This window comes from Caballeronia sp. LZ003 (assembly GCF_031451465.1).
Taxonomy (GTDB): Bacteria; Pseudomonadota; Gammaproteobacteria; order Burkholderiales; family Burkholderiaceae; genus Caballeronia.
In genome coordinates, this window is record NZ_JARUXJ010000231.1 from 1 (window position 1) to 57,671 (window position 57,671).

Annotated in this window: 38 protein-coding genes and 5 pseudogenes (1 of these 43 running past the window's edge); 28 read left to right on the forward strand and 15 right to left on the reverse strand. The window is 60.1% G+C overall.

Annotated elements, in window-relative coordinates; all coding sequences use genetic code 11:
• The first annotated feature begins 910 nt into the window (after nucleotides 1–910).
• From QCE79_RS34970 to QCE79_RS35010, 9 genes are all read left to right on the forward strand, one after another.
• A complete protein-coding gene (locus QCE79_RS34970; protein WP_309852529.1) occupies nucleotides 911–2,254 on the forward strand; it encodes an autotransporter strand-loop-strand O-heptosyltransferase in 1,344 nt (447 codons plus the stop codon).
• An 81-nt stretch (nucleotides 2,255–2,335) separates the two neighbouring features.
• Complete coding sequence (locus tag QCE79_RS34975) at nucleotides 2,336–12,004, forward strand: AIDA repeat-containing protein (protein ID WP_309852531.1); 9,669 nt, start codon at nucleotides 2,336–2,338, stop codon at nucleotides 12,002–12,004.
• 304 nt (nucleotides 12,005–12,308) lie between these two features.
• A complete protein-coding gene (locus QCE79_RS34980; protein ID WP_309852533.1) occupies nucleotides 12,309–12,848 on the forward strand; it encodes a TetR family transcriptional regulator in 540 nt (179 codons plus the stop codon).
• A gap of 54 nt (nucleotides 12,849–12,902) precedes the next feature.
• Nucleotides 12,903–13,244, forward strand: a complete 342-nt coding sequence (locus tag QCE79_RS34985; RefSeq protein ID WP_309852536.1) for an FAD-dependent monooxygenase — start codon at nucleotides 12,903–12,905, stop codon at nucleotides 13,242–13,244.
• Nucleotides 13,202–14,371 (forward strand): FAD-dependent monooxygenase, encoded by a 1,170-nt coding sequence (locus QCE79_RS34990; RefSeq protein ID WP_309852539.1) that lies wholly within the window; start codon nucleotides 13,202–13,204, stop codon nucleotides 14,369–14,371. Before QCE79_RS34985 ends, QCE79_RS34990 begins: the two co-directional genes overlap by 43 nt.
• A 193-nt stretch (nucleotides 14,372–14,564) precedes the next feature.
• The gene (locus QCE79_RS34995) at nucleotides 14,565–14,984 is read left to right on the forward strand and encodes a MarR family winged helix-turn-helix transcriptional regulator (RefSeq protein WP_309852650.1); all 420 of its coding nucleotides are present in this window, start codon (nucleotides 14,565–14,567) and stop codon (nucleotides 14,982–14,984) included.
• Nucleotides 14,985–15,065: 81 nt separating this feature from the next.
• The gene (locus QCE79_RS35000) at nucleotides 15,066–16,385 is read left to right on the forward strand and encodes a chloride channel protein (RefSeq protein ID WP_309852541.1); all 1,320 of its coding nucleotides are present in this window, start codon (nucleotides 15,066–15,068) and stop codon (nucleotides 16,383–16,385) included.
• Nucleotides 16,386–16,445: 60 nt separating this feature from the next.
• Nucleotides 16,446–17,369: a serine hydrolase gene (locus QCE79_RS35005; protein ID WP_309852547.1), complete on the forward strand. Its 924-nt coding sequence runs from the start codon at nucleotides 16,446–16,448 to the stop codon at nucleotides 17,367–17,369.
• An 85-nt stretch (nucleotides 17,370–17,454) separates the two neighbouring features.
• Nucleotides 17,455–18,171, forward strand: a complete 717-nt coding sequence (locus tag QCE79_RS35010) for a trehalase-like domain-containing protein (RefSeq protein ID WP_309852550.1) — start codon at nucleotides 17,455–17,457, stop codon at nucleotides 18,169–18,171.
• Nucleotides 18,172–18,565: 394 nt separating this feature from the next.
• Here QCE79_RS35010 and QCE79_RS35015 read toward each other — a convergent pair whose 3' ends face one another.
• Complete coding sequence (locus QCE79_RS35015; protein WP_309852552.1) at nucleotides 18,566–19,462, reverse strand: LysR family transcriptional regulator; 897 nt, start codon at nucleotides 19,460–19,462, stop codon at nucleotides 18,566–18,568.
• A gap of 107 nt (nucleotides 19,463–19,569) precedes the next feature.
• Here QCE79_RS35015 and QCE79_RS35020 point away from each other — a divergent pair, with 107 nt between their 5' ends.
• The 3 genes from QCE79_RS35020 (at nucleotide 19,570) to QCE79_RS35030 (ending at nucleotide 23,401) form a co-directional block, all read left to right on the forward strand.
• Entirely contained in the window at nucleotides 19,570–20,277 is a 708-nt protein-coding gene (locus QCE79_RS35020; protein ID WP_309852556.1) for an SDR family oxidoreductase, read from the forward strand.
• 532 nt (nucleotides 20,278–20,809) lie between these two features.
• Nucleotides 20,810–21,268 (forward strand): response regulator, encoded by a 459-nt coding sequence (locus QCE79_RS35025; protein WP_309852559.1) that lies wholly within the window; start codon nucleotides 20,810–20,812, stop codon nucleotides 21,266–21,268.
• Nucleotides 21,269–21,532: 264 nt separating this feature from the next.
• A complete protein-coding gene (locus QCE79_RS35030) occupies nucleotides 21,533–23,401 on the forward strand; it encodes an ATP-binding protein (protein ID WP_309852562.1) in 1,869 nt (622 codons plus the stop codon).
• Nucleotides 23,402–24,223: 822 nt separating this feature from the next.
• Here QCE79_RS35030 and QCE79_RS35035 read toward each other — a convergent pair.
• A complete protein-coding gene (locus QCE79_RS35035; RefSeq protein ID WP_309852565.1) occupies nucleotides 24,224–25,420 on the reverse strand; it encodes a GAF domain-containing protein in 1,197 nt (398 codons plus the stop codon).
• A gap of 212 nt (nucleotides 25,421–25,632) precedes the next feature.
• On the opposite strand from QCE79_RS35035, the gene QCE79_RS35040 reads away from it, so the two are divergent.
• The 4 genes from QCE79_RS35040 to QCE79_RS35055 all read left to right on the forward strand — a co-directional run bounded on the left by QCE79_RS35040 (nucleotide 25,633) and on the right by QCE79_RS35055 (nucleotide 34,066).
• On the forward strand, nucleotides 25,633–27,342 hold the full coding sequence (locus QCE79_RS35040; protein ID WP_309852568.1) for a methyl-accepting chemotaxis protein: 1,710 nt from the start codon (nucleotides 25,633–25,635) through the stop codon (nucleotides 27,340–27,342).
• Nucleotides 27,343–27,376: 34 nt separating this feature from the next.
• Nucleotides 27,377–29,281: an EAL domain-containing protein gene (locus QCE79_RS35045; protein WP_309852571.1), complete on the forward strand. Its 1,905-nt coding sequence runs from the start codon at nucleotides 27,377–27,379 to the stop codon at nucleotides 29,279–29,281.
• Nucleotides 29,254–31,728 (forward strand): EAL domain-containing protein, encoded by a 2,475-nt coding sequence (locus tag QCE79_RS35050; RefSeq protein WP_309852574.1) that lies wholly within the window; start codon nucleotides 29,254–29,256, stop codon nucleotides 31,726–31,728. Before QCE79_RS35045 ends, QCE79_RS35050 begins: the two co-directional genes overlap by 28 nt.
• Nucleotides 31,729–33,106: 1,378 nt before the next feature.
• Nucleotides 33,107–34,066 (forward strand): chemotaxis protein, encoded by a 960-nt coding sequence (locus tag QCE79_RS35055; RefSeq protein ID WP_309852653.1) that lies wholly within the window; start codon nucleotides 33,107–33,109, stop codon nucleotides 34,064–34,066.
• Between the two features lie 514 nt (nucleotides 34,067–34,580).
• Here the strand turns inward: QCE79_RS35055 and QCE79_RS35060 are convergent.
• The 4 genes and pseudogenes from QCE79_RS35060 to QCE79_RS35075 form a co-directional block, all read right to left on the reverse strand.
• A pseudogene (locus QCE79_RS35060) lies at nucleotides 34,581–34,820 on the reverse strand (DDE-type integrase/transposase/recombinase); the annotation flags it as partial.
• A gap of 166 nt (nucleotides 34,821–34,986) precedes the next feature.
• Nucleotides 34,987–36,780: a sensor domain-containing phosphodiesterase gene (locus QCE79_RS35065; RefSeq protein ID WP_309852577.1), complete on the reverse strand. Its 1,794-nt coding sequence runs from the start codon at nucleotides 36,778–36,780 to the stop codon at nucleotides 34,987–34,989.
• A 273-nt stretch (nucleotides 36,781–37,053) separates the two neighbouring features.
• The gene (locus QCE79_RS35070; RefSeq protein ID WP_309852580.1) at nucleotides 37,054–38,613 is read right to left on the reverse strand and encodes a methyl-accepting chemotaxis protein; all 1,560 of its coding nucleotides are present in this window, start codon (nucleotides 38,611–38,613) and stop codon (nucleotides 37,054–37,056) included.
• A 262-nt stretch (nucleotides 38,614–38,875) separates the two neighbouring features.
• Nucleotides 38,876–39,962 (reverse strand): IS3 family transposase gene (locus tag QCE79_RS35075; protein ID WP_309852583.1). Its coding sequence is split into 2 segments (ribosomal slippage): nucleotides 38,876–39,701 and nucleotides 39,700–39,962, totalling 1,089 coding nucleotides; the frame shifts between segments, so codons are not numbered across the junction.
• Nucleotides 39,963–40,275: 313 nt separating this feature from the next.
• On the opposite strand from QCE79_RS35075, the gene QCE79_RS35080 reads away from it, so the two are divergent.
• Both QCE79_RS35080 and QCE79_RS35085 read left to right on the forward strand, forming a co-directional pair.
• Nucleotides 40,276–40,470, forward strand: a complete 195-nt coding sequence (locus QCE79_RS35080; RefSeq protein ID WP_309852586.1) for a CsbD family protein — start codon at nucleotides 40,276–40,278, stop codon at nucleotides 40,468–40,470.
• Nucleotides 40,471–40,756: 286 nt separating this feature from the next.
• The gene (locus QCE79_RS35085; RefSeq protein WP_309852588.1) at nucleotides 40,757–41,032 is read left to right on the forward strand and encodes a hypothetical protein; all 276 of its coding nucleotides are present in this window, start codon (nucleotides 40,757–40,759) and stop codon (nucleotides 41,030–41,032) included.
• A 716-nt stretch (nucleotides 41,033–41,748) separates the two neighbouring features.
• On the opposite strand, the gene QCE79_RS35090 is transcribed toward QCE79_RS35085, so the two are convergent.
• Both QCE79_RS35090 and QCE79_RS35095 read right to left on the reverse strand, forming a co-directional pair.
• Nucleotides 41,749–42,039, reverse strand: a complete 291-nt coding sequence (locus QCE79_RS35090) for a TMEM175 family protein (protein WP_309852591.1) — start codon at nucleotides 42,037–42,039, stop codon at nucleotides 41,749–41,751.
• A 138-nt stretch (nucleotides 42,040–42,177) separates the two neighbouring features.
• Complete coding sequence (locus QCE79_RS35095) at nucleotides 42,178–43,110, reverse strand: site-specific integrase (protein WP_309852594.1); 933 nt, start codon at nucleotides 43,108–43,110, stop codon at nucleotides 42,178–42,180.
• 654 nt (nucleotides 43,111–43,764) lie between these two features.
• On the opposite strand from QCE79_RS35095, the gene QCE79_RS39585 reads away from it, so the two are divergent.
• Nucleotides 43,765–43,866, forward strand: a complete 102-nt coding sequence (locus tag QCE79_RS39585; RefSeq protein ID WP_404989487.1) for a DUF2934 domain-containing protein — start codon at nucleotides 43,765–43,767, stop codon at nucleotides 43,864–43,866.
• Nucleotides 43,867–44,306: 440 nt separating this feature from the next.
• Here QCE79_RS39585 and QCE79_RS35105 read toward each other — a convergent pair.
• A pseudogene (locus QCE79_RS35105) lies at nucleotides 44,307–45,414 on the reverse strand (IS5 family transposase).
• 417 nt (nucleotides 45,415–45,831) lie between these two features.
• Here QCE79_RS35105 and QCE79_RS35110 point away from each other — a divergent pair.
• Nucleotides 45,832–46,302 (forward strand): excisionase family DNA-binding protein, encoded by a 471-nt coding sequence (locus QCE79_RS35110; RefSeq protein ID WP_309852599.1) that lies wholly within the window; start codon nucleotides 45,832–45,834, stop codon nucleotides 46,300–46,302.
• Nucleotides 46,302–46,883 (forward strand): PIN domain-containing protein, encoded by a 582-nt coding sequence (locus QCE79_RS35115; RefSeq protein WP_309852603.1) that lies wholly within the window; start codon nucleotides 46,302–46,304, stop codon nucleotides 46,881–46,883. Before QCE79_RS35110 ends, QCE79_RS35115 begins: the two co-directional genes overlap by 1 nt.
• Before the next feature lie 307 nt (nucleotides 46,884–47,190).
• On the opposite strand, the gene QCE79_RS35120 is transcribed toward QCE79_RS35115, so the two are convergent.
• Together QCE79_RS35120 and QCE79_RS35125 are read right to left on the reverse strand one after the other, a co-directional pair.
• The gene (locus QCE79_RS35120) at nucleotides 47,191–47,478 is read right to left on the reverse strand and encodes a glutathione binding-like protein (RefSeq protein WP_309852605.1); all 288 of its coding nucleotides are present in this window, start codon (nucleotides 47,476–47,478) and stop codon (nucleotides 47,191–47,193) included.
• Nucleotides 47,465–47,782 carry a glutathione S-transferase N-terminal domain-containing protein gene (locus QCE79_RS35125; protein ID WP_309852608.1) on the reverse strand — a complete coding sequence of 106 codons (318 nt, stop codon included), beginning with the start codon at nucleotides 47,780–47,782 and terminating at the stop codon, nucleotides 47,465–47,467. The genes QCE79_RS35120 and QCE79_RS35125 overlap by 14 nt, the downstream gene beginning before the upstream one ends.
• Before the next feature lie 243 nt (nucleotides 47,783–48,025).
• On the opposite strand from QCE79_RS35125, the pseudogene QCE79_RS35130 reads away from it, so the two are divergent.
• The 4 genes and pseudogenes from QCE79_RS35130 to QCE79_RS35145 form a co-directional block, all read left to right on the forward strand.
• A pseudogene (locus QCE79_RS35130) lies at nucleotides 48,026–48,247 on the forward strand (hypothetical protein); the annotation flags it as partial.
• Between the two features lie 37 nt (nucleotides 48,248–48,284).
• A pseudogene (locus QCE79_RS35135) lies at nucleotides 48,285–48,838 on the forward strand (alkene reductase); the annotation flags it as partial.
• Nucleotides 48,839–48,930: 92 nt separating this feature from the next.
• The gene (locus QCE79_RS35140) at nucleotides 48,931–49,167 is read left to right on the forward strand and encodes a hypothetical protein (RefSeq protein WP_309852658.1); all 237 of its coding nucleotides are present in this window, start codon (nucleotides 48,931–48,933) and stop codon (nucleotides 49,165–49,167) included.
• A gap of 120 nt (nucleotides 49,168–49,287) precedes the next feature.
• Nucleotides 49,288–50,172 (forward strand): annotated as a pseudogene (locus QCE79_RS35145) (LysR substrate-binding domain-containing protein); the annotation flags it as partial.
• 26 nt (nucleotides 50,173–50,198) lie between these two features.
• Here QCE79_RS35145 and QCE79_RS35150 read toward each other — a convergent pair.
• From QCE79_RS35150 to QCE79_RS35160, 3 genes are read right to left on the reverse strand one after another with little or no spacing between them, the layout of a single operon-like run.
• Nucleotides 50,199–50,924 (reverse strand): SDR family oxidoreductase, encoded by a 726-nt coding sequence (locus QCE79_RS35150; protein ID WP_309852611.1) that lies wholly within the window; start codon nucleotides 50,922–50,924, stop codon nucleotides 50,199–50,201.
• A gap of 21 nt (nucleotides 50,925–50,945) precedes the next feature.
• Nucleotides 50,946–51,653, reverse strand: coding sequence for a peroxiredoxin-like family protein (locus tag QCE79_RS35155; RefSeq protein WP_309852614.1), 708 nt, complete (start codon nucleotides 51,651–51,653; stop codon nucleotides 50,946–50,948).
• A gap of 25 nt (nucleotides 51,654–51,678) precedes the next feature.
• Nucleotides 51,679–52,245: a carboxymuconolactone decarboxylase family protein gene (locus QCE79_RS35160; RefSeq protein ID WP_250495378.1), complete on the reverse strand. Its 567-nt coding sequence runs from the start codon at nucleotides 52,243–52,245 to the stop codon at nucleotides 51,679–51,681.
• Nucleotides 52,246–52,961: 716 nt separating this feature from the next.
• On the opposite strand from QCE79_RS35160, the gene QCE79_RS35165 reads away from it, so the two are divergent.
• Nucleotides 52,962–53,294 carry a hypothetical protein gene (locus QCE79_RS35165; RefSeq protein ID WP_309852661.1) on the forward strand — a complete coding sequence of 111 codons (333 nt, stop codon included), beginning with the start codon at nucleotides 52,962–52,964 and terminating at the stop codon, nucleotides 53,292–53,294.
• 16 nt (nucleotides 53,295–53,310) lie between these two features.
• Here the strand turns inward: QCE79_RS35165 and QCE79_RS35170 are convergent, their stop codons facing one another.
• Nucleotides 53,311–54,240 carry a LysR substrate-binding domain-containing protein gene (locus QCE79_RS35170; RefSeq protein WP_309852618.1) on the reverse strand — a complete coding sequence of 310 codons (930 nt, stop codon included), beginning with the start codon at nucleotides 54,238–54,240 and terminating at the stop codon, nucleotides 53,311–53,313.
• Nucleotides 54,241–54,401: 161 nt separating this feature from the next.
• On the opposite strand from QCE79_RS35170, the gene QCE79_RS35175 reads away from it, so the two are divergent.
• Nucleotides 54,402–55,292 carry a haloalkane dehalogenase gene (locus tag QCE79_RS35175; RefSeq protein WP_309852620.1) on the forward strand — a complete coding sequence of 297 codons (891 nt, stop codon included), beginning with the start codon at nucleotides 54,402–54,404 and terminating at the stop codon, nucleotides 55,290–55,292.
• Between the two features lie 67 nt (nucleotides 55,293–55,359).
• Nucleotides 55,360–57,671: the 5' portion of an FAD-binding and (Fe-S)-binding domain-containing protein gene (locus tag QCE79_RS35180; protein ID WP_309852622.1), read on the forward strand. It continues 712 nt past the right edge of the window; 2,312 of the gene's 3,024 nt are visible here — the first part of the coding sequence; it begins with the start codon at nucleotides 55,360–55,362; its stop codon lies beyond the right edge, outside the window.

The following is a 57,671-nucleotide window of genomic DNA, read 5'->3' on the forward strand; positions in this document are numbered from 1 at the left end:
GCGGTTTCCTCCCTTGGGGCTTGTAGGACGCCTGCCCGCGGGCGTCTGGGCGAGTTGACGTGCCGATGGATCGGGGCAGGCGTCCTACAACCCTAAACACTATCGGACATTGGCTTTGCTGAACCATGGTCATTGGGTGTGACTGCTGCTGGACGAATCGACGTCGCTCTTCCGGAAAAGTCAGAGCTCCTGTTGATGTCAGCCATCGGTTATCAGTTCCCGAACGACAGGCACGAATGGTGACGGGATCTTTGGTGCGTAAGTCCGCATTACTGGCAGCGTGACATCGTTCGGTACGATGCGTGATCGTTCGAACCCGCTCTATTCGGAACTCACACCAGCATGTGCTTACTGGTGGCGCGTGATCCATCCACGTAGAAGGTTCGGGTTCAAGCCAAATTCCATCGCCGTACGCGTGATCGAAACGCGCGGCTTCATGCCCAGCTGAATTCATTACCTTGCGAACTTGCGGGTCGCGTTCTCTGCGGCCATCACGCGTGGCGCCGACTAACAGGCGACTGCGCACGTTTCGATTTTCATCTATGGGCTCTGATCCCAGCCGCCCACGTGGACACATAGCATCAGAGAATTATTCGTTCGTTGCTAGGGCGTCCTCTACCGCCGCATAGATACAAACAACGCGCGGGCACCTGAGCTGATCCCTGAACTCAAAGGGCGGCGCATACGGCGGACGGGGGTATAGCCACTGATGTCGGCGACCCAGGCGCACGACATCTCGATCACTTCATCATTTTGCGGAAAGTATTACTGATTATCACCCATATTACAAAATTTTTCCGGAGCTTACGGTTCAGTAGAGCAAGCAGGTGTCGTTAAGCAGGAAGTAATAGAGCTTTCGACCCTTACCTAACAGGGCTGGAGCTCAACTATCAGCCCGGCCCGACTCGACATGGTTGCCGGTTCAAAGCTCGACCTCGCTTTCACGATGACCGCTTCGATTCCTCACGACATCCTTGCCGCTCCTGCCGGGCAGACGGCTGCGTCTGTCGCGCCGATCGCGCTTATGCCTCGCCCCGTCTCGACGAATGGGGCAGCGAAACCGCCGTTTCCCACACCTGCGGCAGTGCCGACGCAAGAAGCCTTGCACGGCGTGCGCTTCGACTTCAACGATGGGTGCCGCGTCGTCCTGCCCGAAGGTGAATGGCAAGTCGTGCTGCGCGACTACGAGACGGACAACCTGCTGTTCCAGACGGATATCGGCGTGGGCGCGGTTGCGAGCGGCAAGAAGTATTTCGTCCCGTTCGAGCTGCAAGTCCAGAGCCGCGGCAAGCACGCCGATGCCGCGTTCATTCACCGCTTCGACGCAAACGATCGCGAGGTGCTGATCCAGTTTCCGGTCGGCACGCTGGGCGATCTGATGGGCTGGTTCCCTTACGCAGTCAAGTTTCAGCGCAAGCACAACTGTAGGCTGACGTGCGCGATGTCCGCGCTGATCGCGCCGCTGTTTCGCCGGGCCTATCCGGACATCGAGTTCATCACGCACGAGGACGTGAAGCCGGAGCGCTATTACGCGACCTACAACATTGGCCTGTTCTTCGACGATGAAGCGCACACGTATCAACCCGCCGATTTCCGTCATGTCGGGCTGCATCGCACCGCGGGTCACATTCTCGGCGTGGATCCGGAAGAGATGCGCCCCAACATCGTGCTCGCGGACGACACCCGGCCCATCGCCGAGCGTTATGTCGTCATCGCGGTGCAAAGCTCGACGCAATGCAAGTACTGGAATCATCCGACCGGCTGGCGCGAGATCGTCGCGTTTCTGAAGAATGCTGGTTATCGCGTGATCTGCATCGATCAGAAGGCGACGCATGGCTCGGGCATCGTCTGGAACCATATCCCGCATGGCGCGGAAGACGAAACCGGCGACCGGCCTCTGGAGGAACGTGCACGCTGGCTCAAGCATGCCGACTTCTTCGTCGGACTGTCGAGCGGGCTCGCATGGCTCGCGTGGGCGTGCAACACGCCGGTCGCGATGATCAGTGGCTTCACCGCAGAGAACAACGAGTTCGCGACGCCGTATCGCGTCATCAATTATCACGCCTGCACGGGCTGCTGGAACGATGTGCGTCATCGCTTCGATCATCAGGACTTCTTCTGGTGTCCAAGGCATAAGGACACATCGCGTCAATTCGAATGCACGCGACTTATCACGCCCGAGCAGGTGAAGCGCACGTTGCAGCGCATTCCCGGTTTCGGCGAAGGTCTGAAGCAAGCCGCTACCCGTTCCTGATCAACCCGCGTTAATCAAAATTTTTTGCCATCGCGCCTTCGATGAAGAGCGTGAAGGGCGCACTCATACCGACACGAAGAAATGAAGCCGCTTACTTATCGCCGCAAGTTCTGTCTGCATGTGTTCGGTAGCCGCCGACGCGGGTTGTCGCGTCTCCTCTCGGGCATGTTCGCATTGCTGGGACTTCAGGCCGCGCTGATGCCTGCCGCGCAGGCCTATACCGCGGATGTCGCGAGCGGCACGACCGTCACTGGCGAATCGGTCGCCGGCACGCAGAACGTCTCGGGCGGCGGCTATGCGAACGCATCGACCGTTTATGGGACGCAGAATGTTCTCGACGGCGGCTCCGCATCGACCACGACCGTGTATGGCGCGCAGAACGTCGCCTCGGGCGGACGCTCGACGGGCGTAACCGTTTCCGCTGGCGGCCGCGAGACGATTGCCGCGGGTGCGACGGTGACGGGTCTTGCGATGACATCCGGCTCGGTGCTGGTGGCGACGACCTCGGGCACGATCAACGGCACGAACATGGACGGCTCGACGTTCAATGTCGGCGGCAACGTGGCCAGCGGAATCAAGCTCGGTAGTCAAAGTCAGCTGGAAGTGCTGGCGGGCGGTGTGGCAAGCACCACGCAAGTGCTGGGCGGCACGTTGAACGTGGATGCAGGCGGGCGCGCGGTCAATACGCTGGCGACGAGCGGCGGCACGCAAAACGTAGCCGGATCGGCCTACTACGCAACCGTCACGAGCAACGCGATGCAAAACGTCCAGACGGGCGGCGTAGCCAGCAACACGACCCTGACGTCGGGCGGGCGGCAGTCCGTGGCGGCGGGCGGGTCGGCAGCCGCCACGACCGTGAACAGCGGCACTTCGCTGTCGACGGCGGGCGCGGTATCCGGCGTGACGGTGAACTCGGCGGGCAGTGTGTCGGTGGCGAGCGGCGGGTCGGTCGCGGCGGCGAGCGTGCTGGGCGGCGCAACGGTGAGCGTCGCCGCCGGCGGCGCAGCAAGCGGTTCGATCCTGTCGGGCAATGGCTCGTATTACGCACAGCAGAGCGTCGCGGGCATCGAAACCGGCACGAATGTCGGCGCCTATTCTACCGACACCGTGCTGGCCGGAGGCGTCGCCAACAACACGACGGTCAACGGCACGAATGCATCGCAGCTGGTGAGTTCGGGCGGGCAGACCAATGGCGTCGTCGCGATCAACGGCGGTCAGGTCCGTGTGCAGTCCGGCGCGAGCACAACGGCAGCCGTGGTCAGTTCGGGCAGCACGCTCACGATCGATTCCGGCGCAACCGCAGTCGGCGTGACGCAAGCGGCGAGCGGCGGACTGGTTGCGACCACGTCCTCGACGGTGCTCGCGGGCGTCAACACGCGTGCCGACGGCACAGGCTTTTCCATTTCAGGCGGCGTCGCCTCGCATACGCAGATCGTCGGCACGGGTCATCTGACGGTACTGTCGGGCGGCGCGGCGCAAGACACGGTCTACTCCGCGGGCGGCATCTTTCAGGTCAATACGGCCGGCGCCGCCGATACCGTGCATCAGGGCGCGGGTGGTCAGATCGTCACGAACACATCGGCGACGATCACGAACGGCCTCACGGATTCAGGCCGCACCTTCTTCGTTTCGAACAACTATGCATCGGGCGTCATGCTCGACGGCAGCGCCGCGAATCTCGAAGTGATGAGCGGCGGCGTGGCGAGCAACACGCTGCATTCGGCAGGCATCTTCCAGGTCGATGCGGGCGGTTCAGCGAACCAGGTCGCGCAGAGCTCGGGCGGGGCGCTCATCACCAATACCTCGGCGGTCATCACGAACGGCACGGACCGCATGGGTGCGTTCTCGGTGGTCGGCAACGTCGCATCGAATCTCGTGCTGGAGAATCGCGGCAGTCTGACGGTGTTTAACGGCGGCTCGGCGACGTCGACGACCATCGGCACAGGCGGCAACACCACCGTACAGGGCGGCGGCTACGCAGTCTCGACGACGGTGGCCAATTCCGGCCGCCTCGAAGTCGATGCCAGCGCCGCGGCCGATACCGTCAACGTCGCGTCGGGTGGCGCGCTCGTCACCAACACATCGGCGACGATCACCAACGGCACGAACCGGCTGGGCGCGTTCTCGATCAACGGCAATGTCGCCTCGAACGTGGTGGCAGAAAACGGCGGCGCGATGACCGTGCTCGACGGCGGCACGGCCTACGCGACGACCGCGGGCAGCGGCGGACTCGTCACGGTGTCGGGCGGCGTGGCCCAGGGCGTGACGATCAACTCGGCGGGCATCGGTATAACGACCGCCAGCGGCGTGATGAACGACGCGGTGGTCAACAACAGCGGCTCGCTGGTCGCCTCGGGCGGGCTGACGAGCAACACGACCGTCAACTCGGGCGGCGTCGTTACCGTGACGGGCACGGGCGTGACGACCAACACGCAATTGCAGAGCGGCGCACGGGAGCAAGTGTACGGCGGTACTGCGAGCGGCACGGTCATCTCCGCAGGCGCGACCGAAACGGTTCAAGGCGGCACGACCAGCGGCGTCGTCGTCGCAGGCGGCACGCAACTCGTTTCGGCAGGGACGACCTACGGCACGCAGTTCAACAACGGCACGTTGATCGTGAGCGGCGGGGTGGCGTCGGGCACTGCGGCTGCGGCGGGAACGCTCGTCGATGTACAAGGCGGTACGACCGTCGGCACCGTGCTGGCGGGCGGCGCGTCGGAAGTCGTGACGAGCGGACGCGCGAACCTGACGTTCGTCGGCAGCGGCGCATCGCAAACCGTCGGCGTGTATGGGTATGCTTCGGCGACGCAGATCAAGGCCGGCGGCAACGAAGTGGTGAGCGGTTCGAGCATCGGTGCGACAGTCTCGGCAGGCGGCAATCAAACGGTCACCGGCGTGAACGCACGTACAACCAGCGCGACGGTGCTCGCGGGTGGCGCGGTCACGGTGCGCGACGGCGCAACGACCGCTGGCGCAAGTCTGCAGGGCGGCTCGCTTACTGTTTCGTCCGGGTCGACTGCAACCAGCACCGATGTGCTGAGCGGCGGCAGTCTGACCATTTCGTCCGGCGGGGCCGCGTATAGCAACCGCATCGGCAGCAGCGGCGCGCAAAGCATTGTTTCGGGTGGCACCTCATACAACGATGTCGTCTCCGGTGGCACGCAGACCATCGCGAGCGGCGGCGTGGCGCAAGGCGCGACGGTTATCTCGGGCGGCGTCCAGAGCGTGCAGGCGAACGGCGTCGCCAGCGCAACGATCATATCGTCGGGCGGTACGCAAACGGTGCAGAATGGCGGCCTGGCCTATGGCGGCGCCGTGCGGGGCGGCGTGCAATCGATCCAGGGCGGCGGCGTGGCGAGCAGCACCGTGGTGTGGTCCGGTTCGCAGATCGTGAGCGCTGGTGGCGCCGCGAACGGTGCGACGCTGCGCGGCGGCGTACAGCAGGTTCTCGCGGGTGCGCATGCCTCCGGCAGCACCATCGTCGCTGGCGCCACGCAAGAAGTCGATGCGGGCGGCGTCGCCTCGGGCACGACGCTCAACGCGTTGGGCAAGCTCACCGTGCAGGCGGGCGGCTCGGCGCTCGGCATCGTGCAAAACCTGGGTGGCGCGCTCGTCGTGGATACCGACACGGTGATCGGCGGAAGCGGACCGAACGGCATATTCAGCATCTCCAATCACGTTGCATCGAACGTTTATCTGGCCAACGGCGGACAGTTGACCGTGCAGTCGGGCGGCTCGTCGGTTGCGACGCGCGTGGCCAGCGCAGGCGGCGAGATCGTAGCGGCGGGCGGTGTCGCCACGGGGACGCGCGTCGATCTGGGCGGCGTGCAATCGGTCGCGTCTGGGGCGAGCGCCGTATCGGCGACGATCGGCGGTGTACAGAACGTCGATGGCGTGGCGTCCGGGACCATCGTCCTCGCAAACGGCACGCAAAACTTGAATAGTGATGCTCAGGCTTCAGGGACCATCGTGCAGGCCCTCGGCGTAATGACCGTGGCGAGCGGCGCGCTCGCTACGAACGCAAGCATCCGTGGCGGCGCGCAGACCGTGCTCGCGGGCGGAACAGCTGCGGGCACCACGATACTGTCGGGGCAGCAGAACGTGCAGGGAACGGCCACAGGTACGGTCATCTCCGGTGGCGTGCAGACCATCGTCGCGGGCGGTTCGGCCAGCAACACGCTGGCCACGGGCACAGGCGTGCAGAACGTGGCGGGCGGTACGACCGACGGCACGACCGTCTTCTCGGGCGGCAGGCAAACCATCTCCGGCAACGGCGTTGGGAACACGACCGTGGTCGGTTCGGGCGGCATGGTGACCATCTCTTCGGGCGGCACGCTGAACTCGGCGTACGCGTCGGGTGGCGTGGTCCTCGTGGGCGGCGGCGGTGTTGCGGCGAACACTTCGGCCATCAATGGCGGCGCGGTGCTGCTTACGTCGGGCGGCATGGCGAGCGCGACGAACGTCGGCTACGGTGGTCAGATTCAATTGCTCGCCGGTGCGAGCGCGTCGTCATCGACCTTGATGAACGGTGCGCTGATGGTCGTCTCCGCGGGCGCGAACGCAAGCGATGTCGATCAGCGCGCGGGCGCCGCACTCATCACGGATACAGGCGCGAACGTCGCGGGCGTGAATGCCAACGGGGCATTTTCGATCGCGAATAATGTGGCGACCAACGTCGTCGTTGAAAACAGCGGACGGCTCACCGTGACGTCGAACGGCGCCGCCAGCGGCACATATATCGGTGATCGCGGCACGGAGAACGTGCAGTCCGGCGGCGTGTCGCTGGACGCCGTCATCGCTGGCGGCCAGCAGTCCGTGTCGTCGGGCGCGAGCGCCAGCGGCGCGTTGCTGCAAGGCGGCGCGCAGTACGTCATGGCCGGCGGTTTTGTGAGCGGCACACAGGTAACCGACGGCATCCAGTCCGTCATGGGCAGCGCAACCGACACCGTACTCACGGGCGGCACGCAGAGCATCGGCGGTGGCGGCGTGGCGACCAGCACGAGCGTCGGATCCGGCGCATCGCAGCAAGTGCTCGGTGGCATTGCGAGCAACGCGACCGTGGCCTCGGGCGGCGTGCAGGTCATCAACGGCGGCGCGTCCTTTGAGGCGGTGATCGCAGGCGGATCGCAGCAAGTCTTCAATGGCGTTGCAAGCGGCACCCTGCTTCAGGGCGGATCGCAAGCAGTGAACATTGGCGGCGTTGCCATCGGGACTGTCGTGCAGTCGGGCGGCACGCAGACCGTGAGCTTCGGCGGCATTGCATCCGGTAGCGAGATCGGCGCGGGCGCTTCGCAGCTCGTGCAGTTGGGGGGCACGGCGTCTGGCACCACGGTCGAGGTCGACGCGGCGCAGGTTGTGTCTGGCAGTGCGTTCGATACGGTCGTGTCGGGTACGCAGATGGTGTACGGCAATGTCGATAACACTATGCTCGCCGGCTCGGGCGCGACGCAGTTGGTCGCATCCGGCGGCGTGGCGATCGGCGGCGCCATCGGCAATGGCGCGGTTCAGACGGTCGCGTCCGGCGGCTACGCGAGCGGCACGACGATCGGCGTGAGCGGAACACAAAACGTGGCGGGCGAGGCCGACGGCATGATCGTCGCCGGCGGCGTGCAGAATGTCTCGGGTGCTGGCGCGCTCGCGCTCGGCACGACGCTCGTTTCCGGCGGTCAACAAAGCGTGGGATCGGGCGGCACGGCAGCATCGTCGAACATTGGTGCAGGTACGACGCAGATGGTGCTCAGCGGCGGACATGCGAGTTCGAGCGTGATCGGCGCGGGCGGCGTTCAAACCATCGGCGCTTCCGGCAGTGCGACTTCGTCGACCGTTATGTCAGGCGGCACACTGTTCGTGTCGGCAGGCGCGGCACTCGATGACGTCGATCAGCAAGCGGGCGCGGCGCTGATCGCCAATACGTCGGCCACGATTACAAACGGCCACAACGCATCGGGCGCATTCTCGGTCCTGAACAACGTTGCATCCAGCGTACTCGTCGAGCGTGGCGGCAGCTTCACAGTGCTTTCCGGCGGGCAGGCTTCGGGGACGCAAGTCGGTATCGGCGGGGTGGAGACTGTTGCGGTCGGCGGCATTGCTTCCGGTTCGATCGTGTCGGGCGGCGTGCAAACCGTCAGCGGCACGGCGACCGGCGCGTCGGTGCTTGCGGGTGGTTTGCAGACAGTCGCGTCGGGGGGGAGCGAGGTGGGCAGCATCATCGGCACTGGCGGCCATATCGCGGTGGATGGCATCGCGAGCGGCACGCAAGTGCGCAGTGCGGGCGTGATATCCATCGGCTCGGGCGGCAGTGCGTTCGCGACCCACGTTGGCAGCGGCGGCGCGGTGACGGTCGCTTCGGCCGGTCTGGCGAGCGACACCGTGTTGAACAACGGCGCTTCGCAGACCGTGCGTTCCGGCGGCCTGGCGAGCGCGACAGCCATTGCCGCGGGCGGCGTGGAGACGGTCGCATCGGGCGGCGTGTCGAGAGACGCAAGCGTGTCGAGCGGCGGCATGCAAAGCGTCGCATCGGGCGGATCGGCGAGCGGCACGGCGGTGTTTGCTGGCGGCTTGCAGGCCGTGCTCTCGGGCGGCGTCGCCTCGGCGTCCCGCGTGCTGTCGGGCGGCCAGCAAAACGTCACGGCGGGAGGCAGCGCGGTGGCGACGCTAGTGGCCAATGGCGGCGCGCAGACCGTGCAGACCGGCGGGACCGCCATCGACACGACCGTGGCGAGCGGCGGCGTGCAGGAGGTCGCTTCCGGAGGCACCGCCACCGGCACGTTGGTGAGCGCAGGCGGCGCGCAGCGTGTGTCGTCCGGTGGCAACGCAGGCGCGGTCACGCTCGGCAGCGGAGGCAATCAGTATGTTTCATCGGGCGGGGTGGCCAATGGTGTCTCCGTGACCAACGGTGGCACGCAGACCGTGCTCGCGGGCGGGACCGCGAGCGGCACGATGGTATCCAGTGGTGGCGCGCAGGCGGTGTCGTCGGGCGGCCGCTCTACCGGCGCGGTCGTATCTAGCGGCGGCCGGCAGACAGTGACGACGGGCGGCGTGACGAGCGGCACGCTAGTGCAGAGCGGCGGTGCGCTGACTGTATCCAGCGGTGGAGCGGCGGGGCAAGTCACCGTGCAGAACGGCGGCCTGACGACCGTGACCGGGGCGGGCAGCGCGACGATCAGCCAGCAAAGCGGCGCGGCGCTTGTCACCGACACGTCGGCGACGGTCAGCGGCACGAACACCGGCGGCATGTTCAACGTGGCGGGCAACGTCGGCTCGAACATGCTGATCGAGAACGGCGGCGTGTTCAGCGTGTTGGCGGGCGGTGTCGCCAGCGACACGCGCGTGGGCTCGGGCGGCATGGAAATGATCAATGCAGGCGGCTCCTCGCTGCGTTCGATCGTCTCCGGCGGTACGCAGCTCGTCGAGGCTGGCGGCACGGCCGTGGGCGCAATCGTCAGCGCGGCGGGCGTGCAGCAGGTGGCCTTCGGCGGCAACGCGACGAGCACGACGGTCGCGACAGGCGGCATGCAGGCCGTCGCGGGAACGGCAGCCAGCACGATGGTGTCGGGCGGCACGCAGACGGTCTCTGCGGGCGGTGTGGCGCAGGACACGACGGTCGTGAACGGCGGTCAGCAGGTGATCAGCGCGGGAGGGCTCGCCATGACGACGACGCTGCTTGCAAACGGCACGCAGACGCTGACCTCGGGCGGCGTCGCCAGCGCGACGACGATCAACGGCGGCACGCAGAACATTCTGGCCGGCGGCGTTGCCAGCGACACGACCGTCAATTCAGGCGGCCTGCAATATGTCGATGGCGCCATCGAAGGCTACGCCTACAACACGGTCGTCAACAGCGGCGGCGTTCAGCAAGTGGCGTTCGGCGGCTTCGCGGGGAATGCGATCGTCAACGCTGGCGCGTTGCAGGATGTGCAGGCCGACGGCATCGCGAGCGCAACCACGCTCAACGGCGGCACGCAGGTCGTCAGTTCAGGCGGCGCGGCCGATACGACCACGGTCAATTCCGGCGGCGTGCAGCGCGTGCGCTACGGCGCGACCGTGACGAGGACGCTCGTCAACAACGGCGGCATGCTGACCGGCGACGGCAACGTGGCCGGCGTGACCGTGACGAGCGGCGGTCTGGTGCAGAACCTTGCGAGCGCGAGTCTCGGCATCGTCAACGACGGCGGCACGGTGCAGGTCGATACCATCACGGCGGCGAATGTTGCGGTGAACGCGGGCGGTGTGTTGTTGGGGAGCGGCTCGCTCATGGGCAACGCGACGTTCAACTCGGGCGGCGCGTTGGTCGCGGGCACGCCGGGTCAGGCGTTGCGCGTGAACGGCACGCTCGCATTCAACGATGGATCGACCTTCGTCGTCAGTGCGAACGCGGCGGGCCAGACCGGCAGCGTCGCGGTGACGGGCGATGTCGACATCGCGCAGAGCGGGGCGAATGGCGGGGCGAAGGTCGTCGTCAACGCATTGCCCGATGCATGGAAAACCAACACGAAGTACACCATCCTGACTTACACGGGCGCGCTCAACGGCACGTTCGCGGGCGTCGGCATGGACTACGCGTATCTCTCGCCCACACTCTCGTATGCGCCGGGCGAAATCGACCTGACGCTGAAGATCGCATCGATCTTCTATCAGGCGGGCGACTTCTCGGGCTTCGGGATGGTCGGACAGAACCGTAATCAGTTGCAGGTGGCGAGCGCGTTGAACCGCGTGCTGCTTGCGGGCGGCAACGCCATCACCGATGCCTTATTGTTCGAAACCACGGCAGGCGCGCAATCGGCGCTTGCGCAGATGACCGGTGTCGAGGCGACTGGCCTGCTGCGCGTCGCGCGTCAGAACACCGAGGCGCTGGGCAATACGGTGAGCGAGCGCATGACGTCGGTAGCGCAGGTGCGTCCGTCGAACGACGTGTGGGCGTCGGTGCGATATGGCCAGTCGCATGTATCGGGCGATGCAACGCTTGGCAGCAACGCACTCGATACGCGGTCGAGTTCGCTTGCCGTCGGCTACGACCGCGAAGTCGCGCGCGACGTTCGCGCCGGCGTGGCGGTCGATGCAGACTACAGCGATCTCGGCTTCAATGCGCCGGGTGCGAGCGGTCACACGAACGGTTGGCAGGCGCTGATTTACGGCGCGTGGCAACCGGCGGCGCAGCCCTTCTTCGTGCGCGGCATGGGAAGCATCGGGCGATGGAGCAATGCGGAGAATCGCGTCGTCGGCTTTGCCGGTTTGTCGGGCACGCCGCAAGGCAGCGTCGAAACGCGCGCCGCGACCGCCTATGCGGAAGGTGGTCTGAACTTGCATCTGCGCGATGACATGGCGCTGCAGCCGTATGTCGGCATGCGCGTGGGCCGATACGCACAGGACGGTTTTGGTGAAGGCAAGGGCGGCGTATTCGATCTCGTCTATCAGGGCAGCACTCAGGCCGCGACGACCGGTATCGCAGGCGTGCGGTATCTTTTCACGCAGAAACGCCGTGACGGAGCGACCAACACATGGGAGATCGATGCGAACGTGCAGCAGCGCATTGGCAGCCTGGGGCAGACGCTGAATGCGTCATTTGCTCAAGCGCCGGGCGCGGTGTATCAAGTATCGGGCACGCCGCTCGCGCGCACCGTAGGCCATGCAGCAACAGGTGGAGCATGGGAGATTGGCAAGAACATGTCGGTGTTCGCACGGGCTGGTGTGGACTTTGCGAAACACGAGCAAGACTACAGCGGCATGGCAGGCGTGGGTTGGAAGTGGTGATCCATGGGCCGCAGGCGACATGTCGTGTGGGCTCGCTGCTGGGCCCAGACCTGTCTATGTTGCTCGTGCACACGATCGACAGCAAGAGTACTGTTTGGTCCGGGCGCCCTTCCATATGGATCGCGCCGACGAAGCGACTTTAAGCCATTGCCTTACTGCACAGGCCCCGGGACATATTTAGGAAGGCATAAGACGACAGGTGAGGATGCCATCGCGATAAGCGGGTTGATCATCTCGTTGCTCAAATAATGGGAAAACGCCAAATTGATATGGATTTGGTAGGTATACCAGTTAAGATCGCTTCATGACTGATCGTCGGAGTGAAATCATTGATGCCGGACTGGCCATCGTTCGCGAGCAGGGATTCACCGGGCTAACCCAGCCACGTGTCGCTGCCCGAGCGGGGCTTAAGGCTAGCCACCTCACCTACTACTACCCCACACGGGTCGATCTCCTGACGGCGATTGCTCGAACCGCCGTTGATCGTCAACTGTTTGCGGTGAAAGCATTGTTCAATGCCCTCAAATCGATTGACCAGGCGGCCATGGCCATTGCTGATTTGATAACTCGGCACGACAACACACGGGTGTTGATGGCGCTTGCTCAGGCGGGAGACCAGGCTCCTAAAATCCGCACCATGTTCTGCGAACTTGCGGATGGTATCGCAACTGAGATCGATGCTTTTCTTGCTCGCGTAAGCAACCGCCCACCTGCGGCACATGCGGCGCGGTTATTACATGCCGCATCGGTTGGCCTGGCAGTCGTTACACTCGCTACAGGGCGCACTGATGGTCGAGAAGACGTAGCAAGCATGCTACGCGACTTGCTTACTACTTTGTTGTGAACACCAGTGCATCCTGGGCTTTTTTCTCAACCTATTATTCAGGATTCCAAAGTTATGAAGACGCCCGTGCTTATCGTCGGTGCTGGTCCGGTCGGGATGACACTTGCTTCCGAACTTGCCCGATATGGCATACCCGTTCGTATCGTCGATAAGGCGGCGCATCGAACCGACAAGTCCAAAGCCATGGTGCTTTGGAGCAGAACGCTGGAGCTTCTTGAGCGAGGAGTGGGCGGCGCCACACCGTTCGTCGATGCGGGGTTTAAGATCGAGGGCGTTACATTCATGGCGAACGATCGAGTGGTTGGCCGGGTCGCCATGGATTCCATTCCAAGCGTGCACATTATGCGTTGGCCTTGCCACAATCCGAGACTGAGCGACTGCTGGAGGAGCGGTTAATCCGACAGGGAATAAGTGTCGAGCGTGAGGTCGAAGCAACGCGAATCGTACCGGACAGCACAGGCGCTGACGTGGTCCTGGTTCGCCCTGATGGTCGAAAGGAGGACGTCCGTGCCGAATGGCTGATCGGTTGCGACGGTGCGCATAGCACCGTGCGCCACGTCTTGGCCATACCCTTTGCCGGGGAAACATTGCGGAGTGATTGGTTCCTTGCTGACGTGCATATGAGCGGATACCCTCGGCCGGATACGGACGCTTCCATCTATTGGCATGAGGAGGGCGTCTTACTCATCTTCCCGATTCAGGCAGGGCGGTACAGAATCATCAGTGATCTGCCGGCCACCGCAGGCTCAACACCGCCGACGCCGACACTCGATCAGGTGCAACAACTCGTCAATAAGCGTGGGCCTGCTGGAACCAAGTTGAACGATCCTGTCTGGCTGTCCGGCTTTCGTATAAATGGCAGAAAGGTTGCAAGCTATCGGCAGGATCACACGTTTCTTGCCGGAGACGCTGCGCACATTCACAGCCCCGCAGGCGGGCAGGGCATGAATACCGGCATGCAGGATGCTATCAACCTTGGCTGGAAACTTGCTCTCGTCATTCGCGGTGATGCAGACAAGGCCTTGCTGGACAGCTACAGTCCTGAACGGAGCGCGGTTGGTGACGCAGTACTGAAAGCGGCTGAGCGGCTGACCGCCGTTGCGACGATTTGCAACCCGGTAGCACAGCGACTCCGCAATCTCGCCGGTCACCTTGCGCTGGGACTCACGCACTTCACCCGTGGTGTTGCCGAAACGATGTCGGAGGTAGACGTCCATTACCCCAATAGCCCGCTCAATGGTCCGCATCACGGCGGACTGGTGCCTGGCGCGCGAGTGGCGCCGGTCGAAGGTTATCCTTCGGCCGGATCAGGCCCACGACCCTTGTTCGTATTGTTCGGGGCACGTGACCCCGGCGTTGAGCAATTACTGAAAATGTATCCTGACTTGATCGACGGCAATGTCAGGCCGGCTTTGCAAGACGACGTAATCTCACTCGTGCGCCCTGACGGGTACCTCGCCTGTTCTGCAAGTGATATCGAAGCCGTTTCGGCGTATCTCGATCGCTTGACATCGCCCAGTTGATTCGCTAAATCCGCTTTGGGGTGGTGTTGAAAAGTGTCGTGAGCCCTGGGGTGTCCTCCGACCATTTGCATCGAAATGGCATCGGCGCACCGTGCATAATTTCTGCGGTGCTTCCGGCTCCCGCGCAATGGTCCGACAGTTGCTACCTCGTCGACCAATCATGACTTACTGTATCGACCCTGAAGGACAAAGCATGACGAGCAGACATTCGGCCACAATCCCGCCTCTCGACAAGCAGGATTTCGAAGCCATGTCAAACTTCCGCTATGAGTTGCGCAAATTTCTGCGCGCTTCGGAAGAGATCTCCAACGCCGCCGGCATTACGACGCTCCAATATCAACTGCTCCTGCACGTTCGCGGTTTCGAGGGCCGTCAATGGGCCACTGTCGGCGAGCTCGCCGAGCGCCTGCAGGCTGCACCGAATGGCACCGCCGCGTTGGTGTCGCGATGCGAAGCGGCGGGTCTCGTCAAACGCCGCGCGGATGAAACTGATGGCCGGCAAGTGCAGGTTCACCTCACCGCAAGAGGCGAGCGGTGCTTGCTCAAACTAGCCGCAGAGCACAAGGCGCAGTACGGATCGTTCGGCTGGATCTTTTTGCAGAATCGAGAGTAAGACGATATGCAGGATGTCGATGCATAGAATCCAGTCGCTCGTTTACGGCACAATGTGCCTTATTTTGGACCGACGTCCCCGATGCATTTACTCCGGCTCTTCGATCGACGAACGATCCTGCGCGCTCGTCGTCTCTGGCTGCACTACGGCGTATTCTGGCTGGGCGCAATTGCGACCGGCCTGGTCGCGGTGCTGTATGCGCGTTTGATCGATGTCGGATACGGCCTGTTTCTGCGTCTTGAAAGCCGGTACTTCTGGCTTCCGCTGTTCATCACGCCTGCCATCGCAGCGCTGGCTGTATGGCTCACGCGGCGCTTTTTCCCTGGCGCGGAGGGAAGCGGCATACCGCAAGTCATCGCGACGTTGCACGACGGACGCGAAGCGGCGTCGCGTCTCTTAAGTCTACGAGTGCTCGTTGGCAAGGTTGTCGTATCGTTCTTCTCGATTCTTGGTGGATTCACGATTGGACGCGAAGGACCGACCATTCACGTCGGAGCCGCGCTCATGTTCAGCTTGCGGCGCTTTTACCCGAGGCGGCTGCGTCGCCTTGGCGGTGCCGCGTTCGAACGCAATCTGGCGCTCGCAGGTGCAGCGGCGGGATTGTCCGCGGCCTTCAATGCGCCGCTCGCGGGCGTCGTGTTCGCCATCGAAGAGTTGACACGCAGCTTCGAGGCGCGAACCAGCGGCGTGCTCATCACGGCGATCATCTTTGCCGGCGTCGTCTCGCTCGCCTTGCAAGGGAATTACACGTATTTCGGCACGATCAATATCGATGGACACTTCCCGGATCTGCTCGCGCTCGTCGTCGTTTTGCTCGGTGTAATCACGGGTATCGCAGGCGGCGTCTTCTGCTGGCTTCTGCTCAACACGCATCGCTGGATGCCACGGAGGCTGGTTGAATGGCGCAAGGCGCATCCAGTCATGTTCGGCGGCGCATGTGGGCTGATGATTGCGCTTATTGGCCTGGTCGCGGGCGGTCATACGTTCGGCAGCGGTTATGTGGAAGCGCGCGGCATGCTCGAAGGCACGTCACAGCTCGGTGTGAGTTATCCGGTGCTCAAGATGGCGTCGATGATCTGGTCGTACTTGCCGGGTGCGCCGGGCGGCCTGTTCGCGCCGTCGCTGGCAATCGGGGCCGGCGTGGGAAATGCGCTGCATCTAGTGTTCGCGCACGTGCAGTTGCCGATGCTGATCGCGCTCGGCATGGTCGGTTATCTTGCCGCGGTGACGCAGAGTCCGATCACGGCATTCGTCATCGTGATCGAGATGATCAACGGGCACACGCTCGTCCTGTCGCTGATGTCGACTGCGTTGATCGCGAGCCGCGTGTCGAGACTTTTTGCTCCGCCGCTGTACGAAGCGCTCGCGCGTCGTTACGACAGCACTAAGGCAGCGCAATGAAACGGTCGCGTCGATACGTCCTTAGGTTCAGCGCACGCGCTTTATCCCGCTGGAGCTTACATGGCCAAATTCCATCTTTTTCTCTTCGTTTTGCTGCTAGCAAGCTTTTTTTCAGCAGCTGTGCAGGCGAAACGCATCGTGGAACATATCGCAAGACACCACATCAACAAGCATCACTTGTCCGGTCATCATGTTGGCAAGCAGCATGTCAGAAAGAAGCGCAGCCATCAGCCCTTGGTACGATCCTGCGCTGCCATCGCGCTCGACCTCACAACGGGACGGACCCTATATGCGAAAAATGCGGATCGGCGCATGCCCATCGCCTCACTCACGAAGCTGATGACCGCCATGGTAGTGATCGATTCCGACCGCTCTTTGATCAAACCCGCGCGCATTACCGATGCTGACGTCGACCGCCTGAAGAGGTCGAGCTCGCGTCTGCCGGTTGGTTCGTTGCTGTTGCGCCGAACCATGTTGCACATTGCGTTGATGTCGTCTGAGAATCGCGCAGCCTTTGCGCTTAGCCGGGACTATTCTGGCGGCCGAAAGGGCTTCGTGCATGCGATGAATCTCACCGCAAGCAACTTGCAGATGCGTCACACTCGTTTCGTCGATCCGACCGGGCTGTCACCTAATAACGTGTCGACCGCTCGGGACCTTACGCGGCTGGCGCGCGCTGCATACGCGTACCCAACGATCCGTGAATATGCGACGTCGCACGAAAAATTCGTGCTCGGCGGCGATGGCCCGCTCATGTATCACAACACTGATCCGCTCGTCTACGATGCGTCGTGGAACGTCCGCTTGCAGAAGACCGGTTTCACAAACGAGGCGGGGCATTGCCTCATCATCGTTACCATGGTGTCGGGTCATCCGACGCTGCTCGTACTGCTCGGCGCGCCAGATTCGCGTGCGCATTTCAATGACGCGGCGGCTTTGCGAAGCTGGCTGCTAAGGGGCGCTCAGCGAAATCGATTCAATTGACTGGAAGCTTGATGCGCGCGCGATGGCTTGCATTTGCTCGCCAGAAAATACAGAGTTCGAACGGTCTCCCCCGGATAACGTCGCAATGAGCAAGCCGATTGAAGACTATGCCATGTTGGGTGATGGCGAAACCGCCGCGCTGGTGAGTCGCGACGGCTCCATTGACTGGTTGTGCTGGCTGCGCTTCGATGACGACGCTTGCTTTGCCGCGCTGCTCGGCACGGCGGAGAACGGCCATTGGTCGATGACGCCAGTCGGACCGGTCAGCCGTCAGCGCCGCCGCTATCAGCAATACGCTCGTCATGGAGACCGACTTCGAAACAGAAGACGCGCGATCGGCGAAGCGGCGGGAAGCCCGCAGTTCACGCATGTCTCTGTCGACGATTTCCGGATCGTGCGCGACAACATGGCAGGCGGACATCGCAGCACGAGCGACCGGCTGATTCCGTACACGCTGTTCACTGATCCGCCTCTGGCGCGCGTCGGCCTCAACGAAACCGACGCACGGCGCGCGGGAATCGGCGTGCGCATTGCGACGCTACCGATGAGCAACGTCCTGCGCACCGAAGCGACGGACGAAACGCAGGGCTTCAAGAAAAAACTCGTGGGCGCTGACGACGACCGCATCCTCGGCTTCACGATGAACGGCTCGGAAGCAGGCGAAGTGCTTGCGGCGATTCAGACTGCGATGATCGCCGAGCTTCCGTACCAGAAGCTATGTGACGCCGTGATTTCTCATCTGACCGTGGCGGAGGGTCTGGGGCCGTTGTTGGCCAGGGTGCCCGAACGCGCGGCTACGTGAGACTTGTAGCCGGACGGTTGGGCTTGTTCATCGAGCGTTGTCTGGCTAACTTTACTATGCCGTGTATCGCTGCGCGCCTGCTAAGGCGCGCGAGCGCTTTCTGCGGCGGACTGGGCCGGCGTCGTCGACGCAAGGGTATTCGTAAGCCGGTGGATGCAATGCGTGATGCGCGGTTGCATTGAGTGCGAGAGCCCCGCGTTTCGGGCGATCTGAGCCGATATCTGCGACTGGCTGTTGTCTTGAAGAGGCGACGTCCGACCTATCGCTCTGCGAGCGGCCGGTGAGGGTCGTTCATCGGCAGTCGACTACGCGTTGCCCAACGCCATATTCCTCCGGCAGTATCGCTTCTTCCTCGTCGGTGTGCGGCGAGTTGCGGGTCGGACGCGCCTAGAACTTAAGCGTCGAAAAGTGTTTCGCTTTGCTTGAATGAATCGATAAGGTGCTGCATGACCGCGCGTATTGTCAGGACGTTTCGGTCCTGTCTGCGTATCAATAGCCACATATCTCGCGGCGGGGGCAACGGCCCCAGCGAGCACGGGATCAGCCCAGGCAAGCTTCGGCCTAGATAATGAGGCAACAAGCCTAGGCCCGCACCGTCTCGCGCGGCGATTGCCTGCAAGATGTGATTCTCGGCGCGAAGTGAAACGCGCGAGTGCTGGAAGTGCTGTGTCAGCCAGTTCGTGCCCGGCATGTCGGCGCTTTCCTCGTTGAAGCTCACGAAAACCGGCACCTCCCCGCGTTCGGCTCGTTCGCACTGCGCTGGTGCGCCATAGAAGCCGAACGCCATGCGACCGAGTGGCTTTGCGATCAGGTCCGCGTCGACGAGGTGACCTACACGCACCGCAATGTCGGCTTTGTGACGATCGAGACTGACGGAACGAAGGTTTGTCGCAAGATCAATGTCGATACCGGGATAGGACTCGGTAATCTGTGTGAGGCGTGCAAGGATGAAGCCCTGACATAGTGCGGGCGGTGCATTTATGCGCACCAGGCCTCGAAGGATAGCGTCGCCATCGCTCGGCTGCGCATGCCCTATCGTCAGCGCCGCGGTTTCCATTTCCGCTGCAACTTGTAACGCGTGTGTTCCAGCAGGCGTCAGTGCGTAGCCCTCAGGCCGGCGCTCGACGAGCTTCTGACCGACGCTTTTCTCGAGTGACTGGATACGGCGGGCAATCGTCGCGTGATTGACCCGCAGGGCGCGGGCAGCGGCGGACAGGCTTCGATAGCGCCCCAGCGCCAGGAATATCCGCATGTCCTGCCAGTCGAGTTCTGTGCGTTTTTTATCAGTCATTGCGCGAGGATAGCGGCTCCTCTTTCCGAAAGTCCAGCGATAACCTGCTGTCCATACCACGGGATGCCAACTGCATCCAGGTTCACTCAACAGCCAGGAGAAACAGCATGAGCCAGAAAAAAGTAGCCATTGTCACCGGCGCTTCGCAGGGCATTGGCGAAGGCATCGTCAACGGCTTTCGCGCCCGGGGCTACGGCGTTGTCGCTACATCGCGCTCGATCCAGCCTTCAGCCGATCCTGACCTCGTGACCATCGCCGGCGACATCGGCGACCCCGACACGGGTAAGCATCTGGTCGCGGCAGCTCTCGACAGCTTCGGCCGCATTGATACATTGGTGAACAACGCCGGCATCTTCATCGGCAAGCCGTTCACTGAATATACCGAAGAGGATTACCGGCTCAAGGTGAAGACCAACCTCGACGGCTTTTTCTTTACCACGCAGCAAGTAATTCCAATGATGCTCAAGCAGGGCAGCGGCCATGTCGTCCAGATTACGGCTTCGACGGCGGAATTCGCGAGCTCGCGCTCGCCCGCCTTCATCGCCATGCTCACGAAGGGCGGGATGAACGCCGCGACCAAGAGCATGGCGATCGAGTACGCCACGCGCGGCATCCGCGTGAACGCCGTGGCTCCGGGCGTTATCCGCACACCGATGCACGATCCGAGCATGGTTGGCAAGCTGGCCGCCTTCCATCCCATGAACAAGCTCGGCGAAGTCGAGGATATCGTTCGAGCGGTGCTATATCTCGAGGACGCCGCCTTTACAACCGGCGAGATCCTTCACGTTGACGGCGGTCTTATCGCCGGACGTTGACCAACCAAGGGGCGCCCAAGGAGCGCCCCTTTGCGCCGGGAGGACCGTGTGCCGTTATGGAGGGATGCGGTGAGCAGCGAGGGCACTCGACCTGCTCCGGCTCGAGTCTCGAAAAGGAGGTGTGTCGGTGCCGGCCGTCACAAAGAGGCTTCAAAATGCAGCTATGGGCATAATCCCGTATTGGGATGCAGCTGACCTGCGCCCGCCGTTCTTCCCGGCGGCCTTGCGCCGGCTCCCGGCCATGAACGGCCATTCCAAAACGTCTTCCAGTTGCCATGGTCGGGATCCGATAGGCGCCTTGCTCAACGAACGCTTTTCGGCGTAACACTATCTCGACCCCGACCAGGAGTCGCCGGTCTAGGCCGACATCTAGCTTGATCAGCCACGCTCTCGTTTCCCCCCGCTCGCTGGCCGTTTTGAGGCAGGCAAATTGCCGAGCGCTGCGGTTTCCTTTTTGGGCGCCCGGTACTGGAGCAAGGGGGATGGACGACTTCCGCCATAATGGATGTCACATAGCACTACGATCATATACATGTCAGCGATAAAACCTCAGGCGTCTTACCCCTATCGTTGGACCGATCGGGCGATTTGCGTCAAACGCAGGCATCCACGGATCTTGATAGTCGATGACAACACCAATGCGGCTGAAGCGCTTGCCGCATATCTTGACGGTGGCCCATTCAAAGTGCTGGCCGTCTACGGCGGTGCGGCCGCGATCGCCGCAGCATGCATCTGGAAACCGGACGCCCTGCTGCTGGACATCTCAATGCCAGTAATAGACGGCTTCTCGGTCGCTCGAGCGTTCCGGCAGAACGCTAAGACTTCGTCGATGGTGATTGTTGCTCTGACAGCGCACGATGACGCCTTCGTAAAGCAACGGGCGTCCGAAGGTGACTTCGATGGCTACTGTCAGAAAGGCCTGATGCTGCAATCGCTTATGGCGCTTTTACACAGCTTCATCGAAAGCGCAAACTGCCTAGGTTTGAGGTAATGGCCTGTCCACCTTATATAGCTGTCGTGCCGCAAAAGGGCTTCAATACCAGGCCCTGTCTGTCCGTGCTAGCCTGCGCGATTGTTTCTGCCTACCTTTACATCCATGGACCTGTCCGTACTGTTTGGAAACGACAGCCGCGTCGCGCGGTATTTGCATAGCATCGAATGGAACCGAAGTCCCGTGGGTCCCGTCGAACGATGGGACGTCTGCTTGCAAGCGTCGTTCACTAGCTGTGTGTGGTGTTCGTTTCCCGCGTGCGTCTTGTGGGGCTCGGAACTGGCTGTTATCCCAAATCAGGAGCTATGCGATCTGTTTGATATGAAAGCGGCAGGGACCATCGGTCGACCGCCCGCAGATGTTTGGCCCGGCAGGTGGGATGCGTTGCGACAAACCGTGGCGCAAGCGCTGAAACAGCGTGCCCCCGTCCGCTCCGACGATATTCAGCTTCCGGCCGTGAGCGTTTGTTCAGAGGGCGAACCCCATTTCGCGGTCTCGTGCAGCCCTATTTACGACAGCAAGGGACGCACTCCCGGTGTCTTCTGCATCTTCAACGAAACCACGGAGATAGCTATCGCCAAGAAGCGCGTCGCATGTGAGCAAAGCGCCGTGCGAACGGCGCGACGCATGGATGAGCATCGGCTACAGACCATTATTGATCAATTGCCGGCGGGTGTCGGTCTCACCGACCAGAGCGGCCAGTGGACGCTCAGCAACGAATTGATGAGGCGATACATACCGACGGCTGTTCCATCGACGCTTCCAGAACGGGCTGCATTTTGGCAAGCATGGGACGCTCATGGAGTACCAATCCCTCCGCACGACTGGCCCGGCGCACGAGCGCTACGTGGGGAAACGGTGCTCCCCGGCCAAGAAATGCTTTACACCGGTGTCCCGGGACGGCGTATTTGGATGCGAGTGAGCGCAGCGCCTCTACGCGATGAGGCCGATGACCTGATCGGCACATGTTCGATAGTCCAGGACATTAGTGATTTGAAGGTTGCCGAGGAAGCGCTGAAAGACGCGGATCACCGTAAGGATGAGTTTCTTGCAGTGCTCGCTCACGAACTTCGAAACCCATTGGCGCCGATTCGAAACGGCCTCCATGTTTTAGATCATGCGACCAACGGCGATACGCGCATCCGTGTTCATCGCATGTTCAAGCGCCAGATGTCTCACATCGTCCGCCTTGTAGACGATTTGCTAGAAGTCTCGCGTATTAAAAGTGGCAAGATCGAGCTGCGAAAGCAGGCACTAAATCTGTCTAAGATTCTGACAAACGCTGTGGAGACGAGTCGGCCTGTCATTGATAAAGGTCAGCACCAGCTTACATTAAGCTTTTCAGCGGAGCCGCTGAATGTGATCGGCGATCCGGTACGGCTCACGCAGATCTTCGCGAATCTGCTGAACAACGCGTCAAAATACTCTAATGTGGGCGGCCATATCCAGGTTACGGCCATGCGCGATGACACGGATGCTGTTGTGTCCGTGCGTGATGATGGTATCGGGATATCCGAAGCGATGCTGCCAATAGTCTTCGACATGTTTAGTCAGGCGGAAAATTCCCGTCAACATGCGCAAGGGGGTTTGGGCATCGGATTGACACTTGTTCAAAGCCTTGTTCGGTTGCATGGTGGTTCTGTCTGTGCACGCAGCGATGGTCTGAATCAAGGCAGTGAATTCACAATCCGTCTACCGCTCTTAACCACCGCCACCGCCATGCGGAATCAAAAGCCCGAAGATGAGCCATTTCGGCAGAAGTCCCTTGCGGGTAGGAGGATTCTCATCGTTGACGACAATGTTGACGCGGCAGACAGCCTTGCCATGCTTTTAGAGATGTTGGGTGCCGAGACACGCACTGCGCACGGTGGACTCGCTGCGCTAGACATGCTGAAGAGGATACAAGCTGATACCGTTCTTTTGGACGTCGGCATGCCCGATATAGATGGTTACGAACTTGCACGACGCATCCGTGCGATCGACGCTTTAGCTGGCTCAACATTAATAGCCATCACTGGCTGGGGCCAGGAGGAAGACAAGCGAAAGTCACACGAGGCTGGGATTGATCGCCACCTTGTCAAACCGGTTGATATTGTTCTGCTTCTGGAGGCGCTGACAGCTCCAACAGACTGACAGCAGGAATGAGCATCGGTTTGCTTCGAATTTCGATTCACGCTGCATTCGCTCAATGTTCTCCATCCGACGGGTAGGGTAGCAGCCATCTTGATAGGCCAATGAATGCTGCAAAGCGGCACGTCATCGAGTGGCTGTTTGGGGTGACTCTTCAAGATCTGCAACGGCCGCTAAGCGGCACTCAAGTCTGCAGCGTCCCCGGTCAAAATGAGTGACCGGTTTGGAGAGTTTTGTATGGCTGAAGTGGGTCGCTTTCACCCCTTTGGGAAACGAGGGAACTGTAGCCGGGTGACGTCGCGAGAAATGAGTGCGGTGGTGGAGGGCGGTGATTGTCCCTCATGATGGACTGGGCAGCCGGCATTAGGCCCAAGGCAAGTTAGCAAGCCAGGTTTCCAAGCTGGACATTTGTCGGATAGACTCAACTAAAGGTTTTCACTGATACCCTCGACGACGACTGCAGTTAATCGCGGCGAGCAGAGGGCAATTGATTTACCGCGTCCAAAGCTATCTTGACAGCGAGTGTCCGCCGCTATGTGAACAGATGCCTACGAACGCCTGAACCGCTTCGGCGATGATCGGCGAAGTCTCGCCGCTGTCGAGTGGCAGCACGGATGTAGTGACGACCGTTTCACCCATGCTCGGACAACCCGGCTGGCTCACGCGGTGAGACGCTGAACGACGCGCTTCGTGCGGATAACTAACGGAAAATCGCTGATTACCATTTTGTCGAAGCTGACGAATCGATTTACTTACCCGCAGCGGCAGGGGCAACTTTCGAGCGCGACGACCGAGAACTCGATGCGTAGCCCTACGCCGCACAGCTCAGCCCTTCGCTTTTCTAAGCTGCCGATTGCGTGTCTGCAGATTGATCTTGTCCGATACAAGCGCAGCAAGTGTGCGCAGCATCGCCATTTGCGGTGCTTTAAATGCCCGTGGCGCGCGATCAATTACGCACAGCGCGCCAAGCGCGTACCCCTCATAGTCGATGATCGACGCTCCGGCGTAAAACCTTATGCCCATATCGCCGGTGACAAGTGGATTGGCGCGGAACCGTACATCTTCGGCCGCATCCTCGACAATCAATCCGTCCGGTTGCGCGATGGTGTAAGCACAAAACGCGTAGTCTCTGGGTGTCTCCTGAGTCGCCAAGCCGTAGCGGGCCTTGAACCATTGTTCCCTGGCGGTGAGCAACGTAATCAATGCAATCGGCACCTTCGCGACGTTTGCCGCCAACGCAACGATCTCGTCGAATTCTTCCTGCTGCGGACTGTTGACCAGATTTGTGCGGGCAACCGCCTGCAAGCGCGCCAACTCCTGTGCGGCCGCAATATCGGCGACGGCTTCCAGATACGGCGCGATTGCAGCGCGCAATTGTTCCGGTGCAGCGCGCTTGCTCACGAGACGCATGCGCGTATCGCCGAGATCGAAGCGCAACTCTTCCGCATTTAAATCGGACAGTACGACGATGTTCGAATGCGCAAGTCTTGGCGATGCAAGGAGCCGCTTGAGCAAGGCGATCCGCTCCCAATCGAGCCGATCGATCTCCATCACGACCGATGCCGGCATTTGATGCCCCGCCTCGATCAAACCCAGCAGCGCGTCATTGGCTACGCTGACCTGAACGGCGGGCACGCTGGCCAAGCTTTCGCTGCATCGCCTGCCTGCGCCTTCGCTGGCAATGATCAGGACGGTATAGGCGGTTTGAACCGGCGCGACCAGCCGCCGCTCGCGAAGCGCGAATACGGCGCTTCGCCGGACGCGGCGGTGCCCGCCCGGCGTTTTCCACGAGTCGATCGCACCTTCTTCCACCCAGGTTTGAACCGTGCGAATCGATACGCCGAGTATTTCGGCTGCCTCGCGCGTAGTCAGGATCGGGTCGCTTTCCATGTCTATGACGTTACTCAAAGCTCTTGCGGCCGAAGATAACGAAAGCTCTGCAAACATGCAACCGTATGCTGGAAGGGAAAATCTGGCAAAAATGAAACATCGCTCGGTGCCATGCGCGTCGACCGTTTGCATGTTCGCATGCGTATTTTAGGCGGTAGTTTAAGCCGACGTGAGTGATCGACCGTATGCTTTCAGCGGTGACTTTACCGGCAAACGTTAAAAATTTGGAAAAAACTTAAGTTCGCCGGAGTGCTGCCGTAAGGGGAGTCATGGCGCGTATTAGGATCGTCCGGCATGGGCCGAGTCTTCAACGCGACAACGACAACGACGAAACGGACCACGACATGAGAGCTTTACGAAATATAAGAATTGGGGCGAAGCTGGGCATCGGCTTCGGATTGACGCTGATGGCGCTTTGCTTGATTAGTGGACTGGCCCTTTTTCAGGTCTCGCAGGTCTACAAGGGAACGGCGGAACTCGCAAACGACTGGCTGCCGAGCGTGCTCACGCTTGGGGATATCCGCTCCGGAACGAATGCGGTAAGACGCGGCTCGATGGGCGCGCTGCTGGCGACCAATGCACAGGAAAAGGCAGCGCAAGTGCAGAAGCGTCGTGAAGGTCTGGCGACGCTCGATCGCGCGATGACGGCTTATCAGCCCTTGATCTCCAACGCAGAAGAGAAGCAACTCTTCGACGACTTCAACACGGCTTGGGCTGCATACCTCGTCGCGGACAACAAGATCAATGCGTTGAACGATGCCGGCGATGACCACTTCACTGCCGCGCGTGAAGCTGCCGCGAATGAATCGGCACCTTTGTTTGTGGCGGTATCGACATTGATCGATCGTGATATCGCGCTCAATACCAAGGGGGCGCGCGAATCGGCCGAAACGGCTGCAGCCGACTATCACCGCACGCTGATCGTCACTTCAGTCCTTGCCTCGTTTGCCATTGCGCTCAGCATCGCGATCGGATTCTCGATCACGCGTTCGATCTTGGTGCCAATCCGCCGTTCGCTCGAAGTCGCCGAGACGGTCGCTCAAGGTGATTTGACGTCGCATATCGTCGATGACAGCAAGGACGAAACGGGTCAACTGCTTCAGGCACTGCGCAACATGAACGAACGGCTCGTCGATATCGTCGGCCGTGTCCGGAATGGTAGCGAGAACATTGCGACGGCTTCCGCCGAGATCGCGTCGGGCAACACCGATTTGAGTCAGCGCACGGAAGAGCAAGCGGCATCGCTTCAGCAAACGGCTGCGAGTATGGAGCAACTGACATCGACCGTGAAGCAGAACACGGAAAACGCGCAGCAAGGCAACACACTTGCAGCGAACGCGTCCGAGGTAGCGGTGCGCGGCGGTGCGGTCGTGAGCCGTGTCGTCGATACGATGAAGGACATCAGCACGAGCTCCGCGAGGGTGGCGGAGATCATCGCGGTGATTGAGGGAATCGCGTTTCAGACCAATATTCTTGCGCTGAATGCTGCCGTGGAAGCGGCGAGAGCGGGTGAGGAAGGGCGCGGCTTTGCCGTCGTCGCCGGCGAAGTGCGCACGCTCGCGCAGCGAAGCGCTGCGGCCGCGAAGGAGATTAAGGACCTGATTGGCGAATCGGTCGCCAAGGTCAGCGTGGGAGCGGAACTTGTCGAAGAAGCGGGACGGACGATGAGCGAAGTCGTGCAGTCGGTGAAGCGCGTCGCCGATCTGATGGGCGAGATTTCGGCCGCGTCATCCGAACAGCATACGGGCATCGAGCAGGTCAATGTCGCTGTATCGCAGATGGATGAAGTGACGCAACAGAATGCCGCGCTGGTCGAACAGGCGAGCGCCGCGGCGCAGTCGATGGCGCAACAATCCGGTGCGCTTCGCGATCTGGTTTCCGTGTTCCGTCTGAGTGGCAGTCCGCAAAGGGACGTGGGCATTCGAGTCGAGACAAATCGAAAGCTGGAGCCAAAACGAACGCAACGTGCGGAACGCGCGAACGCCGCGCCTCGCGCTACCGCAACACCGGCTCGTGTGACGGGACCTGCGTCGGGCGAATGGCAGACCTTTTAATCGACAGAAATTCGTCTCCTGACGGACGTCGCACATGAATGCTCGTAGATCGGATTATGCACGTGGGCGCGGCTTTGCAAGACGCGCTTATGTGTTGCGGACTGTAGGACTCACCCTTGGGCTGGTTTTCGTCCAGATGATCCTTTGGCGCGAGCATTCGTCGTATGCGGTGAAGGCCTATATTGCGGTGTATTGCGTCGTCTGGCCACACATCGCATACCTGTTGGCGCGCCGGTCGCGCACGCCGGCAAATGCGGAAAGAATCAACATGTATGTGGACGATTTCGTGAGCGGAACGTCTGTTGCAGCAATGAGTTTCACGTGGCTTCCCAGCACCCTTGTCCTGCTCATGTTCATGATGAACAATGTAGCAGCAGGCGGTTGGCGCCAGTTGGCCAAGGGGTTCCTGTCGTGCGCCTTGGGGACGTTGATCGGGGCAGCCGCTTTTGGCGGGCGGATGGAGCCAGAGTGGATTCCCGATGCACCGACGTTGTTGGCCTGTTTGCCCATGCTCGTGGTGTATCCCTTGGCGCTCGGGTTGGCGAGTTATCGCACCGCATTGAAGCTCGCGGAGCGATCGAAAGCATTGAGAAGCCTGAGCGAGCATGATCCCCTGACCGGTTTGCTGAACCGGGGCACGTTGAGTTCCCAACTGGGTCTTCTGCTCGATTCCCAACGCGGCAAGCGTCAATTGCTCAACGTGCTCTTTATCGATCTCGACGATTTCAAAATCGTCAACGACTCGCTCGGGCATCGCGTCGGCGATCAGCTTTTGACGATTGTTGCGTCGAGACTGCGGGACGCAACGGACGATGCCACCGAAGACATCGCCCGGTATGGCGGCGACGAGTTCGTTATCGTGTCCATCCGCTCGCCTGTGGAAGCCGTCAGGGGTCTGGCGGGCAAGGTCATCGAGGTGATCAATCAGCCGGTCACCCTCGCGGGGCAGGTGATACAAGTGCGTGCGAGCATCGGCATCAGCACGTTCCCGGATCACGGCAATGATCCTCAGGCGCTGCTGAGTCGCGCTGATGTCGCCATGTACGCCGCAAAGGCGGGCGGGCGCAATCGCATCGTACAATTTAACGAGCAGTTGCATCTTGCCGCTGCCCGACGCCTCAATCTCACCGCACGCCTGCAAACGGCCCGATCGATCAACGCGTTCGAGTTGCTGTATCAACCGCAAGTCGATATGGGTTCGGGGCATATCATCGGCGCGGAGGCTTTGATACGGTGGAACGATCCGTTGCTCGGCAGCATTTCCCCGACGACGTTCATCCCTATCGCTGAGTCCGACGGGCAGATTCATGCGATCGGCGAATGGGTGCTGGCCGAAGCGCTTGAACAGGGACGAAGATGGCTCGATGCGGGATTGCCGCCCATGCGCATCGGCGTGAATGTCTCTCCTGTTCAGCTCGAAGAGCCGCGCTTTCTAGAACGAGTTCAGCGCTCACTGACCTTGCACGAGTTCCCGCCACAATGGCTGGAACTCGAACTGACTGAAGGCGCGTTGATACGCGATATCGATACAGTCGAGCAGACGCTCGAAAGGCTAAACGAAGTCGGGGTATCGATCGCGATCGACGACTTCGGGACGGGGTATTCGAGTCTCGCTTCGTTGCAGCGCTTCGACATCGACCGAATCAAGATCGATCAGAAGTTCGTTCAGGCAATCGGTGTGGCGCCGCGCGGCGAGGCGATCATCAAGGCGGTGATCACACTGGCGGACGCACTTGGGTTTCAGATCGTTGCAGAAGGGGTCGAGACCGTCGAACAGCGCGACTTTCTAACGGAGAGTGGTTGTGTGATCGGACAGGGGTTCCTGTTTGACAAACCCCTGACGGCCGACGCGATGGAAGCACGATTGCGACAGCGCCTTCTGCCTCACGATACCAGTAATAAGGATAATGGATGCATAACCATTTGCGACACTCCCTAGTCGCACAAATCCTCGACTGCATCGTCGATGCGCACGATCGCCACACGATGCTTCTCGCCGCCCTCGTGTGCGCCGTCGGCATTTATGCGTCGATCGCGATTGCACGTCACGCCGCGCGATCGAGCGGCGCGGTGCGCATCCGGTGGGGTTCGACGAGCGTGCTGTCGAGCGGCTGCACAGCGTGGGCGACGCACTTTATCGTCTTGCTTGCCTATCAGCCTAATATGCGGGTGGCGTTCGAACCTGTTCTCACGGCGATCTCGCTGACATGCGCGGTCGTAGGTATCGGCGGGGGCGTAGTCGTGTCTCTCAGCAGCCGTCGCGGTCCAAGGCAATTCGCAGCGGGAGTGATTATCGGCGTGGGCGTCGCGGCGTTGCATTATGTAGGACAAAGCGCGTATCTGGTGCAAGGAACGATCAGATGGGATCTTACTCTGGTCATTCCATCGATCATTGTGAGCCTGCCGATCTTCGGGTTCTCGATGATGGCGATCGCAAGCCGCAATAGGACATGGCAAACATGTGCCGCGCCGTTGATGCTTTTGGGCATCGCCATATTGCACTTTTGCGGCATGGCGGCGATGACCTTGCAACAAGACCCCAGCATCGAGTTTCCGTCGGATGCCGTTGCGCCGCAGACGATCACACCAATCGTTGCAGGGATTTCTTTGGCGTTGATCGCGCTTGCTTTTCTGGGCTGGCGCTTCGATCTTGCAGCTACAGCCAGAATCCGTCAAGACAGGAAGAGGTTGCGTGATCTCGCGGATGTTGCGCTTGAAGGGCTGTTGATTACGCAGAACAACATAATCATCGCGGCAAACCGGAGCATAGAGCGCCTGTCAGGTTTGAAGCAGGACGATCTGACGGGAAGCGAAGTCAGCCGGCTTCTGCCGGCGCTCGAACTCACCACGCTTTTAGAGAATGAAGAGCGCGAAGCGAATCTCATTGGCGTAGACGGGATCATCGTTCCAGTGCGCGTGCTGCGCTCCACGGTTCCACTTGGGCACAGTGTACAGACGGTCATCGCAGTGCGCGATCAGCGCGAAAGGCTGCGCACCGAAGAAAAGATGCGCCGACTCGCGTTTGCCGATCCGCTGACGGGCTTGCACAACCGCACAAAGTTCACCGAGTTGCTGGAGCGGCATACGTGCACCGAACGACGCACCGACCAGGGCCTCGCAATACTGCTCATCGACCTAGATAGCTTCAAGATAGTGAACGATACCCTCGGTCATGCGGTAGGCGACGCCGTGCTGCAAGACGTCTCCATTCGACTTTCGACGCTCGTCAAAGACAGAGGTATCGTCGCGCGGCTCGGGGGCGATGAATTCGTCGTGATGCTTACCGGCGACGTCAGCGATGTATCCGCGTTTGATATCGCGAGCAAGGTCGTCGAGCAACTTGGTGCGCGGCCGTTTGATATCGATGGTAGAACAATTCATATCGGTGCAAGCGTCGGGCTTGCGTTGTTCCCCGAAGACGGCGGCGACCCCTCGTCGCTGCTGCGCAATGCCGATCTCGCAATGTATCTCGCGAAGAGCGAAGGCAAGGGGACGGTTCGGCGTTTTGAGAAGATCCTGCATGAGCGGCTTCAAGAACGGCAGAGCCTTGAAGCGGGTCTTCGCATAGCATTGTCGAGTGGTCAACTCGAAGTTCATTATCAACCGCTCGTCGATGCGGCATCAGGCCGTATTACGTCAGCCGAAGCCTTGGTGCGCTGGCGGCATCCATCGCTTGGACTTATCGCCCCCGCCACCTTTATTAGTCTTGCGGAGGAGACGGGGCTGATCGTGCCGCTCGGGACTTTTGTGCTAAAGACTGCGTGTGCCGAGGCTGCAACCTGGCCGCCTGAGATTGGCTTGGCGGTCAATCTGTCGCCTGCGCAATTTCACGACAAGTCGATTGCGTCGATCGTGGCATCGGCTATCGAGGATGCACATCTTCTTCCGCAGCGACTCGAAGTGGAGGTGACGGAAGGCGTGCTGCTTGCCGATACGGGCGCGACGCTCGAAACGCTCAACCGCCTGCGCAGCATGGGTGTTCGCGTTTCAATGGATGACTTCGGAACCGGTTACTCGTCCCTCAGCTATTTGCGCAGATTTCCTTTCGATCGATTGAAGATCGACCGATCGTTCGTACGCGGCATTCCGTCCGATGCGGAGAGCGTCGCGATCGCTCGAGCCATCATTACGATGAGCACGTGTCTTGGTTTGCTGGTGACTGTGGAAGGTGTCGAAACCGCTGAACAGTATGCCTTTGCGGTCTCAGAAGGTTGTACGAGTATTCAAGGCTATTACATCAGTCGGCCAATGCGGGCGGAGGCGTTCGCCGCGTTTTTGATTGCCTGGAATAATCAGGCACCGCCGAATCCATCGACGGGCAGAAAGATCGCTGAAAAGAGCATAGTGCTGCATCATAGCGACCTAAGGTCTGTTTTGAATTGGTAGACCTATGCAGCAGCCCCTGCAAGCTATATGTAAATAGTCGCGAAAAATGGAGAAACACTTTGTGAGGGCGGTACCACGCGGACGACGCGTCGTGAGATTCCACTACTTCGCGGGGAGTGGCATCCGGAAGTCTGCGCTGCACGTATCATCCGGTCGACACGGCGCGACGGTCTGTCCACTCCGCCTCTAGCTTGATGCGTAGAGCGGATTGTTCGCGACGGCCGGTCGTGCGGCGTGCTAGTTTGATGCCATGCCGCATTACTTCTGCAACCGAGAACGATAATGGAAATCCGCTACCGGCTTCATCGACTACTCATCACTGAACAGCCAGCTGCTGACGGCAACCGCTGCCCTGTTCTTCTTCGGATAATTAGCGCTGACGGGTATCACTTGCCCACGCTCTCCCTCGTTACCGAACCGGGTATCGATCGGGTATATCGCTCGGCTTTCGAGCGAGGGTTGAGCATGGTAGATGATGCTTGCGACAGTCGATTGACGAATCCACTGGACGAAGTTCAACCGCGCTATTAACTGCGCCGCTCAGCAATCAGTTGATCTTTAGCCAATCGGCGCCCGTTCACAGCCGCCATGGCAGGTGTTGCACAGGCAGCAGTCAGTGCAGGAGCTCAATCTACGGTTCCCGGCGAGCCGCGCAACCGCACATAAGGTTCGAAGCCACCAGACGACCGTGCGTACCCTCCGGACTTCTTTTTTCCCATTAGCGTTATCAACGAACATGAGTAGCAGAATTGGACGTCAACAGCTACTGCAGACTAGTCAAGCTGCTCGCGCAGGAGAGCTGTGCGAACAATCCCTTCGGCGCGAAGCGGCGGCTCAGAAAGGTTACGAAAGGGCGTGCACAGAGAAGCGCTCGATCGATGTTTGGGTACGAACGTCGGCAAGCGGCGAGAAGCGGCCGGCCACGGGGCATCAAGGTTGCCCCCAAGGAACAAGCGTTGACAATCGAGAAAAGATTAAATGACTTACAGCGCAGTCCGCACGAACGGGCAAACTGAGACGTAACCGGTTTTGAGGCGGCTGGACGGCGGCATTACGGAGCAGATGTTGAGCTCCGAAGAAACGAATGCAACGCCGACTCCTGCCGCGACCGATGCAGGACAGATTGCACGTCATCGGCCCGTTGCGTGATGCTCGGTGTAAATCCATGCTCGCTGCATCATGCGTCGCCTTGCGCAGCTATTCCAGGTCCGCGCGCGCGGCGCAAGACCAGGAGATCACAGTAGCGGTTGTAGACGAGCACCAGACCGTAAACATTACCTCTCAACCTGTCCAAACCGACAACGCGACTACTGCTTTCTTCAGAAACATCGTGACGAAGCCGTTAGCCATGTATGGTAACCGTCGATGGTGGAAACAGATGAACAATGATCAGCATGATATTGAACAAAGAGTCCGTTTAGCGGGCAGCAACATGTTCGAATTGTTGCTTTTTCGACTCGGCGCAACGCCTGGTACCGGCGCTCGCGAGCTCTATGGCATCAACGTTTTTAAGGTTCGGGAGATCGTGACAATGCCGACGCTCACGGAACTGGCGGGCTCGTCCAACAAAATTCTCGGCGTGGCGGACGTACGCGGCGAAATCATCCCGGTCATCGACCTCGCACGCGTCACGGGATGTACCCCACGCGAGGGAAGCCGTATTCTCTTGGTGACGGAGTTCGCTCGCACGACGCAGGGCTTCGCCGTCGAAGAGGTTGACGATATCGTGCGCCTCGAGTGGAATCGAGTGCTTTCGGCAGAGGGTCACTCCAGCGGTAAAGCAGTGACGAGCATCGCGCGCCTGGATGCCCACGCGGGCGGTCGGCTTGCGCAGGTCCTTGATGTCGAGCAAATTCTTCGCGACGCGCTGCCTGCGAGCGAACCGGAGATCAATGAGCAGAACACTGGACGCTTGACGCTGCCGCCGGGCGCACGAGTACTTGCCGCAGACGACTCCGGCGTTGCACGCGCCCTTATCGAAGAGAGCCTGAAGTCAATGGGGGTACCGTTCATTATAGCCAAGACGGGCCAGGAAGCGTGGGAACTGCTGGAGAAGGCAGGCGCAAAAGCGGCGAAGGAGGGTAGGAAGGTCACGGATGACATTGCATTAGTGCTTACCGACCTTGAAATGCCGGAAATGGACGGCTTCACGCTTACCCGCAAAATTAAAGCGGCCGCTGCGTTGCAGATGATCCCCGTGGTCATTCACTCTTCATTGTCGGGATCCGCGAATGAACAGCACGTGCGAAAGGTAGGTGCAAACGCTTATGTATCGAAGTTTGTTGCGGCCGAACTTGCTGACGTAATGCGCCAGGCAATGTTACGGACAGCCGCGTGAACCACTCGCTCGACATCGCTTCGACGCCAACACTCCCGATCGCTAAAGATGCAAGCGGCAAATGGCAAGGTGGCCGACGGCCGAAAATTCATGTTGTCGGTCGTTGATCAAGTTGATTAAGTGATTCTCTTGCCCGTCGTTTCGATCGGGCAGCTGCATGCGTTCGCGAATGCTGAAGAGGGCAAAGAATTCGTTGACCTCAAAGCAGCGTACGAAACGCTTGCGCCGTCGGCTCACGATCTAATGCGGTACGAACTGCATTCGTTGCTCGGCTGACTGGTTGCAGCGAACCGTCGCAATTCAACTATTCACCTCGATGATCCAAACTGATTGACCTGTGCGGAGGTGGCGAATCAGCGCTCTCCGGCGAAGTATGCAGCCTTAAACTATGCAATGCATCTGAGCACTCGCTTAAGCATCCTCGTTACCTTTGCAACGCCCTGTGCACGACCGTGGACGGCTTTGTCGCGGACAGAGCGAGATCGCGAATTGACTACAGTATCAGTAGGATTGCTTATGTTGCCAGTGAGTAAAACTGCTGGGCATGAGAGCATCCGACGCCCCGTGCTTGCATTTGGCCTTTGGCGATCATGTGCATGAGCTCGATGCCGCTCAGCAGTATCCAGGCACAACGGAACTTCTTGAAGGCAAGCATAGGCCGCGTGCGTCGCTTGACTGCCCGATGATCTTGCTCGATAACATTGTTCAGATACTTCTTCTGGCGAATCTTGATCGGTCTCGTACCAAGGCCGGATTCCGAGCCGTCATCAAGCGTCCAATCGTTCGTAGTGCTGGGGTCACATGATAGCCGACGTGACGCTTATTGCGACAAGCCGTTTCTCGGCCACCACGTACGCGACAACCTGAAGGTCGCGCCGACACGCTGGATAAGTTTAGTTTGAGTCAGATGTCAAAAGATGTTATAGGTAAAAGGCAGTTTGTTCGATCTCAAGCCACACCGAAAACATGTCCGCCTCCATTGGCCGACCAGTAAAGTACCCTTGAACTTCGTCGCATCCCCACTCTCGGACCTTTCCAAGTATTTCGGCGGTTTCTACCCCTTCGGCGACAGCCGTGAAGCCTAACTCATGAACGAGACGGATCACCGTGCGAACAATGGTCGCGTCACGTGGGCTATCGGAGACCGCTCTGACAAGCGCCTGGTCTATCTTCACGGTAGCCACGTCGAGATGGCTGAGTTGCGCAAGGTTGCTGAATCCGGACCCGAAATCGTCGATCGCAAGCGTCACGCCGAGCTCTCGAAGCTGACTTACCGCCAAGGCGCTGCGATCGGAATGTCGCATGAGCGAGCCTTCCGTTACTTCGATCTCCAATAGATGAGGGTTCACCCGAAAGCTTTTAAGCGTGGATTCGACCAACGGAACGAATCCGTCACGCGTCAGGTCCGATCCCACAGCATTGAGCGATAATCGAATTGTCGGATGGCTCGATTGCCACATCGCAAGCTGTCTTACGGCAGTTGCGAGCACCCAATCAGTCAGTGTGTTGACGAGCGCTGTGTTCTCGACAAGTGGAATAAATTCGCCCGGAGAAATGTCGCCAAGTTGGGGATGCCGCCAACGAACCAATGCTTCTGCGCCCAGGCAGACTCCATCGCTCAACCGCATGCGGGGCTGATAGACGAGGCGCAGTTGATTTTTCGAAAGCGCATCCTTAAACGAGTTAATAAGGAGAAACGCACGGTTGCGATGACGGCCCATTTCCGAGTCGTAGTACACCGCTTGCTTTTGCTCATCACGCGCACGCTCTACAGCGAAAATCAACGCAGCGATCAAGTCGGAGGGGTTAGCGGCTTCAACAAGTCGAACGACCCCAATCGAAGGCGTGACATCGATGGGCAGATCCGCAGCAACGGTCAAAGGTCGTTCGAACGCGCGGGTGACGCGGTCAAGAAGTTTTTCAATCTCTTTGCAGGACGCCTTCGTAACGAGACCATATCGCGCATAGCCGATTCGATAGAGCGTCATGCCTGGGCCGAGCGCGGCCGTGAGCCTTTTTGTGGTATCGACCGCCACGGCATTAATGGACTCCAGCCCGATAGCAATGACCATGCGGTTGATATAGTCCAGCGTGCATACATCAATGAGCACTGCCCGCGTAGTTGTCTCTACATCGGCTTCGCACTGCTCATCGAAAAGTGCTAGATCATCTAAGAATCGTGTCAGATTTGGAAGTCCGGTCACCTTGTCTCGGCAAGCCGTCGAGCGCAATGCGTCTATGCGCTGCGCGATTAAGTTGGCCAACGCTGAAAGGTGGGACCTCTCCCGAACACTGAAAGACGCCCGGGGCCGTGTACCAATGATGCACAACGTTCCAACAGCGTGGCCGTTGTTTGTTGTGAGCGGCGCACCCGCGTAGAACCGAATGAACGGCGCGCCGGCTACTAGCGGATTGTCATGAAAACGATCGTCATGATGGGTGTCGAGCACCACCATCGGTTCCCGGGACAAGATCGCATGGGCACAAAATGATGTCTCCCTTGATGTCTCGGCCACTGGCATGCCGACACGCGATTTGAACCACTGGCGGTCCGCGTCCACTAAAGTCACCAGCGAGATCGGCACGTCGAAAATGTCGGAGGCAAGGCGAGTTATGTCGTCAAAAAACGAATCGGGCGGTGTATCTAGCACACACGCGGAATGTAGTGTTCTTAGTCGAGCATCTTCATCGAGAGGGTAGGGCGGTGCGATCATTGCTTATTCATGCCAACGGAGTATCGCCCTCTCGCCCGACATCGGAATTGCCTTACTTTCGATCGGTGATAGCGCCGGTGCTCCCTCGGATGCTCCTTAGTTTGGTTAGATGGCCCGGACGTGTTGTCATGGCCGAAAATTGAACATCCCTAAAAGATGACGGCAGGCCGGGATGGAACTTGAGGGTTAAACCGTGCGTCAGCCTGTCTTCTTCGGACGAGTGGCAAAAGCCAACCGAAGAGGTCTAAGTGCAAGTCGGCGCGCCGAAACCGTTTAGGCGTCGCTGATGGAAAAGAAAGCAACCGCGGCGGTAAGGTGTATCCCTTGATCATGAAGCGCCTGAGCGGCGGCCGCCGCCTCCTCAACCAGAGCGGCGTTTTGCTGGGTGACCTGATCCATTTGCACGATGGCCTGATTCACTTGTTCGATGCCGCGACTTTGTTCGCCTGACGCCGCAGCAATTTCCTGCATGATGTCAGTCACTTTGGTCACAGCAGCGGTCACTTCAGCCATCGTCCGCCCCGCATCGCTTGCAAGGAGCGCTCCGTCCTGAACTTTTTGGACCGAGTTCTCGATCAAGATCTTGATGTCCTTGGCGGCGCTTGACGAGCGTTGAGCGAGTGTTCGAACCTCGCTGGCGACGACCGCAAAGCCGCGCCCTTGTTCGCCGGCACGCGCCGCTTCTACTGCCGCATTCAACGCCAGGATATTCGTCTGGAATGCGATGCCCTCAATGATTGCGGTGATGTTGGCGATCTCGGTCGAGCTGTCGCTGATGCCGTTCATCGTTTCAACCACGCGGCCAACCACTGCGTTTCCTCGTCGAGCGATGTCGAAAGCGTTGCCCGCGAGCGATGCCGCATGTGAGGCGCTTTCGGAGTTGCTTTTAACGGCCGAATTAAGTTGTTCCATGCTGGCAGCGGTTTCTTCCAGCGATGCAGCCTGCTCCTCGGTGCGTTGGCTGAGGTCAGTGTTGCCGGTGGCAATCTCCCTTGCAGCGCATTCGACAGCGGTGCTGCTTTCTCGTACTTGGCCGATTGTTGCGGTCAATCGATCATTCATCTGTTGGAGCGCCCGCAACAGCGACGCCGTCTCGTCGCGACCTGAAACATGCAAGGTCGTTCGTAAGTCGCCTTGCGCGACCGCGTTGGCCGTCTGAACCGCGCGCTTGAGAGGCTCGACAATCGAGCGGGTGATGGCCGCTGCTGCACCGATCGCCAGCAGAATGGCGGCGAGACAAACGCCGAGCTGGATATTGCGGGTCAGGACGTACTGCTGATCATAATCGGCTGCGATCTCAGCTTCTTTTTGTCGCGTGAGCGCCGCATACTCGTCTGTGGCATGGGTCAGCTTGGCAAGCAAGGGGCGGCACTCTGCGTTCATTTTCGCAATCGCCGCGTCCCGACGACCTGCATTCTCAAGCTCCAAGATCGCAGTAGCGACAGGGGCATAAGCCTGCTCAATCTTATCAATACGGCCAACGAGTGCGCGGGCCTGATCCAATGCATCGGGTCTCGCAACCAGCCGCTTGAGTTCCGTCAGATGTGCCTGAACGTCGGAATGGGCCGCGACGACATCCGTCTTCTCCAGTGCAAGATCAGACGCGGTGGTGACTAACACAATATTGCGCGCGGCGATGGCGCGTCGGTCGACCGCCGCGCGTAGTTGTGCGGCAACGTTTGCGCGCGCATTAACACCTTCCAAATAAGACTCGAATGCTTGTCGTGACTGATTGAGCGCGTAAATGGAGTTGATCGAAATACAGACCACCATGACAGTCAGAACCGAGAACGCGTATGCCAGCTTACTTTTGACGCTTAGATTGTGGAGCATCTTTTCTCTCAGGGGAAGTACTTAATCTAGGTGGTTATTTGCCACTTTCTCGCAATACGGCCCGCGGCTGTACCCGAATATGCTTAACGACCGATACTTTCTGAAGCTGATACTGAAAACGCGAAGTTTGCGTTAGTTGAGTGTTTTCTTGGCAGTATTTCTTTCCGACAGCATGTCCCTTATCCAATAATAAAAAGACGCCGTCACAGGATGGCGACGCCTGGGTAATCCCCCCACTTTTAACGCGAGTCAGAAGTAGAGGCTATGCGGCGGCGATAAGCCACTGTTTTGGCGTCATGCCGCCAAGGCCCATGTTCGGGCGCTCGTGATTGTATTGCCACATCCATTCGGTTGCGAAGTGCTGCACGTGCGCGAGGTCGTCCCAGTAGTATTGCGACAGCCATTCATAGCGCACCGTCCGGTTGAATCTCTCCACATAGGCGTTCTGCTGCGGCTTGCCAGGCTGAATGTGGTTCAAGGCGATGCCAAGCCTTGCAGCCCATTGCGTGATCGCATCACTGAGGTACTCCGGACCGTTATCGCACCGTATCGCCAACGGCTTTCCTCTCCAGCCGATGATTTGCTCCAAGGCCCGGATGACACGTTCCGAGGGTAACGAGAAGTCGATCTCGATGCCCAACGCTTCGCGGTTAAAGTCGTCGATCACGTTGAACAGCCGGATACTGCGCCCGTCCTTCAACTGGTCGTGCATGAAGTCCATCGACCACACCGCATTCACCGACGCCGGCACGATCAGCGGCTCCGGCGCCTGCCGTACAAGCCGCTTGCGAGGCTTGATGAGCAGGTTCAGCTCCAGTTCTCGGTAAATCCGGTACACGCGCTTATGGTTCCAACCGAAGCCCTTCACGTTGCGCAGGTACAGAAAACACAGCCCAAAGCCCCAATTGCGTTGATTGTCGGTCAGCCGTAGCAGCCAGTCGGCAATCTGCTCGTTCTCTGCATTGCGCTGCCGCTCGTAGCGGTAGCACGTCTGGCTTATGCCAAATGCCTCGCATGCGAGCCGGATCGACACGCCCCGGCTCGCTACTGCTTCTCTGGCCATCTCGCGGCGAGTAGATGGCCTCAGTCTTTTTTGCCAGCGCCTCTGCGACAACCTCCGCCTTGATCTTCTCTTCGACGTACATCTTGCGCAGTCGCGCATTCTCCGCTTCCAGCTCCTTCATCCGCGCCATCAGCGACACGTCCATCCCGCCGTACTTGCTGCGCCAGCTGTAGAACGTTGCCGTGCTGATGCCCAACTCCCGGCAAACCTCCGGCACCGTCACGCCAGCTTCCGCGCGCTTGAGCGCGTCCATGTTCTGGCTATCCGTGAACTTCGACTTCTTCATTGCGTAGAACTCCTTTTGCTGGAAATTCTACTTCTGATCCCGCTTACTGGACGGGAGGAATACCGATTCAGATATAAATTTAATTAACTTCTAGCCAGAATTTCGCAGCTAGCGCCTTTAAAGTCGACTGCATGATGTTAGCCGGACGCGTCATGGAGAATGGCGGACCGCTTCTGTGAGAAGTATCATGTGCTTACTTTAGACGGTAACGATATCGCGGAAATCCTCGTTGAAGCTCGAAAGTGAAGAGTGGGAGGCACTTTCCTTGCTAAGAGTGGATGCCCGCATGTTGCCGGCGAAAAGGAGCGATGCCATGAATGAAGACCAAGTCAAGGGAGTAGGGGAGAAGGTGAAGGGCAAAATCAATGAGGGCATTGGAAAAATGACGAATGATCCAGCCCAGGAAGCGAAAGGCGACGCACAGCAAGCAGCAGGCGAAGTGCGCAAAGATGTAGGCGACGCCAAAGAAGATCTTGAGGACGCGGCCAACGATAGGTCGAAGCCGTAATGGATGTCTGACGTAGGACGGATGTACGCCCGCCTCCATCTCGCGGGCGTCATTCATCGCGGCGCTCAACAATCACTGAGTGCGTGAGTAGCAATCTCCACATGGATTGTTCGTCCTTGTCTAGAAAAAATCTTTACGATAGCTTAAGTTCCTTCGCGAAACTTTTTCAGTTCATAGCATAGCCGTCGCATCACATGTAGAGCTGCCGGCCGAACAGTTGCGTAGGCATTGCGATTGCGCTCTCGTCTGGAAAGTCAGCCTGTGCTGTTGCATTATTGGAGAAGTAATGACGAGCGAACGCGAAGACAGCGCATTGAAGTTTTACATCGCTGAGTTTCAACGGCTCGCCGCAAAAGGCGAGAATGGCGAAGATGTCTCCGAGTTAATCGCCATTCTTCCTGAAAACGCTATAAAGCACTTAGACCCGTGGAAAAGTGGAGGCCAAACCTACAACCGTCCAAAGCTAATCGCGCAGCTTAAGATGAGGGCTAATTACGTTGCTCACTCGTCGCCTAGAGCCGCAAAGGTACTGGAGGAGGCGGCAAAAATATTAGCAAATTAGCGGGTTCTCTTTTGCTCCGACAGCATGTATTGTCAGTCGGCTAAACTACCCTCGCCTGGATGTTCTACCATAACATTTCGGCTTATTTGCGTGGTCCACCGCCCTATAGTTGGCGCTGTGCATTGTCAAGCGCATGAAGCTCTGCTCGATTTTGACACATTAGTCCGCGAGTATGCGAGTGCATTGACTTCGGCGGTAGCGCAAACCGCTGCCGGTGCCAACGGGACCGAACCAGAGCTGGTCAATGGACATTGTCAGCGACGGGTTGGCCAATCGTCGGCGCTTTCGCTGTCTGAACGTGGCGTCTCGTTCAGTTGAAGCCGATCCGTTGAAACTTGTAAAACGAGCTGCTCAAGTTTGGAATGTTGGTGCCGTTGATAGGAGGATGCAGCGCCTCGGCTGCTGTCTCTCAGTAGTTTCGCCCGCCCTCGGTGGCGGGCTCTTTTTGGCACCGCTTTCGGCGTTTTGACTGCACGAGGGATTGCTACCTCGAACCGTCCATGTTCGACAAAAAAGAATGCCGTCTAAGAACGAATGCCTCTTACGCTTTCAAAATGTATAACTTAAAGAACACCGTCGGCAATGACCCTGCATTGTTTCCACGTAAAGCAAATCATGCAGCGATCAACCTAGCCTCGTATCGACGGCTCCCGCGGTCCTTTTTCGAATTGGTAAAAGAAGAAGAGCATTCGAAGCTAGAAAATAGCTATTCCTTTCTATCTTTGCCGCGCCCTCGCTGCGAGCTGCCCCGGAATTATTCGGTAGCGATAGTTCTTTCGGGCCACGGAATGGAATTCGCGCCACTGCTCCGCCATGGCGCTTGCGAGGTCGCTGTAGCCATGCGTGCCCTCTGGAGATCCGGGCACCTTGATCTCGACAATTAGCAGGGTCAGTGCGATCGCGAAAACCGCGTCGCTGAATCCCCCGAAGCGGTCAAATCCGCGCTGGCCCCATGCGTTTCCGCGTCGGCAGGTCGTTTGCGTAGCATCGTCTGAGTCCCTTCGCATACGCCGGGGCCGCTCTGCTCGGAGCACAGCACGCACAATCTATGTCGTAGTCGCAGGCTTACTTGCTGAACGAGAAAAGTTGCGTAAGTGCGACCGACTAAGAATGAGCGCTTCTGGCCGAAGCCGATCAAAAGGCTTCTAAGCCTGTGCTTCCGGCATCTCATTAGGATCAAGAGTTTGACGAAGGCGAGTGGCGGTGCGGTGGCTGGATAGGCCCATGAGGTTGCTCACCTGTTCGTTGGTCCTGCCTGCTGCGACGTGCCGGCGACCGTAAGTGTTCCGGAGCAAGCGCGGGCTCTCGTCGGCCGCAGTCAAGCCGGCCCGCTTAAGAGCGACACGCACGCATTTGAGCATCGTGTCCGGCTGCATTGGTTTTCCTGCCGCGGTGGCGATGAACAACCATTGCGTCACGCACTGGATGCTTCGACGCGCTTCATAGTAGGCGCGCAGAACGTTTGCGGCAAAAGGGTCGATGGGCACCCGTCGCGCGATGCGAGGTCCGTGTTTGTCGACGAAGACAGTAGGGCGATCGTAGGCGACATCAAGATCATCGGACCTCAGTTGCCTCAACTCGGCCGCCGTCAAACCCGAGGCGAGAAAGAGCGCAACGATTGCCATGTTCCGCAGTTCTCTTAACGCAGCGCCTTGCGTGTCGACGCAGACGGCCTGTAGGCGCAAATCGTCTTCTAGCGAGAGATAGATCGGCGTCGGTTCGTCATCTGGCCAGCTCTCATTGATGAGCATCAGCGCGGCCGGATTGTCCGCACGCAAATCGATGTTGATGAGGTGCCGCGTGAACCGGTCGATCAGCTTGAGATAGCGCAGGCGGGTGGTCGTGCCGGGCGCGCAATCCTGTGCAAGGACGGTGAAGAAGCCGTCGAGGTGGTCCGCCCCGTAGCTGGCCACAGTCGCACGGTGAGCAATCAGAAAATCGTTGAACCGCGAAAACATTGACCGGTGCTGAACGATCGACTGGTCGGCGAACGCGCGGCGATCGGCGCCGGTAGCTTCCTCCCGTTGCCACTGCGCATAAGCGTCTTCCGGTGCGATAAGCCAAAGATCGTCAGACATAGATGTCGATATACTGAAGTTCGCTAAACCCCAACCCTACCGCGAAGCTAACGCTTCGCCAACCCCCAGCTTCCAAGGACCGGGGGCACTCCTGGCGACTTCTCTATCGATTGCATCAGGCAGCCGTCGGTCCACCGACGACGACCCGTGCAGAGCACGCGAGCATTAGATTGACGCTCAGGCCGAAGTCTTCGATGAGGGAGCCGCCCGCGCAGTGAGCGCCATCGCTTTCGGTAGCCGCCGCCTCAACGCGCTGAGCCAGCGTCGATTTGTTGGATCGATATCCATAAAACGGGCTTCCCTAGCGCCACCGCAAGGCCGACTTCGAGGCAGTGCTGCTGTCCGGCTCGCCCGCGCCCCGAAAATGATCGAGGTTCGCCATGACAATATCGGCCGAACGGCTCAACTGGACGTTCGCCTTAAAGAATATGGCGGGCTGCATTCTGCGCCGGGAGCGAGAAGGGAACCTCGCCGTCGAGCGGATAGAGCCCAACGAAGCCGCGATCGCGGCAGAGCTGCTTCAGGTGCTCGCCATGCGCCTTTGTGTCACGTCGAAGGACGGCAAAACAGGCAAGGGAGATAAGCGGCTGAGTCGCGGCACGCTCGATGGGACGATGCCGTTATCCTTGCGGCAACACAAACGGAACTCAGACGATGCAAGACCTGCTAACGGAACAAGCGGTCCGTGCACGCGCTTACCACTTAGGGGAGGCAGATGGACGTCAGCAAGGCCGCGACGAGTATTATTGGTACTAGCCATCGATCTTCTTGACGAAGAGGCTCAGCTATCCAAAAACATTTCCACTTCGGTGTCAGCGTCGGCTGAAGCCAATCAGCAACGCTCACCAACTATTTCCAGACAGTGGCTCTCTCACTGACGTGGCATCAGGAGACACACGAAATGTTCAAACACTCAGCCTGGAGAAAACGATGGGCGACGTTAAACCAGTGAAAACATCTAGAACGAAGTTCACCAAGGTAAGGGCGGCCCGCATTTAAATTCGACGGCCGGATGGTCACTTGAGCTGGGCTGGCCGTTAGGCGTAATAGACCTAGCAGGCCGTTGAAATATCCCTTCGTGAACGCGCACTCGATTATTCGGAAGAGCTAGCGCGATGCAGGGTTCCAAATGAATTGACGCCGACTTTTCTGTGATTCAGATGCTGCCGATGCCGCTTTCCTTCTCGCGTACTCTTTCAAGCTGTCCTGGCAGCAAGCGTTCGCATGCGAGTGAGGTTGTACGCCGCCTGAGTCAGCACGAAGAGCTGGTCGACTCGCTTCAGACCTCGATACATCGCCTGCCGAATCCTGCCGACTGTCTTGCCCCATCCAAACACTTGCTCGATGCGTTTGCGTTTGCACTGACTGATTGCATAGCCGGGCCATCGTGTGGTTCGAGCGTCAATCGCGGAACCGCCCGCGCGTGCATCGTTTTGCGCCACGTGCGGTGTCACGTTGTTCTCGCGGCACGTCGCCACGAATCCGGCCGTATCGTAGTTCTTGTCGGCACCGACCGTTATGGTCGTACCGGCAAATCGCGCAGCATCCGCAAGCATCTGCTCGGCCGCGTCCCGTTCGGCCGTGCCGTTGGCCTGCGTGACTTGTGCGTTCACCACCAGACCATGCCGATTATCAGTCAGCACGTGACCCATGTAGCAAAGCACCGCGCCCGTGCCACGACTCTTGCGAAACAGGCGCGCCTGAGTGTCCGTGCTGGATTCATGGGTGTCGTTGCTGCGTTTCTCGCCGCGCCAGTTCTTCCTGCGAGCCGCCTCCGCCCTCAGGCGGCGAATCGTCATCCGGTTTCGTCTTGGGCACGAAGCTCTTGTGCCCCGCCCACGCCTGAATGAGCGTGCCGTCCACGCTGAAGTGTTCGCCCGACAGGTGACCTCGCACGCGCGCCGTCTCGACAGTTTCGTTGAACAGGCTGACCATGACATCGTGGACCATCAGCCGGTCGCGGTTCTTGCTGAAGGTGGAGTGGTCCCAGACCGCATCGTCCATCGCCAGTCCGACGAACCAGCGAAACAGCATGTTGTAGGAGATTTGCTCCATCAGCATGCGTTCGCTGCGAATCGAATACAGCACCTGCAACAACAGAGCGCGTATCAGCTTCTCCGGCGCGATGCTCGGGCGACCGCCTTTGGCCTCGCTCTCGTACATGCGCGAAAACACCTCGTCCATGCGCGTGAGCGCCTCGTTCAGCCACAGGCGAATCGGTCGCAGCGGATGATTGGCCGGAACGAAATCGTCCAGTCTGGACATCGTGAACATCGATTCGGTACAGCCGTCGGGGCCGCGCATCGCTTTGGGCTCAGTGTCGTTTGATTCTTTAAATCAACGTTTCTCCCTTGCGCACGGATGACCCGCGCAGAGGGTATTTCAACAGCCTGTTAGATCAGTCTACTGATTTTACCAGTCGCCTTCAAAGATCGCCGCCATCCGTCCGTGTCTTCACTGTCACCGCTATGGTGGAGACGCCTCGCTCAAATCCTTCTCACTCACCTCGCAGCTGGCTCGGAAAACGGGGGCAAGTTCTCATGGGCCCTCGTTCCACCAACGGCGACGTTCCTTGGCAAACTCCATGGCGCTGCGTGTCCGACATCCACATCTGTACCGGGCGCGGCCCGTCTAGACCAAAAAGCGGACAGATGTTGCACATATTGCATTTATTTCATCTATCGCGTACTCTAACCCAGAAAACTTAACGAGGGTATCCCCATGACAACGACGAATCGAATCCGGGAGGTGTCTCCGCCGCCGATGAGTCAGAGTGATCTCGAAATGGCGCGGGTTGCCCAGCGTTGCATTATGGAAGCGCTCAATCACTCGCGTGCAGCCGCGATTACGTTGACGACCGACACGGGCGAGCATCCTTCTATCGACGTGCCTCCAGCGGCACTCAAGCTAATTAGCCAGCTGCTGGGCGCAATGAGCGAAGGGCGGGCGATTTCGGTCGTGCCAAGCCAGAAAGAGTTCACGACCGTCGAAGCGGCGCACTTCCTCAACGTATCTCGGCCTTTCGTGATCAAGGAAATTGAAGCGGGAAGACTCCCGCATCGGATGGTCGGGACGCATCGGCGAGTTGCTTTCGGAGATCTGATGGCCTACGCCAATCAAATGCGCGAGCGACAAGAATCTGCATTGGACCGCATGGCAGACAACGCACGCAATCTGGGCCTGGACTACTGATGGCTGGGAATGCGCGTTACACAGCCGTACTTGATGCTTGTGTGCTCTTCTCCATCGCCCAGACGGATGCGCTGCTCAGTTTGGCCACTGCCGGGCTTTTCAGCGCCAAATGGTCGAGCAAAATCGAAGAAGAATGGATGCTGGCGCTTGTACAGCGTCGCCCGGAGCTGAAGGGCAGGCTTTGGGTACGACGAGACGCCATGCGCGACGCCGTACCCGACTGGCAAGTGCTTGATGAAGCGTGGTCTCCGCTGGTCGAGAGTCTCAATCTCCCCGACGCTAACGACAGGCATGTTCTAGCGGCCGCCCTAGCGGGTCACGCGGATTGCATCGTCACCGCTAATGTCCGCGATTTCCCTGAAAGCGCTGTTGCGCCGTACGGAATTGAAATCGTACATCCCGATCGATTCATCGTGAACCAATGGGATCTTGAGCCGCTAGTCGCGATCTCATCATTCAAACGAATGCGTGCTCGACGCAAACGACCACAAAGTTCAGTGGAAGAATTCGCGACAGTGCTCGAACAAAATGAGCTGCCAATGACCGCTCATCGAATTCGTGAAGCTGCCGAGCTGATCTAAACACTGCAGCGCTCGTGCAAGGCCCGCTGCTCCTCAGTGAACTTCCGAAGCGTTCCTCCGATTGAGCATTTCGCACTACATATGAATGTGTGGCAATGTTACTTATGTCTAGTGCCGGTGATGACGTTTCTTGACACGACTAGCTACGACGCGAGCAGCGCTTGTGAATTCGCCGGTACGGCCTTGGAAGCTGCAACCACCCTGCGAAGCTGGTAACTGGCCGTGATCGCCTGTGCGTAGCCGCCTGCGAAGCGCAACCGATTTCTGCGAAGTGACGCGAGTAACGCGCCCCTGAGTCGGATGGGCATCAGCTTGCCGTCGCGGCCAGCGCCTCAATCCGTGAAATAGCGGCTTGCACGGCAGGACGCTGGCTAATGCGTTCGTACCAGCGGGCCACATGTGGCGTGTCCGTAAGTTCGAGTGCGAGAAATGCCCGCCTCCAGATCCAATCGAAGTGGCCGATGTCCGCGATCGAATAATCGTTTCCCGCGGCGAATTCCCGCTGCGCGAGCTTGCCGTCGAGCAGTCGTAGGTGCCGCTGCGCCTCGTTGCCGAAGCGCTCGATTGCGTGTGCGGAACATTCAACAGGGGCCATCTTCCGAAAAATAGCCGGCCTGCCCGAACGCGGGACTCAGTCCCGAAGCATGAACGAACAACTGCTCGAACGTACGGGCCCGCGAGAACGGTTCGGTCGAGAGTAACTTGCCGTGCAGCTCCGCCAGGTGAACGAGAATGGCCGCCAATTCGGTCAGCACGAAAGTCCGATGTGTATCGGTGAGAACCGGCACCTTGCCGTTCCGGTTGAGCGCCAGAAAGTCGTCGCGCTTCTGCTCTCCCTTCTTTACGTTGACGGCGTGCAGTTCGTAATGGAGGCCGAGTTCTTCCAGCTCAATCGGCACTTGACGCTATTTGGCGTTGCAAAGGCAAAGACGTGATGCATGATTAGAGTTCTTGTCCGACGGGGGCCAAGGGGCCAACGGGTCGATAACGACGGACGGAACTTTGCCTTCCCGATGCCGGCGGCTGAAGTATGGTGCACGGCATGAATGTGATTCCGTTGGCGAATGGTGTCGGTGTATTCCGCGACGGAATAGGTGTTATCACTGGGGGATGACTTCTATCGCCAGAGTACGGCGTCGATGATGACGCCTCTAGCCTCCATACAGCACTCGCCGCTTGCCACGAATCCTCTCTTGAGTCCAGTTCGAGTTGGTCCGTATTCTCACCGTATCGTGCTGGCGCCGCTCACGCGGATGCGCACCGACACGGACAACGTGCCGGGCGATCTGATGGTTGAATACTACGCACAGCGGGCGAGTGCTGGCGCGCTGCTGGTCACGGATGCGACGACGGTGTCGCCGCTCGGCGTTGCGTACGCCGGTGCGCCGGCCCTATACAGCAATGCTCACGCGCGTGGTTGGCGGCGTGACCGACGCGGTGCATGCGAAAGGCGCTCGCATATTCGTGCAGCTCTGGCACGCGAGGCGGCAGGCGCATCCCGCCAATATCGACGGTGCGGTGCCTGTCGCGCCGTCTGCGATCCAGGCGCGCGAGCACGCCGCGATCCGAGATGCGGCCGGCAATATCGTGGAAGTCGAGCAGGTGATGCCCCGGGCGCTGGACACCTACGGAATCGCGGGCGTAGTCGACGAGTTCCGGCGTGCGGCGACCCTTGCGATCGACACCGGTTTCGACGGTGTCGAACTTCATGCGGCCAACGGCTATCTGCTGGAGCAGTTCCTGCCCGATGGCTCGAACCATCGTACGGACAAATACGGCGGTTCCTCGAAAACCGTGGGCGCTTTCTGTTGGAGGTGCTCGATGCGGCCGTGTCGGTCTGGGGCGCCGACCGCGTTGCGATGCGTGTGTCGCCCAGCGGCACCTACGGCACGATGTCGGACAGCGATCCGCACGCCACCTTCGCATACGTGAGCCGCCACCTCGACGGCTACGGCCTGGCTTATCTTCAGGTGATCGAACCGCGGATTCGCGGCAACGAGGATACCGAGACCGCGGCATCCGCCGTGCGACCGCCGATATCCGCTGTGTGTACACTGGCACGATCGTCGCGGCCGGCGGGTTCACCGCGGAAAGTGCGCTGCATGCCGTCGACGCAGGCGTCGCCGATCTCGTCGCTTTCGGGCGGCTGTTCGTCTCGAACCCCGACTTTCCGGAACGGCTGCGCGTGGACGCACCGCTAAATCGCTACGACCGCACGACGTTCTACGGCGACTACGCGCATGGCTACACCGACTACGCTTTCTATCAAGCGGAAACGGCCTGACTGCGGCTGATTGGCCGCGACGCCTACGCCGGCCGTACCGTGCCCGATTGCCGGTACGGCCGCTTTGCGTTTCGTGTCGTCGAGCGCACGGCGAAATAACCTAACGGAGCAGGGGTTTGCATGGATCGGATGGCAGCAATGGAAACGTTCGTCGCGGTAGTCGAGGCGGGGTCGTTCTCGGCCGCTGCACGGCGCCTTGCACTGGGGCAGCCTGCAGTGTCGAAATCTGTCGCGCAGCTTGAAGGCCATCTGGGCGCCCGTTTGCTGCTGCGTTCGACGCGTGGTCTGACGCCGACAGATGCCGGACAGCGCTTCTACGAACATGCGCGCCGCGCGATCGAGGCGGCCGACCATGCGGAACAGGCCGTGCATGAATCGTCCGCGGGTTTGTCAGGCCGTCTACGCATCAGCGCTGCGGTGACATTTTCGCGTTTGCACGTGCTGCCCGCGCTGAAGGTTTTTCTCGACCGCCACCCGAACCTCGAACTCGACGTCATCCTCGACGACCGCTCGATCGACCTGCTGGAGGAGGGCGTGGATGTCGCGTTGAGAATGGGCTCGCTCGACGATTCGTCGATGACTGCACGCCATGTCTCGCGAAGCCGCCGTCTCGTGGTCGCCACGCCGGACTATTTCGCGCAGATGGGCGTGCCCGGCACGCCGGCCGAGCTGAGCCGTCATCAGGCCATCGTTTACTCGTTACGCGGCGGCGGAGAATCGTGGGCATTTAGTCAGAACGGCACCGAAGTCGCTGTCGTGGTGTCCGGACGTGTGCGCGTGAGCGCCGCTGAAGGCATGCGCACGGCCGTGCTCGGCCACTTGGGGCTGGCAATTGCGTCGGAGTGGATGTTTTCGCCGGAACTGGCCGACGGCACCGTGCGAGCGGCGCTCACGGACTGGAGTTTGCCACCCGTCGATCTGTGGGCGGTTTTTCCGGCTGGCCGCATGCCGACGTCGAAGGCGCGTGCGTTCGTTGCATTTGTCGAGGAGGTACTGGGCGCAGCGGCGGGCGCCGCCGCACCGGGCCAGCTTCAGAAAGCCAGCTTGCCGATTGATGCGCCGCCGTCAACGTACAGCGTCTGCCCGGTCATGAAGCCGGCTTCGTCCGAAAGCAGGAACGCGATGGTCGCCGCGATCTCGTCGGGCTGGCCAAAGCGGCCCATCGGCACGGCGGACAGGTAACGCCGCTCGCCTTCGCTGCCGGGCTGGTTGTTCGCGCGGAACAGTTCGGTTTCGGTCGGTCCTGGCGCGACCGCGTTGACCGTGATGCCGGTATCCGCGAGTTCCAGCGCCCACGAACGCGCGAAGCTGATGAGCGCGGCCTTCGCAGCCGCATAGGCGGTGCGCTCTGTCTTGCCGAGAATCGTCAGGCTCGATATGTTGACGACGCGCCCCCAGCGCCGCGAACACATGCCGGGCAGCAACGCCTGCACGGCCTGCACAGCCGGATGCAGATTGACCGCGAACACGTCGTCGAGAGAGGCGAGGTCGACGTGGCCGATGCGCTGCGGCTTCACGAGACCGACGTTGTTGACGACGCCGTCGAAGGCGAAGCGGCGCGTCAGGTCAAGCAAGACGGCGTCTGTTGCCGCGCGGTCGCCGAGATCGACGGTCACGAGCTCGCCGGGGAAGTCGGCATCGGCGCGTGCAAGGCCGACGACCCGGTGACCGGCGTTCACGAGCCGCTTGCTGAGTGCGAGGCCGATGCCTTTGGTCGCGCCGGTGACCAGGAAGGTACGCGGGGTAGGTTGAGTCATCCGTGAAGTCTCACAAGGAAATCACCGCCCGGTGTGCTGCTTCGGGCGGTGCAAGGAAGGGTGTCGGCCTGCGGCCTTTTCGAGCACCGGAATCATGTCGGTCGGCTCCGGTCGGTGCGTGTAGTCGGGGTTGACCTCCGAGTACAGCACGACGCCGTCTTGTCCGATCACGTAGCGCGCCGGCATCGGCAGCGTCCAGGATGGGTCGTCGTTGAACGCGGGCAGGTCGTTCTTCAGCTTCTGGTAGAGCGCGACCAGATAATCGGGCAGCGAGAAGCGCAAGCCGAACGCCGCGCCGGTTTCGCCTTTTTCGTCGCTCAGTACGGGGAAGTCGAGGCTGTTGTCGCGTACCGACTTGCGGCTGTTCACGGATGTCTGCGGCGAGATCGCGACGACGTTGGCACCCTGCGCGCGGATCTGCGGCAACACCTCGTTCAGCGCCTGCAACTCGATGTTGCAGTACGGACACCACACACCGCGATAGAACGTAATGACGAGCGGCCCTTGCGCGAGCAGGTCGGCGGACGACACCGGATGGCCGTTCTGATCGTTCAGGGTGAATTGCGGCGCGCGGTCACCGGCCTTGATCGAGCGGCCTGCGTGGCCGCTCGCGATCAGCTCGGCCGTGGCGCGCTCCATGATCGGGTGGATTTCCGGCGGCACGTTGTATGGCGGCTTGCCGCCCTTGAAGTCGGCCTTAAATGCATCGAGTTTCTGCTGCAGGGACATGTTGGTTCTCCGTCGTTCGATTCCGTTATGCCGAAACAGCCTGCGGCTTCGTCCACTCGTTGCCCTGCATGAACGCGTCATACGGCGTGTGCACGATGTGGTTCGTGTAGTTGCTCATGACTTTCGTCGCGACGCCGAGGATCACTTCCAGCACGTTGCGGCGGGTGTAGCCGGCGGCGAGGAACGCGTCGACATCAGTGTCCGGCACGAATCCGCGCGCGCGGACAACGAGCGTGGTGAAGCGATGCAGCGCTTCGAGCTTCGCATCGGGCAGCGGCGTGCCGGCGCGTAGCGCGGCGATCACGCCTTCGTCCATATGGATCATCTTCGCGAGCGTGCTGTGCCCCGCCATGCAGTAATGGCAGTCGTTCTCGAAGTTCGAGGTGAGATAGACGACCTGCTGTTCGTGCGGCGTCAGCGTGCTTTTCGAAAACAGGTCCCAAAGCGCCGAGTAGCCGGCCAGTAGCTCGGGCGCTTCAGCCATGTACGACTGCAGGTTTGGCACGAAGCCAAACGCTTTTTTCGTGCCTTCAAGATGGGCTTTGGACGCTTCGGGCGCGTCGTCGATCGTGTGTTTCGGGAAGGTGCTCATCGCGGTCGAGAAGTTGAGTTGCGGTGAGCAGATGATCGGACGCCGTGGGCCTTTGGAGAAGATCGCCGGCGGCAATAACAGCCATTACCGTATGGAATGGCCGCCGGACCAGAGGCGACCAATCGCAAGATGCATTTGCTATATTGTCGAATCCACAGACTTCAGAGAGCCTGCAATGCCACGCATCCAGCGTCCCGGCGTCCCGTTGGCTCCGTCGTCGACGCGCAGGACCGCACGCCCGGCGGCCGCGAAGACCGCGACCTCGCGCCGCATGGCGCCGGAAGAACGCGAAAAGCAGATCGTCGATAAAGCAATCGAGCATTTCGCGACCCACGCTTTTCCGGCAGCCCGCGCGAGTTGGCGCGACAGATCGGCGTTACTCAGCCGCTGCTGTACCGATATTTTCCAAGCAAGGAAGCACTCATCGACCGCGTGTACAGCGAGATCTATCGCTGGGATCCGCTATGGGACGCGTTGATCGCCGATCGCACCGTCGACCTGCAGGCGCGGCTCACCGCGTTCTATCAGGCGTATTCGAGCGTCATGCTGACGCGTCCGCTGATCCGCACGTTCATCTTCGCGGGATTGGCGCGCGAGGGCATCAACACACGTTATCTCGAACAAATGTGCGAGCGAGTGCTCAAGCCGGTGATCGACGAAATCCGCGAGTCTACGGCCCACCGCCCGCCACCGACAAAGCGACGCGTGAAGTCGACATGGAACTGGTGTGGAGTCTGCATGCAAGCATCTTCTACGTCGGCGTGCGTCAGTGGGTTAAAGGCATGCCGTTCCCAAACTGTCTTGAAGCGCACGTCGACCGTCAGGCCGATGCAATCCTTAACGGCACACCCGCAGTGCTCATCAATCTAACGAAAGCTACGAAAGCCGTCGATACGGCGAAAAGCGAAAAAAGGCGAAGCCCGGTCTCCCGGCAAGCGCCGGTTTTCCACCGTATCTCCGTCAGCGGACTGTTCCACGAGGGTATGCGCTGGCGCGGCAACACTGGTCAGGTCGTTCCGTCGAACTACCATTTAACGATCGATCGATAAATGATCGCGAACTAAATTATTGCAGAGGCGAAACGGTGTGTGGATCCGTGAAATCTTGCTGCGCGCGTGACAGGATCCACTCGCGGAACGCGACGCTCTGCGGCAGCGGCTGATCTCCGGCGGGAAGGAAGAGGTAATAGCTCAGTCCCGTGCGCAACGGCCGGTCGATCGCGAGCATCACCGCGCCGGACGCCAGCTCTTCCTGGATCAAAAAACTGGGCACGAGCCCGATCCCGATGCCGGAGGAGACCGCTTCGATCAAGTGCGACGTCAGCTCGAATTGCGGGCCGACGTTCATCGAGCGCTCGTCGATATGCTGATCCTCGAACCAGCGGATCCAGGAATCGGATCGTGCCGTCACGCGCAACAGCAAATGGCGCGTCAGATCCTGCGGAGACTGGATGGGTTGTACCTGCGCGACTGACGGGCTGATGATCGGCAGCAAGGTTTCGTCGCAGAGCTTGTACGACACAAGCCCTGGCCACGCGCCGTCCCCTACGCCGATTGCCGCGTCGATGCCGTTGCGTTCGAAGTCGAACTGGCCAATGCGCGAGTGCAGGTTGATCAGCACGCCTGGATGCCGCTTATAGAAGTCGGATAGGCGGGGCATTAGCCACTTGCTCGCAAAAGTTGGTAGTGCAGCGAGGTCAAGGCTGCCGCGTCCCGTCTGCGACGCGATCGCCTGCAACGAGGCGCTGCGCACGCGCTGCAACGCCTGGCCTATGTCCCGGTGGTAGACCGCGCCGATCGCCGTGAGCGTCAGCTTGCGATTCATGCGGCGAAATAGCGGCACGCCCAGCAGTTCCTCAAGCGCTTGCACCTGGCGGCTCACGGCGCTTTGGGTCAGGGCGAGATCGGATGCGGCATCGGTGAAGCTCAGCCGGCGCGCGGCGGCGTCGAAGGCGATCAGAAGCGACATCGACGGAGTCAGACGACGTGGGTTCATTCATAAACCTCATGGAAAAGCCGACCAAAATTCGTTTGAGCGTCGAGTATGAGACGTCCAAACTATGAGAACTACAGGGGGAATCGCTAGGTATCCAAGCGCGGCGTGCCGTACGAACGCGATAACTCCCAGGCGCACATTTCAATCGAACGGAGACAACAATGAGTCAGGACATTTCGGCTGCATTCCCCTATGACATGCAACGCGTGAAAGTGCGCGACGCGGAAATGGCATATGTCGATGTCGGCGAGGGCGATCCGATCGTGTTCCTGCATGGCAACCCGACCTCGTCCTACACGTGGCGCAACGTGATTCCCCATCTCGAATCGCTCGGCCGGTGTCTTGCGCCGGATCTAATCGGCATGGGCCAATCAAGCGATTCGCCGACGTATTCCTATCGCTTCGACGACCACGCTGACTATCTCGACGCGTGGTTCGAGCAGTTGGGGTTGAGCAAGAACATCGTGCTCGTCGTGCAGGATTGGGGAGCGGCGCTGGGCTTCGATCGCGCTGTGCGTTATCCGGGATCGGTATCAGGCATTGCGTACATGGAGGCAATGGTGCGCCCGCGCCTTTGGACCGACATGCCGCCGGAACGTCAGGCGGTGTTTCGCCGCCTGCGTGGCGAGGAAGGCGAACAGATGGTGCTTGAAGATAACTTCTTCGTCGACAAGATGCTGTTCGAGCTCGGCGTGAAACGCGCGCTGACCGACGCAGAAAAACAGGTATATGCGCAGCGTTTCCTAAGGCCCGGCGTGTCGCGGTTGCCGACGCTGGTGTTCCCGCGCCAGATTCCCTTCGATGGCGATCCGCCCGAGACCTACGCTCGAGTCAAGCGCTATAGCGACTGGCTCTCGCAAAGTACGAATCTGCCCAAGCTTTTCATCAACGCGGACGAAGGCCACGGCACAGCGGGCGCTGCGCGCGAATTTTGCCGCGCTTGGCCGAATCAAGAGGAGCTCACCGTCAGCGCGAAGCACTATGTCCCAGAGGATTGCCCGCATGCGATCGGCGAAGCGGTGGCCAAGTTCGTCAGGCGGCTGCGCGGCTGACCGCAACTCCAATTCAGCGCCGATCACAGCGCCAATCGCAATCGACAACAAACGAGCCCAACTTTCCATGTCGTCAACGATTTCTCCTCCGGTCGACACCGGCCTGCCCGCGTCGGATACCGACGGAGCGCACCCAGTCGATCGCGCTTCGAGCGCGTTCGCGCGCGACCTGCAAAGCACGCTGGGCGAATCAGTGCACTTCGATCGCGGGCATCTCGCAGTCTATGCATCCGACGCATCCAACTACCGGCAGGTGCCGGTCGCGGTCGTAATGCCCCGCTCGCTTGACGAACTGGCGGCCGGAATCGGCGCTTGCCGGCGCCATGGCGCGCCAGTGCTGATGCGCGGCGCAGGAACATCGATGAGTGGACAGACGGTTAATTCCGCCGTCGTTTTCGACGTGTCTCGACATTGTGCGTCGATCATCGAACTCGATTCGAAGGCAGGACGCGCTGTGGTGGAGCCCGGCGTCATCTGCGATCAGCTGCGTGACGCGGCCGAACAGCACGGCCTCACCTTCGCCCCCGATCCGTCGACGCACAGCCGCTGCACGCTTGGCGGCATGATCGCGAACAATTCCTGCGGGCCGCACTCGGTCATGGCTGGCAAGACGCTAGAGAACGTCGAGGCGCTAGAGGTGATGACCTACGACGGCACACGCTTCTGGACCGGACCGACAAGCGACGCCCAGCTCGACGCCATCATCGCTGCGGGCGGCCGTCAGGGCGAAATCTACGCTGGACTGCGTGCGCTGCGTGACCGCTACGCGCCGCTGATTCGTGCGCGCTTCCCCTCGCTCAGGCGCCGCGTGTCCGGCTACAACCTGGATCAGCTGTTGCCTGAGAACGGCTTCAACGTCGCGCGCGCGCTGGTTGGCACCGAAGGCACCTGTGCGCTCACGCTGCACGCGCAGGTGCGGCTGGTGCACAGCCCAAGCGAACGTGTTGTATTGGCGCTCGGTTTTCCAGACATCTATACAGCCGCCGACGCCGTTCCAGAATATTTGCGCTACGAGCCGATCGCCGCCGAGGGCCTCGATCGAGAGATCGTGCGCGGTTTGCAGGCGCGCAAGCTGGCTGCCACCGAAATTGCAATGCTTCCCGGCGGCGACGCGTGGGTGCTGCTCGAATTCGGCGCCGACACCGTGCAGGCCGCGATCGCATTGGCCGAGCGCGCCCGCGACGCGTTGTGCAGCCGTGACGCCGGACCGCGTCCGACGAGCCGCCTGATCACGAGCCGCGACGAGCAGCGGCACATCTGGTCGATCCGCGAGAATGGCGCGTCGAGCACGCAGTTGTCGATCGATCCGAACGTCGTGGATCCGAAAGTCGGGTGGGAAGACGCTGCGGTCGATCCGGCGCGGCTCGGCGATTATCTGCGCGGGTTTCAGGCGCTCGTCGATCGCTACGGCTACCGTACGTCGCTGTTCGGCCACTTCGGCGACGGCTGCGTGCACGCGCGCGTGACCTTCGACCTGCGCACCGCACAGGGCGTGTTCGATTACCGCAACTTCGCGCGCGAGGCTGCGCAGTTGGTGGTCGATTTCGGCGGATCGCTGTCCGGAGAACACGGCGACGGCCAGGCGCGTGCCGAGCTGCTGCCGATCATGTTCGGCGACGAGTTGATGGAAGCGATGCGCATGTTCAAGCGCATCTGGGACCCGCAAAACCGCATGAATCCCGGCAAGGTCGTTGACGCTTACCGCATCGACGACAATCTGCGCGCTGGTCCGGGATACAAAGTCGTCAACTTTGCGACGAAGCTGCAGTTCCGCAGCGCCGAAGGTAACGGCTTCCAGCGCGCGCTTGAACGCTGCGTCGGTATGGGACGATGCCGCGCGCAGAAGGGCGGCACGATGTGCCCGAGCTTCCGCGCGACGCAAGACGAACGTTTCTCGACGCGCGGCCGCGCGCGACTGCTGTGGGAGATGCTGCAAGGTGATCTGATCGATGACGGCTGGCAGAGCGAATCCGTCAAGGAAGCGCTCGACACATGCCTCGCGTGCAAAGGCTGCCGCAGTGATTGCCCGACGCACACGGACATGGCGGCTTACAAGGCCGAATTTCTGTCGCATTACTACGAGAAGCGCCGACGTCCGCGCCAAGCGCTGGCGATGGGCCGCATCGGCGACTGGGCGCCGCTCGCCGCGCGCATGCCGGGGCTTGTCAATCTCGTCAATCGCACGCCCGGCGTCGCCACGCTCGCCAAGCGCATCGCGGGTGTGGACCCGGCGCGCACGTTGCCCAAATTCGCCAGGACCACCTATCGGCGTCTTGCGGCACATCGCATCGGACAGGCCGCAGGCGAAGGCCGGCGCGTGATCCTGTGGGTCGATACGTTCTGCGAGCACTTCCATCCGGAGATTGCCGAGGCGGCGGC

Bases quoted from the DNA above. Each gene is read 5' to 3' on its own strand.
- QCE79_RS34970 (WP_309852529.1), top strand. From the start codon at position 911: ATGGTTGCCGGTTCAAAGCTCGACCTCGCTTTCACGATGACCGCTTCG.
- QCE79_RS34975 (WP_309852531.1), top strand. From the start codon at position 2,336: ATGAAGCCGCTTACTTATCGCCGCAAGTTCTGTCTGCATGTGTTCGGT.
- QCE79_RS34980 (WP_309852533.1), top strand. From the start codon at position 12,309: ATGACTGATCGTCGGAGTGAAATCATTGATGCCGGACTGGCCATCGTT.
- QCE79_RS34985 (WP_309852536.1), top strand. From the start codon at position 12,903: ATGAAGACGCCCGTGCTTATCGTCGGTGCTGGTCCGGTCGGGATGACA.
- QCE79_RS34995 (WP_309852650.1), top strand. From the start codon at position 14,565: ATGACGAGCAGACATTCGGCCACAATCCCGCCTCTCGACAAGCAGGAT.
- QCE79_RS35000 (WP_309852541.1), top strand. From the start codon at position 15,066: ATGCATTTACTCCGGCTCTTCGATCGACGAACGATCCTGCGCGCTCGT.
- QCE79_RS35005 (WP_309852547.1), top strand. From the start codon at position 16,446: ATGGCCAAATTCCATCTTTTTCTCTTCGTTTTGCTGCTAGCAAGCTTT.
- QCE79_RS35010 (WP_309852550.1), top strand. From the start codon at position 17,455: ATGAGCAAGCCGATTGAAGACTATGCCATGTTGGGTGATGGCGAAACC.
- QCE79_RS35015 (WP_309852552.1), bottom strand. From the start codon at position 19,462: ATGACTGATAAAAAACGCACAGAACTCGACTGGCAGGACATGCGGATA.
- QCE79_RS35020 (WP_309852556.1), top strand. From the start codon at position 19,570: ATGAGCCAGAAAAAAGTAGCCATTGTCACCGGCGCTTCGCAGGGCATT.
- QCE79_RS35025 (WP_309852559.1), top strand. From the start codon at position 20,810: ATGTCAGCGATAAAACCTCAGGCGTCTTACCCCTATCGTTGGACCGAT.
- QCE79_RS35035 (WP_309852565.1), bottom strand. From the start codon at position 25,420: ATGCAAACGGTCGACGCGCATGGCACCGAGCGATGTTTCATTTTTGCC.
- QCE79_RS35040 (WP_309852568.1), top strand. From the start codon at position 25,633: ATGAGAGCTTTACGAAATATAAGAATTGGGGCGAAGCTGGGCATCGGC.
- QCE79_RS35045 (WP_309852571.1), top strand. From the start codon at position 27,377: ATGAATGCTCGTAGATCGGATTATGCACGTGGGCGCGGCTTTGCAAGA.
- QCE79_RS35050 (WP_309852574.1), top strand. From the start codon at position 29,254: ATGCATAACCATTTGCGACACTCCCTAGTCGCACAAATCCTCGACTGC.
- QCE79_RS35055 (WP_309852653.1), top strand. From the start codon at position 33,107: ATGAACAATGATCAGCATGATATTGAACAAAGAGTCCGTTTAGCGGGC.
- QCE79_RS35065 (WP_309852577.1), bottom strand. From the start codon at position 36,780: ATGATCGCACCGCCCTACCCTCTCGATGAAGATGCTCGACTAAGAACA.
- QCE79_RS35070 (WP_309852580.1), bottom strand. From the start codon at position 38,613: ATGCTCCACAATCTAAGCGTCAAAAGTAAGCTGGCATACGCGTTCTCG.
- QCE79_RS35080 (WP_309852586.1), top strand. From the start codon at position 40,276: ATGAATGAAGACCAAGTCAAGGGAGTAGGGGAGAAGGTGAAGGGCAAA.
- QCE79_RS35085 (WP_309852588.1), top strand. From the start codon at position 40,757: ATGACGAGCGAACGCGAAGACAGCGCATTGAAGTTTTACATCGCTGAG.
- QCE79_RS35090 (WP_309852591.1), bottom strand. From the start codon at position 42,039: ATGCGAAGGGACTCAGACGATGCTACGCAAACGACCTGCCGACGCGGA.
- QCE79_RS35095 (WP_309852594.1), bottom strand. From the start codon at position 43,110: ATGTCTGACGATCTTTGGCTTATCGCACCGGAAGACGCTTATGCGCAG.
- QCE79_RS39585 (WP_404989487.1), top strand. From the start codon at position 43,765: ATGCAAGACCTGCTAACGGAACAAGCGGTCCGTGCACGCGCTTACCAC.
- QCE79_RS35110 (WP_309852599.1), top strand. From the start codon at position 45,832: ATGACAACGACGAATCGAATCCGGGAGGTGTCTCCGCCGCCGATGAGT.
- QCE79_RS35115 (WP_309852603.1), top strand. From the start codon at position 46,302: ATGGCTGGGAATGCGCGTTACACAGCCGTACTTGATGCTTGTGTGCTC.
- QCE79_RS35120 (WP_309852605.1), bottom strand. From the start codon at position 47,478: ATGGCCCCTGTTGAATGTTCCGCACACGCAATCGAGCGCTTCGGCAAC.
- QCE79_RS35150 (WP_309852611.1), bottom strand. From the start codon at position 50,924: ATGACTCAACCTACCCCGCGTACCTTCCTGGTCACCGGCGCGACCAAA.
- QCE79_RS35155 (WP_309852614.1), bottom strand. From the start codon at position 51,653: ATGTCCCTGCAGCAGAAACTCGATGCATTTAAGGCCGACTTCAAGGGC.
- QCE79_RS35160 (WP_250495378.1), bottom strand. From the start codon at position 52,245: ATGAGCACCTTCCCGAAACACACGATCGACGACGCGCCCGAAGCGTCC.
- QCE79_RS35165 (WP_309852661.1), top strand. From the start codon at position 52,962: ATGGAACTGGTGTGGAGTCTGCATGCAAGCATCTTCTACGTCGGCGTG.
- QCE79_RS35170 (WP_309852618.1), bottom strand. From the start codon at position 54,240: ATGAACCCACGTCGTCTGACTCCGTCGATGTCGCTTCTGATCGCCTTC.
- QCE79_RS35175 (WP_309852620.1), top strand. From the start codon at position 54,402: ATGAGTCAGGACATTTCGGCTGCATTCCCCTATGACATGCAACGCGTG.